Below are 57671 nucleotides of genomic sequence, written 5' to 3'. Positions count from 1 at the left end.
ATTCATACATTGATGGCATATGTTTTTGAGCTAAACAGCGTCAGTCAAAACCTAATGAAAAAAACACGGTTTTGAGCAATGGGGGCGTTTTCCGAATATTGCGAATATGGGAAAAGATGAACAAGGTAATGATAAATGGCGAACCTTATTGATGATGTCTTATCAAAAAGGCATTGAGTAAAACGTAGTCAAGCGGTTATTTTTCAATATTATTTTGCAACAAAGAGATACTATGAATAAAACAAAAATTGTACTGGCAACAGGTAATGCTGGTAAAGTGAAAGAAATGGCTGATGTGTTATCACAATTTGGTTTTGAGGTGGTTGCCCAAACTGAATTTGGGATTGAATCGCCAGAAGAAACGGGCTTAACCTTTGTGGAAAATGCACTAATTAAAGCACGCTATGCCTCAAAAATGACAGGATTACCTGCAATCGCAGATGATTCAGGTTTATCTGTAGAAGTATTAGGCGGGGCTCCTGGGTTATATTCCGCTCGTTTTGCTGGGGAAAATGCCACAGATGCGGATAATCGCCAAAAATTGCTTGCTGAAATGGCAGAGGAAGATAATCGCCAAGCAAAATTTGTAAGTTGTATTGTGTTTTTAAGACACGAAACAGATCCGACGCCTTATATTGCATTAGGAGAATGTTTTGGTGAAATCTTAACTGAAGAACGAGGGGAAAATGGTTTCGGTTACGACTCTCTGTTTTTTTACCCACCTAAGAATCTAACTTTTGCCGAATTAGAAACGAAAGAGAAAAAAGCGATTTCGCATCGTGCGATTGCACTAGAAAGCTTAAAACAGCAGCTAGAAGGAAATAAATAATGATTGTGACTACAACGCCGATGATAGAAGGCAGACAAATTATAGAGTATAAAGGTTTAGTATTTGGAGAGGTTGTCTCTGGTGCTAATTTTATCCGTGATTTTTTAGCAGGCATTACCGATGTGATTGGCGGACGTTCTGGAGCTTACGAAAGTAAGCTACATCGTTCTCGTAAAGAAGCATTAGCGGAGCTTGAAAAAGAAGCTAAAAAAGTAGGAGCTAATGCCGTGGTTGGTGTTTCAATGGAATATCAATCAATGGGGGGCGATAAAGGAATGTTTATTGTGGTGGCAACGGGTACGGCAGTGGTGGTTCGCTAGTTAATATGTTACCTAACTTACATAATATTGAGCCTAATTTTTGGCAGAAAAAAACGCTATTAGAAATGAATGAGGCCGAATGGGAAGCCTTATGCGATGGCTGTGGTAAATGTTGCTATCGTAAATATATTCAAGGGCGAGGTAAGCGAGAAAGGCTTTATTACACTTCAGTTGCTTGTAATTTATTAGATGTAACTAGTGGGCATTGCACAAATTATCTGAACCGTTTTAAGATAGAGTCAGATTGCACGAAACTTACAAAAAAGAATTTACCTGATTTTGGTTGGTTACCAAAAACTTGTGCTTATCGCTTACTTTATGAAGGTAAGCCTCTATTTGATTGGCACCCATTAGTCTCCCAAGATCCGAATTCTGTTAAAAATGCAGGTGTGCTCATTGCTAATGGTATTCATGAAAAAGATGTGATTGATTGGTTTGAATTTGTGATAGATGAGGTTTAATAGAAAAGGCGTTCATAAGAACGCCTTTTGAGATTATGCTTTTGCCATTTCAAATTCAATTAACATCATTAAAATGTGGATTACTTTAATGTGAATTTCTTGAGTGCGATCTGCATAGCGAAAATGTGGCACACGGATCTCAACATCGGCAAGACCAGCCATTTGCCCACCATCTTTACCTGTCATCGCAATGACTTTCATTCCTTTTTCTTTTGCCACTTTAATCGCATTTAATACGTTTTTTGAGTTGCCTGAAGTAGATAAGCCGAATAGCACATCGCCTTTTTGACCAACTGCTTCTAAGTAACGAGAGAAAACATATTCATAGCCAAAATCGTTACTTACACAACTTAAATGGCTAACATCAGAAATAGCAATGGCAGGATAACCAGGGCGATTTTCACGGTAACGACCGGTTAATTCTTCTGCAAAGTGCATAGCATCGCAATGAGAACCACCATTACCGCAAGATAAAACTTTGCCGCCTTGTTTAAAACTATTGGAAATTAATAATGCAGCCTCTTGAATTAATTTAATGTTATTTTCATCAGACATAAATTTATCTAGTACATCTGCAGCTTCTTGAAGCTCTGCTTTAATTTGCGTTAAATACATAAGTTGTTCCTTTTGCAAAAAATAGATTTTTTGACCGCTTGTTGCTGTCAAAAGTAAGTTTAGTTTAGAAGATATGCATTCTGTTGTAAATCTTGTTAGATCAAATAATCGTAATTTGATTGTAAACATAAGTTTCCAAAATGCCAAAATAGCGGTATTATTTAATGATTATTTTGCAAGTAAAGGGGGGCAAATATATGGCAGAAAATCAGGAATGTTTCGATAAAATTATTGGTCAATCAACAAAAATTAAACAAATTATTGAACAAGCTAAAAAATTCGCAAATTTAAACGCTCCGCTATTAATTCAAGGCGAAACAGGAACAGGTAAAGATTTATTTGCTAAGGCTTGCCATAATTTTAGTTCTCGCAATACACAAAAATTTATTGCAGTAAATTGTGCGGGTTTGCCGGCAGATGAGGCTGAAACAGAAATGTTTGGGCATCGTGGAAATGGCATAGAAAGCATCGGCTTTTTTGAATACGCCAATGGTGGCACCGTATTACTGGATTCTATTTCCGAATTATCAAAAGATATGCAAGCAAAATTGCTCCGATTTTTAAATGATGGATCTTTTCGCCGAGTCGGCGAAGATAAAGAGGTTCAGGTTGATGTAAGAGTGGTTTGCACTTCTCAAAAGCCGTTATCCCAGTTGGTTGCCGAAGGAAAAGTGAGAGAAGATCTTTATCATCGCTTAAATGTTTTAACCCTAGATTTGCCACCACTACGTGAAAGAAAAGAAGATATTCCATTATTGGCGGATTATTTTATTGCACAAGTTAGCGAGCAACTTGGTGTAAGTAAATTAGAGTACGATGAACAATTTTTAACAGCCTTACAGAACCATCGCTGGCCAGGTAATTTAAGAGAGCTTTATAATGCAATTTATCGTGCTTGTACGCTTTCGCATAGCTATCGTTTAGCAGTAAAAGACTTAAATTTACCAAATGAACTTCCGCCGATAGAAGAAATTGAAACGGGTAATGCGACATTAGAAGAGTTAATGAATCAGTACGAAGCTCAATTACTAAGAAAGTTCTATGCCGAATATCCAAGTACTCGAAAATTAGCACAACGCTTAGGTTTATCACATACGGCAGTCGCCAATAAATTGCGTCAATATGGCTTAACAAAAAACGGAAATGGTAAAAATGAATAAACTAGCGGTTATTTTTTCTGTGATTTTTGCAAATTTATCTGCAAATTCAACCGCTTGGGCTGCACCAAGTATCCCTAAAGAGTTGTTAGTCAATAGTTTAATTTATTGTACTACTTCATCAGGCTTTTCATTTAACCCACAAAAGTCAGATGTGAGTTCCAATATGAATGTGGTTACTGAACAAATTTACGATAAATTAGTAGAATTTAATCCACATAAAAATCGACTAGAACCAGCATTGGCAGAGCGTTATTCTATTAGTGAAAATGGCTTGGAAATTACGCTACATTTACGCAAAAATGTGGCTTTCCATACAACGAGCTGGTTTACCCCAACAAGAGAATTTAATGCTGATGATGTGGTTTTTTCATTAAATAGAATGATTGGGATCAACTCTGAGTTGCCAGAGGTCAGCCCTGCTTTATCAAAGGGGATTTTGCATCATCAACGCCAAAGTTATATGTACCAAAAGGCAGCCAGTCAAATCTATTTCCCTTATTTTGAAAGTGTGGATTTACGTAATAAAATCGCCAAAATTAGTGCACCATCAAACTATGTCGTAAAAATTGAGCTAACTAAGCCAGATTCTTCCATTATGGCCCATCTTGCCAGCCAGTATGCTGTTATTTTATCTAAAGAGTATGCCTTGCAACTTAATGCTGATGAAAATTTAGTTCAGCTTGATTTATTGCCTATTGGCACAGGTGTTTATCAGTTAGAAAGCTATGAAAATAATAACAATGTACGCCTAAAGCCTAATTTAGATTATTGGGGAGAAAAAGCCCATATTCAGAATATGATTATTGATTTTTCAACAGAAGCAACAGGTAGAATGGCTAAGTTTTTAAATAATGAATGTAATATCGTTGCTTTTCCCGAGCCTAGTCAATTATCGGTTTTACAAAATGAGCATTTAATTAGTAGTAAAGGTGCTAATTTAGCTTATTTAGCGTTTAATATGCAAAAAGAGATTGGTAAAGATTTAGCTCTTCGCCAGAAAATTGCACGCAGTATAAACCGTAAAAGAATAGCTGATAAACTTTTTTATGGTATTGCAGAAGTTGCAGATAATGTGTTGCCAACGACTCTATGGGAAAAGAAAAATATAGAGAGCTACCCTTATATTGCTAATATGGTTCCTGCAACACAAGCGGTCGAAAATGGTAAAAATTCTGCAAAAAATAACCGCTTGATATTATGGGTAATTGATGAAAAACGGGTTTATAATCCGCATCCTATTAAAATGGCGGAGATGATTCGTTCTGATTTAGCCACACAGCAAATAGATGTTCGTATTCGCCAAGTCAGCCGAGCTTATTTGGTGCAACAATTAGAGAATAAAACAGCAGACTACGACCTAATTTTAGGTGGTTGGTTAGCAAATAATTTAGATCCAAACCATTTTTTAGAAGCATTACTAAGTTGTAAAGCTGCTGATACAGTAACTAATTTATCAAATTGGTGTAATGAGGATTTTGATTTTTGGCTACAAACAGCTCGATTAAGTGAAGATAGTGCATCAACCAATTTATTATACGAATTTGCACAAAAATTATTGGAAGAGCAGTTACCTATTTTACCTTTAGTCAATGCAAATAGAGTATTAGCCGTGAATACCGCTATCCAAAATGCGGATATTTCACCATTTGGGCAAGTTAAATTATCTGAATTACAATTAAGATCGGATAAGGAAAAAGGAAAATAATATGTTTACGGCATTTATCCGAAAGATTTTTCTGACATTTATTACGTTGATATTTCTATCTATTATCAGCTTTCATATTTTATTACGAGATCCACTAAACCGCCTTACCGATATGAAATGGTTTGAATCTTACATTAATTATGTAAAAGCATTAACACAAGGTGATTTTGGTATCAGTTTTAGTAATGGAGAATCTTTAACAACGCAGATTTTACAAGTATTTCCTGCAACGATAACACTTTGTTTATCTGCACTATTTATCTCCTTAATTTTAGGGATCCCACTTGGTTTTTTTTCTGCCACACAGCAAAAAAATATGCTGGGAAAATTACTGAATATATTCGGTTCCTTAAGTTTAGCAGTACCTGTTTTTTGGCTTGCTTTGGTTTTGATGTATTATGCCTCTCTCAATCAATGGGAGATAGCCGCTATGGGCGAAATTCACGCTATCTACCCAAAAGAAACGGTAACAGGTTTTTTATTTCTTGATATTTGGTTATCGGATAGCCCCTATAAGCTAAAAATGTTACAAAGCACATTGCACCATTTAGCATTACCAGCTTTGATTTTAGCCATTCCTGCAACATTAGAAATGATGCACGTAACACAAGAGCGAGCAAGTTATGTATTAAAACAAAATTACATTAAAATTGCTAAAACATTAGGCTGGACACCATTTAGAATTTGGAGAACGCATATTATCCGCAATACTTTGCCATCACTAGTGCCAATGATTGCTCACACTTTTATATTAATCTTCGCTTTTGGAATGCTGATTGAAACGATTTTTAGCTGGGGAGGCATTGGTCGTTGGTTGATTTATGCTTTAAGTATTCAAGATTATAATGCAATCTCTGCAGGTGTTGTCGCCATCGGGCTTTTTGTTTTATTAGTGGATATGATAACAGGGTTTATCAGAGTGATTTTAGACCCTTCAGAAAAAAAGGATTGGTATGGCACTCATTAGAGAACCTGAGCAATTTAGAGAAACAGAATCACTTAAAAAATTCTGGCAGTATTTCCGCAAAGATAAACTGGCACTTGGTAGCTTTTATCTTTTTCTCTTATTATTAACATTAGTTTTTTTTGGTAGTTTACTCGCACCTTATAACTATAACCAACAATTTATCGGTTTAGAATTGATGCCTCCTTCGTGGGATGAAAATGGGGAAATTAGCCATTTCTTAGGAACGGATGATTTAGGTAGAGATATTTTAAGCCGAATTTTATATGGTTTTTATTATACGGTTGGTTCCGCATTATTTATAACAATACTGATTGGTATATTAGGAGGGGCGATAGGTATTATTGCGGGTTTTAAGCAAGGGCGTTCAGTTTGGCTAATAAGCCACTTATTTGATACTTTTTTATTTATTCCTATTCTGCTTATTGCCATCATTATTGCAACATTAATGGATGCAAGTTTAATGAATGCAATGCTTGCCATTTTTTTAGCGATGTTACCGCACTTTATTCATAAAATATATCAAGCAACAGAACAACATCTAAGAAAAGAATATATTGTTACATTGCGTTTAGACGGTGCAAACCGCTGGTATTTAATACGAGAAGTGATTATCCCCAATTTGAGTGGTGTCGCAATTAAAGAACTTTCACATATTTTTGTGATTGCCGTGTTAGATATTAGTGCTTTAAGTTTTATTATGTTAGGAGCACAAAACCCGACTCCAGAATGGGGGGCAATGATTAGGGAATCGATGGAGTTAATCTATGTTGCTCCTTGGACGGTTATTTTACCTGGATTAGCCATTATTTTTAGTATTTTTAGCATTACAATGCTTGGTACACGTTTAAGTAATGTATTTGAACAATACCGAAAAGACTAGGGTGTATCGCTTCCTTTGGAACATCAATATACTCTAAAACAAGCGGTTATTTTTCATTAAAAATTTACAAATTAAGGAACATTATGGCATTACTGGATATTCGCCATTTAAGTATCGAAATTAACACGCCTAAAGGGCGAGTAAAAATGATCGACAACATCAATCTAACCCTAGATGAGGGTGAAATATGTGGGTTAGTTGGTGAGTCCGGTTCAGGAAAAAGCTTAATAGCAAAAGTAATTTGTGGAATTACTAAAGATGAATGGATTGTTACCGCCGATCGCTTTCGCTTTGATGATATAGAGTTACTTAAGTTATCACCTAAAGAGCGTAGAAAATTAGTGGGTGACCAAATTACAATGGTGTTTCAAGATCCTTTAACCAGCTTAGACCCAAGTTTGCCTGTTGGTAAGCAGCTTATGCAAACCATTAATTTTAAAGGAAAATGGTGGCAATGGTTTGGTTGGAAAAAGAAAAAAGCGATTGAACTCTTGCACCGAGTGGGTATTCGAGATCATAAGGATATTATGAGCAGCTATCCAATTGATATTACAGAAGGTGAAGCTCAAAAAGTAATGATTGCCATGGCAGTAGCAAATCAACCTAGATTACTGGTTGCAGATGAGCCGACAAACATTATGGAAGCCACAACGCAATTACAAATCTATCGATTACTTTCAAGTATGAATAAGAATTTAGGCACATCAATCTTACTTGTTAGCAATGATATGAAAAGTATTAAAAATTGGGTGGATTCTTATAATGTACTTTATTGTGGACAAACCGTTGAGATTGCAGATAAAGAAACTATTTTAGAATCACCTTATCATCCTTATACTCGAGTACTATTGCATAGCTCCCCAGACTTTTCTCAACCCTTAGCTTTTAAAAGTAGTTTAAATACGCTTCGAGGGTCAGTCCCAATGCTACAAGAAATGCCAATAGGATGTCGGCTTGGGCCACGTTGCCCATTTGCCCAGAAAAAATGTGTGAATAAACCGCCACTGATAAAGGTAAAACAACACGAATTTGCTTGTCACTTTCCAATTAATTTTAGAGAGCAAAATCTCTTGAAAAAGAAAAAGGATCTTGTGCCATTTGTGGTGGCAGAAGTGGGCGAAAAGGAATAAAGAAGAAATAAGGCATAGTACAACTTATGTATAAAATAGCGTTTACTATGCCTTTATCATTGAATTGATATCTCTTTATGCTTTCAAGAATAACGCAGCTGCTCCTCTTGTACCGCCAGAATCTCCGTGAATGGCTTTTTTAAAGACAGGTACTTTTGCAGAACGCATTAAATGTTTAGGTAATGCTTTTGGTAAAGCCTCATAAATATAATCGAAATTAGATAAACCACCGCCAAATACAATCATATCGGGATCTAAAATAGTAATTAAATTACCAATGCTAATTGCCATCAGCTCAATATATTTATCAACAAAAGCAACCACATCTTGTTCGTTTTTATAGAAACGCTCAATGATCTCTTTAGCAGACGCTTTTTCACCCACTAAATCAGCGAATAATAACTCAAAGCCTCTACCTGAAATATAAGTATCTAAACACGCACGATTACCACAACCACAATCATAAATAGGTGCGTTATCCCAGCCTAATAATTTTAATGCGTGATAATTTAATTGCATATGACCGACTTCACCTGCCATACCAATACGTCCAGAATGAATTTTTCCATCAAATACAAAACCCCCGCCAAAGCCTGTACCAATAATCAGGCCTAAAACGGTGGAGTAAGATTGATTGCTTTTATCCCAAGCTTCAGAAAGAGCAAAGCAGTTAGCATCATTTTCTGCACGAACTTCTCGCCCCAAACGCTGGCTTAAATCTTTAAGGATAGCCTTACCATCTGCGACTCGAATATTAGTAATTTCGGCAATCCCTGTTTCACGATTAACGAACCCAGGTAAACCCAAACCTACGCTACCTTTCTCCTTAAATTTAGCATCAGCATTATTAACTAACGCAACCACCGTATTTAACCAATCTTCATAATTTGTTTGTGGTGTGGGAACACGCTCGCTATAAAGTTTCTCTAATTTTTCATTAAATGCAGCCAGCTCAATTTTTGTACCGCCAATATCTAAGCCATAATAAATTGCCATAGGTAAATTCTCATCTAAATTACAAGGTAGGGTTAATTTGATATGATTTGTAGATTACTAAATTTTTAGCCCCTTTTCCATTCTTTAAAAAACTTTATTGATGCTAAATTTACACAAGTAATATAGTTACTATTTACTTTTCATTTAAGTTCTTATCTCTGTTTATTATCACTTTAAATGATACCTGAATATCACAAATATCAATTACAAATAATATATCTACCCTTTTATAATGTATTTTTATTGTATATTTATTTTTTATATTTATGAATACTATTAAATCCCGTGCGGCGGTAGCTTTTGCTCCGAACGAGTCGTTAAAAATCGTTGAAATTGATGTGGAACGTCCTAAAAAAGGCGAAGTGTTAGTAAAAATTACTCACACCGGTGTGTGCCATACAGATGCATTCACATTATCAGGGGCAGATCCTGAAGGTATTTTTCCAGCAGTACTTGGGCACGAAGGGGCTGGTATTGTAGTGGAAGTAGGGGAGGGGGTCACTAGTGTTGAGCCAGGCGATCACGTTATCCCTCTTTATACAGCAGAGTGTCGTGAATGCGATTTCTGTAAATCAGGTAAAAGCAACCTTTGTGTAGCAGTACGTGAAACGCAAGGAAAAGGTGTGATGCCAGATGGTACGACCCGTTTTTCTTATGAAGGTAAGCCTATCTATCACTATATGGGATGTTCAACATTTAGTGAATATACTGTAGTTGCTGAGGTTTCTCTTGCAAAAATCAACCCTGAAGCTAATCCTGAAGAGGTTTGTTTGCTTGGTTGTGGTGTAACAACGGGCATTGGTGCGGTGCATAATACGGCTAAAGTACAGGCAGGCGATAGCGTTGCGGTATTTGGTTTAGGTGGTATCGGTTTAGCGGTTATTCAAGGAGCAAAACAGGCAAACGCAGGACGCATTTTTGCTATTGATACTAACCCTGAAAAATTTGCTTTAGCTAAAGAATTTGGGGCAACAGATTGTTTAAACCCGAACGATTTTGACAAGCCAATCCAGCAGGTAATTGTCGAGATGACTAAATGGGGCGTAGATCACACCTTTGAATGTATTGGTAATGTAAATGTGATGCGTGCAGCATTAGAGTCCGCTCATCGTGGTTGGGGGCAATCTATTATTATTGGTGTTGCTGGAGCAGGACAAGAGATTTCTACTCGTCCATTCCAGTTGGTTACAGGACGTACTTGGAAAGGTACTGCATTTGGCGGTGTGAAAGGACGTACCCAGTTGCCTGGTATGGTTGAAGATGCAATGAAAGGCATCATTCGCCTACGTCCATTTGTTACTCATACAATGGGGTTGGATAAAATCAATGAAGCATTTGACTTAATGCACGAAGGTAAGTCGATTCGCTCGGTCATTCATTATTGATTATTTAACTTAAAGCATTAACATTAGATAAATAATCCGTATTTTCATTAGAGATTAACTAGTTGAAAGTACGGATTATTTTTATATTTATTTCCTAATGTCTTATTGACCAAAACTGCATCGCCATTGCTTAGGACTAACAAAATGCTTAGCTTTAAAATGCTGGCGGAAAGAAACGGCGGTTTGGAATCCTATCTCAGAAGCAATTTGTTCAATACTCAAATCGCTACTTTCTAATAATTCTCTACCACGTTGTAGGCGGTTTTCAATTAACCATTCTCCCACAGCCATCCCTGTTGCTTTACGAAAATGACGAGTGAAAGTGCTTCGGCTCATTGCTAATTTTGTGGCAAGATCATCAATATTATGCGATTTAGCTAGATTTTGTTGCAAATAGTCCAATAATGTATTGATGGTTTGATTACTAGTCCGTTGAGCAATTGGTTGCTCTATAAACTGTGCCTGACCACCTTCACGATGTGGGGCGGTAACCATTAAACGTGCAAAATGATTACTAATTTTTACACCATAAATCTTTCGCACAATCGCCAAACAACAATCCATTCCTGCGATTGCACCTGCAGAGGTAATCACATTATCTTGTTCAACATAAAGTGCGTTTGGGTCAAGCTGAATTTGTGGGAAACGTTGATTAAAATCTTGTTTTGCAAGCCAATGCGTAGTGGCTTGTTTACCGTCTAAAATGCCGGCATAGGCAAGAGCATAGCTACCATAACATAATCCGACAATGGTTGCCCCTCGAACATTCCCTCGCTGTAATACTTCAGTGAGTGCTACCGAAGGTGGTACTTCAATATTTCCCCAACCAGCGACTACAATAAGATCAGCTTGATCCGCCCAAGTTAAATCTTCGTCGGCAGAAATTGCAATTTTTCCACCATTTCCGACCGCTTGCGTTAGATTTTCTGAAACGGTTTTTACTTCAAAAAGAGGTTTTCCCTCTATTTCCATTGCAAACAGCATTTGCGGAATCACAAACACAATCGGGTTAAAATCAGGGTAAAGCACTATAGCAACTTTAGGTAGATTCATCTCTTTTCCTTATTTTAATTTGACCCAATTCTTTCGCTTATTGCACAAAAAGTCAATTTTTTCTGGGGACGCTTTTCAGCATAATACATCCATCGCAAACAAGCGGTCATTTTTCAACAAAAGTTTACAAAGGAAACAGTATGAAATTAAATACATTATTCTCAGCACTTGCTCTTGGTTCTATCGTGGCAACATCAGCACAGGCAGAAATTCAATATCAACATATTCGCAATGCTACAGCTAAAATCACCTATGGTGATGCCACTTTTTTAGTCGATCCTTACCTTGCTGAAAAAGGTGCATATGAAGGGTTTGCAGGCACGCCAAATAGCCAATTACGTAACCCATTAATAGCATTAGCGGAACCAGTAGAAAGTGTGTTAAAAGGTGTAGATGCGGTAATTGTGACTCATACTCACGATGATCACTGGGATGAAGCTGCACAGAAATTAATTAATAAAGAACTACCAATTTTTGTGCAAGATGCAAATGATGCCAAAATCATTCGTGCCCAAGGCTTTAAAGATGTACGTGTAGTTGGCAAAAATACTGAATTTAAAAATGTAAAACTATCTAAAACAGGTGGTCAGCACGGCACTGATGAAATGTACTCTAACCCTATGGTTGCGGAAATGTTAGGTGAAGCAATGGGGGTAGTATTCCAAACTGAAAATGAGAAAACATTATATATTTTAGGCGATACCATTTGGAATGAAGAAGTAGAATCTGCATTAAATCGTTATCAACCAGAAGTTGTTGTAATGAATACAGGTGGTGCAGAAATGGATAATTTTGACCCAGCAGGCATCATTATGGATACAAAAGATGTAGCAAAAATGGCAGAAACAATGCCGAAAGCCAACATCATTACCGTACATATGGATACAGTCAATCACGGAATGGTCAGCAAAGCGGATATGCGTGAATTTATCAAAGGAAAAGCCTTTGAAAAACGAGTTGCAGTACCGAATGAAAGTGAAGTGTTAAAATACTAATCTTATTGTAAAACACCGCCTAACAAGCGGTGTTTTTTTATCTATTTTTTACAAAATCAGGCTTTAGCAAACTTTACTAGAGTAGGATTAACAATCCGTCCGTAATCGCTAGTATTTAGTATAACGGAACGTTCTAATGTACCAGCATTAAAGGCGAGTTCATCGTAGCGTTCGAGCAGACTTGGATCGGCAATTAACATCAGATCGGGGTGGAAACTAAATGGTGGAATAGCACCGAAGACGCAATCAGTGAATGCCGCTACTTCTGCAGGACTAGCGAGTGAGGCTTTCAATCCGCCTAAGTGTGTAGCAATTTGGCTTAAATCTGCTTGGCAGTCGGCAGGCAGAACGGCAAGGATTACTTGTTTTATGCCATTGCCTTTTACTTTACAAACAAGGGCTTTTGCTCCTTGCCCTATTTGAGTGCCACGGATTTTCGCTACCTCTTCTGATTTCCCCGCAGTTGAGTGTTCTACTACACGATAGCGTGCTTGATGTTGTGTTAAAAGTGTAGTTAATTTTTCAAAAGTTTGTTCAGACATAATCATCCCTTAGTGATCAGATTTTAAACCTGCACCACACATTGTAATTAAGCAATCGTTAATAGTTCCGTATAATTCACAATAATGTAAATAAGCAGCATAGTTTGCAGCAGTAGTATGTTCGCAATAAATACCTTTTAAGGCTAAATGTTCACGAGCGATTAGAATTTTATCTTCAGGAGCGTGAATAAAATGAATTGGGTATTTTTGTGCATAAGTGAGAATTTCTTCAGCTCTCATTGGCTGACCAATCGCAATGCCTTCTGCAAGAGTAGGTTTTATTTCGACCTTTTCAGCTAAGTTTGTTCCTTTTTTATTTGCTTGTAATAGAGGGTCACAAAATTCACTTTGTACTGCAATAATGGTTGGAAATTCTGTAATAATGCCACTTTCTAGTAAATGTTCTAGCCCTTTTATTACCCCAATAAAGAGTGTGCCATTCCCAACAGGAATAACAAGATGTTTTGGTATTCTGCCTAGCTGTTCGAATGTTTCATAAATATAGGTTTTTGTGCCTTCATAGAAAAATGGATTATAAACGTGGTTTGCATAATAAACGCTTTGTTGTTGTACTTTAGCTCGGCATACATCAGCACAATTATCCCGGCTACCAGGAACAATATTTATTTTGGCACCATGAGCTTTGATCATATTGATCTTTTTTGGTGAAGTACCTTCAGGAACAAAAATTTCGCATTCAATACCAGCTCTAGCTGAATAAGCTGCAATACTATTACCAGCATTGCCACTACTATCTTGCACAACACTTTTTACGCCGATAGATTTGCAGTGGCTTACTAATACAACCGCACCTCTATCTTTAAATGATAATGTTGGCATATAGTAATCCATTTTAAGTAATACCTTATCATCAAGGGGAACAATAGGTGTCATTCCTTCACCAAGAGATACTGAACGCCAAGCGTCATCTTGTAATGCAAGAAACTTGCGGTAACGAAATAGACTCCATTCATTTTTATCAATTTGATCAATCGAGAATGTTGGTGGAGAGAAATCCAGTTTCCATAAACCTCCACATTGGCAATTTGCTTGATGGGTAGATACATCTTCAAGGTGATGACATTTAGAGCAGATGAATTTCATATTATTCTCCTAATTTTTACGCATTTCAGCGATAGCATCAATTTCGATTAATGCGTTGTAATGTAATGAGCGTAATGAGCGGCAAGGTACTATTGTTCGTGCTGGTTTATGCTCACCAAAAAAGTTAGCGTACTCTTGATTAACACTATCCCAATAAGCAATATCAGGAATATATAAGCGGCATTGCACTACATCATTTTTGCTAATGCCAGTTTCTTTTAAAATCTGTTCTAGATTGTGTAGAGCTTGCTTTGTCTGTTGGACGATATCACCAGTGATATTGCCTGATTTATCTATAGGCAATTGGCCTGAAACATATAGCATTCCATTTGATTGAACGGCAGGTGTGTAATGTCCTTTGCTTTGATTAGGTAAAATCATTTTCATCCACGTTTTCCTTTAATTTCATCTAAATAGCTGTAAATCGTAACTTTATTTACCTTTAATTTTTCGGCAACTTTATCAATACCACCTTTCATTAAGAAAACTCCTTTTTCTTCCATAAAACGAACCTTTTCAATTTTTTCATCTCGACTGAGTGCTTGTGGTAAATCTGAACCTAAAATACTTTCTATCAGCCGATTCATTAAGGCTGATAATGGTAATTCTTCATCGCTTGCTTGTGATTGAGCAGGGTGCAGATTAGGTAAAAATTCGTTTAAATAAGCGATTTGGGTAGTAATAGGGCTTGTATCAATATTGATACACAAGGCTCCAATTAATTTATGCTCGGGTTGTGCATCTTCATCAAAAATAAGCTGGGTAGAAGAACGAATAAGCTTACCTTGACTTTCAAAGTAATAATTGGCAACAAAATCATTTTTAAGACGGTCTGACATTATCACTTGAGTAACTAAATGATCAAAGTTTTGTCCAACTTGCCGATGAGTAACATTACCTGCAACATAAACAACAGAATTTTCAGGAGTAGCAAGATCGTGTAAAACAACCTCACAATGTTTACCAAAGGTTTCTACTAACATATCAGCAGTAGTAATATAGGGAGTTAATTTAGGGTTCATATATTTTTTTCTATTTAATATAAATATTTATAAATAGTAGAGATTTTTTTGTAAGAGTGCAATATGCTTTTATAATAAAAATTGATTTGACTAAGATAAAGCTATACAAAATATAGCATTTCAAAATCTATCAATATAATTTGGTTACTTAAATGGTTACTATAATGAAATGTCTATTGATGATTTGTTCAATAAATGATCTTATTCGATTACGTCTAAAATACGTCTATACAATACACTAAACACATCACAAAGTATCTAAATTTTTCCGCCAAGCATTGAATGTGCCAACAGTAGCAATCAAGTATGAGCCAAACGATGTATGAATGCCTTGAATTGAATCTAGTACATTTGAAATCGTTTTTAATATTATTATACCTTTTAATTATTAATATCTGAAATGGGATGATATTGTGTTACTACCAATCAATTTCATTAAACATTTTCAAACATATTACACCTTTTTAATTATTATTATCTGAAATGGGATAGTATTGTGTTACTTAACATTGAATTGATTTAATTTTAATCAATCAAGCATATTATTCAAATTAACAGATTAAAAAAACAAACAAAAAATGTTAGAAATTGAATTTTATGTGTTAGCCTGAATTCAGATACATTGAAATGATAAGCCATTTAGATCATTTATCAGTGTATCGTCATAATGAAAAACTATTTAGATGAAAGGAGTACAATGTTTAACAGAAAATATTATACATTAGATGATTTTAACAACAGTTTACGAGATCACATTAAGTAGACTGATTGTTTTGGCGATGGCGTATGGATAAATCGAAAAGAAGTTGCATTAACACACAAGTACATTCAATTTAATGATTTATTCATTAAGTTTATGGTGTTTGATTTAGATCGTGAAAATTCAGCAATGGATTGGGAACTTGTTGGATTACCATAGCCAAATATTATTGTTCAAAATAAATTGAATGGGCGATGTCATTATATTTACGCACTTGAATAGCCAATTTGTAATACAGCTAATGCAAGAATAAAACCAATCGTTTATTTTAGAAAAATACAACAAGCATATATTGATAAATTAGGGGCTGATAAACATTATGTTGGTGTTTTTACCAAAAATCCTAATTCAGATTTTTGGCGAACATTTGTATTAAATGTGCCAGCATACAGTTTAGATTATTTGGCTGATTTTGTTGATTTATCAGATGTTTCAGTATTTTATAAAACAGATGATGAATTTATCGAAGGAAGAAACTGTGATTTATTCAATCAAATTAAACGAATTGGCTATCGTAAAGTATTACAATTTAAAAAATCAGGTCAAAAATTAGACCAATTTAATCACTATTTGTTGTAGTTATTAGAACAACTTAATCAAAATCAATAGCCTCCGTTAGCATATCGTGAATTGAAAGGTATCGCCAAAAGTGCTGCTCGTTGGATTTGGGAACGATTTAGTGAATCACAATTTAGTAAAATTCAGTCAAATCGTTCGAAAAAAAGATGGACTAATCAACAAGTTAGTAAAGAACGATTGATTAAAATGTTTGGGTACAATAAACCTGATATATCATTAAAACAGATCGCTCAACAATTTGATGTTAATATTAGTACAATCAATCGTTGGGCTAAAGAATTAGGGTGGGTTAAATCAAAAGAAGATCTAAAAAATCATTCACAGTTAAAATATCAACAAATTATGGTGTTAAAGAACAATAATTTAACATGGCGAGAAATTGCTCAAAAGTTATGTATTACAGAAAGTAATGCCAAAATGTGTTTTAAACGTCATTCACAATCATAAAAATAAGCCACTGAAATAAAATCAGTGGCTTAATTATTTAGATTTTACAGCTTTCAAGATAATGAATAATCTAAGATTCAGGAATACGAAGTTGGCGACCGATTTTTATTGATGTCAATTTTTTAGATTCAATCAATCGTAAAATTGTTGATCGGCTGATACGTAAACGTTTTTCAAGATCTTGAATAGATAAGTAGTAATCAATATGTTCTGTCATATTAAACTCCTTTTTGTAATGAAATTTGAAGGAAGCCTAACACAGAAAATTTTTAAGATAACTTTTTATTGATAATTTTTTTCAAATTTTTTGCAAGAACTTGTTTGGCTTGTGAATTACGTTGGAAAACCCTTAATAAGAAAATCAGTTCATCAAGTTCAAGCTTGTTTAATGTTGCTTCAAAAAGCATATCGGTATCCGCATCATTATGATACGGAAAAAATTTTGAGATTGTTGCCATTTTTGTTTCATTGTGCACAATTATTATATGTAATTATTTATTATGCACGAGAATGATCCTAAATGACGCATAATGACACAGTTTAATGAAAAATGAGTTACCCTATTATAGTATAAAAAAGATCGCCAGGAATGTTAATTGGCGATCTTTTGTATTAAAAAACTAACAATTTCGATAAGTTATTGGATTTTGTGGCGCTTTATAATCATCATTTGATGAATAAGTCAATTTATCAACTAATTCTTGATGAATTGGTGAATTTTTAGGCAGGATTTTTCCTTCAAACCCTTTACGTCCTTTTCGTTCAATTGGAGCATCAACCCAACGTTCAATTTCATAGGCAGCTAATGTCCAACCGCGATAAACAGCAACAGCATATTTTGCCTTTTCACGTCGATTACTTATTTTCCAATATCCACGAGTACGATTATAAATTTCCTGTTCAAGATCTTGTTCACTAATTTCGCCAGATTTAATTTTACTTTTTAAATCTTTATAATTTCTATTAATCGTAATCAATACAATTGGCAAATCAGTATTTAGTTCTTGTGGTTCATAAAGTTTTTTAATTTCAGATAACGTAATTAACCCTTTTTCAGATGAATATGTACCGCCTTGAATATTTGTTAAAGGTTGCTGATTTTCCTTTACTATTGATAATAAATCGATTGCTAGTGCTTCATATTCAAAGGCTTGTAATTCACTTTGAATATTATGGCGTAAAATATAATAGATTGGTTCTAATCCTGCGTGATGAATTTCATTAATTAATGAAATTTTATCGCTTTCAGTAATTTTTCCTGATAATGCACCTTTAGCGTGATGAAAAACACGATTTCCTTTACCTTTACCAATATAAAAAATATTTTTATTTCTTGGATCAACTAAACAGTAAATATAATAACCAATTTTTTCTATAATACCAGTTGAAAACATTCATCCTCCTAAATTTAACGTTCTTACAAAATAGCAACTTCATTTATTATATTGGTAAAATTTTTGCGTTCTACCAACAACAAAGGTATGATATACACCTGAATTTTGTGTAATGTAGCCAACAAATAGGTGTAAGCAATGAATGTGAATGAAAAGATAAGAAAACTTCGAGAGGCTAAAGAATGGTCGCAAGAACAAATGGCTGAAAAAATGAATATGTCATTGAATGGTTATGCAAGGATTGAACGAGGCGAAACCAAATTACACCTAGATAAACTTCAACAAATTGCACAAATATTGGACATTGATATTGTTAATTTGATTTCGCCAGATGATAAAAACGTATGTTTTCAAATTGGTGAAAACATACATTTAAGCCCTGTATATCAAGGTAATAATGATCAAGCATTGATCGTAGAAATTGAAAAACTAAGGCTAATGTTGCAACATAAAGATGATTTATTAGCCCAAAAACAGTTAGAAATTAATCGGTTGGATAAAATTATACAATTATTGGAAGCAAAATAGTTAAACATTGTCGTCTTTTTGATATAAAAAGACACTATATATTAGACATTTTTTTCATACATTCTTCAACAAAATTTCCCCAATCATTCATCAATGGCTTACGTTGTTCAAGATATGTTGAACGATTGTAAGCATTGCGTACTTGATTTTGGCTTTTATGTGAAAGGCAAGCTTCAATAATTTCAATATTAATATCTGTAAATTTTTCGCTTAGGTAAGTATTTGCAATCGAGCGTAAGCCGTGTGATGTTAATACACCTTTATAGCCCATTTGTTTGATATTGTTATTGGCAATTTGTTTACCAATAGGTTGCGATGGTTTTTTTGTACTTTGAAAAATATAAGGACTACGACCGGTAATAGGTTGTAATTTTTTCAGAATAGCAATAGCTTGTTTCGATAATGGTATAGTAAATGCCTGTTTCATTTTCATTCGTTCAGCAGGAATGTGCCATAATGATTGTTCAAAATCAATTTCAGACCATTTTGCATTTGTTGCCTCTTGTGGTCTAGCAATCGTCAGCAATAAAAATTTAATCAATGATTTAATGATTAAGTCGGCATTTGAATCACGTAGTGCCTCAAAGAATTCAGGAAGATGTTCAGGTCTAATAGTTGGATGATGTATTGATTTTACCTTAACAAAGGTATCAGCGATATCCGCACATTTATTGAATTCAATAATGCCACGGTTTACAGCAAAACGCATAATTTCATTGATTGTTTGTAATAAAGATACGCCTGTTGCGTTTACACCACGTTGAAATAACGGTTTAACCATTTCAGTAACTTGTAGCGGTTTAATCTGTGCAATAGGTAAGTTGCCTAATGTATCAAATGCATAAAGTTCAAGACGGCGCCAATGATTTTTTAATGTTGCACCTTTGATTTCAGCTGATTTTTTTAGCTTCCATTGTTCAGCAACAACAAAAAAAGTATTTTGATTAGCGTGCAATTTTTCTTGTTTTTCAGCTTTAAGGTGTTCTTGTGGATCAATATGATTTGCAAGCAACTTTTTGTATTCATCACGCAATGAACGAGCTTTTGATAGCCCAATAGTTGGGTAAAATCCAAGAGCCATTTTTGTACGCTTTTTAGTGATTGGATGATAGTAATTGAATCGCCACGATTTTGAACCAGTGGTTGAAATCAGTAAAAATAGTCCGCCACCATCAGTTAATGTATAAGGTTTATCAGCAGATTTTGCCTTTTTTATTTCAGTATCAACAAGTTGATGAACCTTTTTCGCCATAAAATCCCCCAATCATAAGTTCAATAATTGATCATTATTCATAATTTCAAGTCATTTGGTAACCATAAAATTTGATGATATCGACTATGGATACCAAAATGGTTACTAAAAAACTGAATTTTGATGATATATTCTGAATTATAATGAGTTACTTAAAACGTGTAAATTTATTGATTTATAAGGATATTTGATATTTTATGATATATACTGAAACATAAGAGCAATTTTTATAAAAAAATCTATTTTGTATAAAAAATTATATTTTATATGTAAATAGAGCGGAGGCTTTGGTATCAATAACTAGGGCTAATTAAACGAATTGGTTACGTAAAAGAAAAATTATGTTATTATTTCAGAATGTTAAACAAAATTGGGAGTAACCTGATGAAAAAAATTAAAACGGCTATCTTTGCTGCACTTACTGGTTTTGCGATTGCGGGAACAGCTAATGCTGCATATTTAGATAAAAATGATGAAGGGATTTATGCGATATATAATGCAGGTACAAACCAAGTGCTTAATGTCGGTATCCGCTTACAAAAATTCAGCAAACATTGGGAAATAGAAGCAACTTACGATGGTGGCCAACAATGGGTTAAACTAAGTGATGCAAATGGTAAAGTTGCAAGATTTACCAACACATCTCGTAGAACCTTAGCACGTTTGTTTGACGCCCATTCAAATAAAGATCTTGTAAAGCGTATTACTACACGAGATAAACTTGAAACAGATTGTATTGATGCTGGTGAAGATATGTTCTGTCGTTTTAAAGCAGCAGGGGAAGAACAAGTAAGCTTTGGTTGGCGTCAAAAACAAAATGGCGAAGTACAATTTTATGATTTAATCAAATCGCAATAATCTATCTAGATCGCTCTTATTTAAGATAAGGGCGATTTTTTTATCAATATACTTAAAGAGTTAAACTAGAATTAATTTCGTAAACTTTTTAACTATTTTAACCGCTTGTGTTTTATCCATTCCCATTTTCTTCTCATTCAGTTACAATAGCCCCTATTTTTATAAACAATTTAACATTATTTAGCCCGTATGCAGAACGAATTGGCACAGACTATTCCAGAACTCATTTCTTGGACGAAAGATCGTGAATTTTCCCTTTCTCTTTCTTCCGACCGTTTAGCTTTCTTATTAGCTATTGCAATTTACAATCAAGAACAAACCGATGGTGAATTATTAGAAAGCGATCTTATTGATCTTTTTCGTTATGTCTCTAATGCTTACAAGCAATCGGAAGCTACACTCGTTCAACGAGCAAATAATGCGATTAACGATTTAGTTAAACAGCGTTTATTAAACCGCTTTAGCAGTGAATTTACCGAAGGTTTAGCCATTTACCGTGTTACACCGCTTGGTGTTGGGATTTCGGATTATTATGTGCGTCAGCGAGAGTTCTCTACCTTGCGTCTTTCTATTCAACTTTCGATTGTGGCTGATGAAATTCAACGGGCATCTGTTGCTGCAGAAGAGGGGACTGAGCAAAATGCAGATGAACGTTATTGGCGGAATAACGTGTTTGCTCCGCTTAAATATTCGGTGGCAGAGATTTTTGATAGTATCGACTTATCACAACGAGTAATGGACGAAAATCAGCATCAGATTCGTGAACGTATTGCGGAACTACTAAGCCAAAATTGGCACGAGGCGATTACGAGTTGTGAGCGTCTATTAGACGAAACGTCAGGTAATTTACGTGAATTACAAGATACCTTAAATGCCGCTGGGGATAAATTACAGGCTCAATTACTAAGAATCCAAAGTTGTTTGCTTACTCGTGATGACTTAGATTTTATCGACCAGCTTATCGTGAATCTACAAAATAAACTTGATCGTATTATCAGCTGGGGGCAACAAGCGATTGACCTTTGGATCGGTTACGATCGCCACGTGCATAAATTTATTCGTACGGCGATTGATATGGATAAAAACCGTGTATTCGGGCAGCGTTTACGTCAATCTATTCAAGACTACTACAATAATCCTTGGTTACTTTACACCGCAAAAGCTGATTCGTTACTTGACTTGCGTGATGAAGATGCAATGTTAAATGAGGCAGAAGCCGTAGGTGAATTACCAAGTGAATTAGAGTATGAATCTCTCTCCGATGTTCAAGAACAAATTGTAGCAACAATGCAGGCTCATTTGGCACCGTTTAGAGCAGAGGGCAAGCCGATTGATTTAGGGGCGATTTTACGTGAGCAACTTGCGATGTTCCCTCAATCTCGCCATTTTGACGTGGCTCGCATTATTGTGGATCAAGCCGTGAAATTAGGTATGGCAAGCCAAGATAACCAAGCAGTTTACCCGGAGTGGCAAGCAATTAACGAGCAAGGTGCAGAAGTTCAAGCCCACGTGATTGACCAATACAATAAATAGCAAGCGGTCGTTTTTTAGAAAAAATTTGCAAATTAAGAGAAAGATAAAATGACAGACAATATCCAAGATGTAATTACCCCAAAACTAGCGGTGGCGATTGCAAATCCTATTTTTCCAGAACTAGATAGCCAACTGCGTGCCGGTCGCCATATCAATACCGAACAGCTGGACCAACACGCATTTTTGATGGATTTTCAAAATGAGTTAGAAGGTTTTTACCGCCGTTATCACGTGGAATTGATTCGTGCACCGGAAGGCTTTTTCTATCTTCGTCCGAAAGCTTCAACCCTAATTGCTCGTTCGGCAATGTCTGAAATGGAGATGTTAGTCGGCAAGGTGTTATGCTATCTCTATTTAAGTCCGGAACGCTTGGCACAGCAAGGTATTTTCAGCCAAGATGATGTTTATGAAGAGTTATTAAATTTAGCTGATGAAAGCAAATTATTAAAAGCGGTAAACCCACGTTCGACAGGCTCAGATTTAGACCGTGCTAAATTAGCCGAAAAAGTAGGCGGAGCATTACGTCGTTTAGCTCGAATCGGTATCATTACCCGTGTAGGCGAGCAAAATAGCAAGAAATTTGTGATTTCAGAATCTGTATTCCGCTTTGGTGCCGATGTTCGTACCGGCGATGACCCTCGTGAAGCTCAATTACGCTTAATTCGTGACGGCGAAGCCACAACCCCAGAACTTTTAGCTCAACAAGCGGTTGAAATTGATGAAAATTTTGCAAAAGATGAGTTGGAAAGTGAAGACGAAATAATAGACGAATAGATACTTTGATAAGCCTAGTACGGCATAGCCGTACTAGGTTAAGCATAATTCAGCCCTTTTAGGGCTGTTAAAGAACTAGGGTAGCAAAGCTACTGACTTATGCGTAACCTAGTACGCTTTAGCGTGCTAGGTCAATCAGTGAGAGATAATAATGATTGATAACCAAAATTTGCAAAATAATCCTCAAATTTCACCGCTTGTACGCTCAAATGAGGTAAAACGCGGTAAATTCCAATCTTTAACCTTAATTAACTGGAACGGTTTTTTTGCTCGTACCTTTGACTTAGATGATTTGGTTACGACGCTTTCTGGTGGTAACGGTGCTGGTAAATCGACCACTATGGCGGGCTTTGTTACGGCACTTATTCCTGATCTAACTTTATTAAACTTCCGAAATACTACTGAGGCAGGTTCAACTTCAGGTTCTCGTGATAAAGGCTTGCACGGTAAATTAAAAGCGGGTGTTTGTTATGCAGTGCTAGAGTCTGAAAACTCTCGTGGTCAGCGTATTATTACCGGTGTTCGTTTACAACAAGTAGCAGGGCGTGATAAAAAAGTCGATATCCGTTCATTCTCTGTGCAAAACATTCCTGCAGATCAAACCATTATCAGCTTATTAACAGAACAGGTCGGCGAAAAAGCCCGAGTTCTGCCGTTAAACGATCTGAAAGATAAATTTGAAGGAACCGAAGTTCAATTCAAGCAATATCACTCGATTACCGATTACCACAGCTTTATGTTTGATTTGGGTGTAATCCCGAAACGTTTACGCTCTGCATCTGACCGTAGCAAATTCTATAAACTCATTGAAGCCTCTCTTTACGGCGGTATTTCAAGTGTGATTACAAAATCATTGCGTGATTACTTACTGCCTGAAAATACCGGTGTTCGCCAAGCATTCCAAGATATGGAATCGGCATTGCGTGAAAACCGTATGACTTTAGAGGCGATTAAGGTGACCCAATCTGATCGTGATATGTTCAAACGCTTAATTACCGAATCGACCAATTATGTGTCGGCGGATTATATGCGTAATGCGAATGAGCGTCGTGGCAATGTTGAGCAAGCATTAGCACAGCGTAAAGAGTGGTATGAGGCAAAATCTAAAATTTTAGTTGAACAGCAACGCTTTGTTGAATTTAGCCGTGAAACGGCGGATATTGCCGAGGCTGAAAATGCACTTGAAGCGGAATACAATAGTGCGAACGATCATCTTAATTTAGTGATGAATGCACTACGCCATCAAGAAAAGATCGAACGCTATCAAGATGAAGTCGAAGAGCTAAATATTAAGCTGGAAGAACAGCAAGAAGCGTTAGAAGAGATCGCAGAAATTGCGGAAAATGCACAAGCCAGAGCAGATGAAGCCGATGATCAAGTTGAAGAATTACGCTCGCAAATGGCGGATTATCAACAAGCGTTAGACGCACAACAAACTCGTGCATTGCAATATCAACAAGCCATCAATGCGTTAGAAAAAGCCAAACAGCTTACCGGTTTGGCTAATTTAGACTTAAATAATATTGAAGATTATCACGCAGAGTTTGCGGCACAGGCGGAAGATCTTACCGATAAAGTGTTTGATTTAGAACAGCGTTTAAGTGTGTCGGATATGGCAAAAACGCAGTTTGAAAAAGCCTTTGAGTTGGTTTGCAAAATTTCAGGCGAAATCGACCGCTCGCAAGCGTGGGAAGAGGCTCGTGCATTATTAAGTGCATTCCCAGAACAAAAAATGCAGGCTCAACAAGCGGTTGCATTACGTCAAAAACTTAATGAATTAGAACATCGCCTACAACAACAGCAAAATGCCGAGCGATTACTTGCAGAGTTTAATCAAAAATCGCAACAACAATTAGCCTCTGCCGAAGAACTGGAGGGCTATTTTGAGGAGCAACAAGCTCGCTTAGAAGATTTAGAAGCGGAGCTTTCGGAATTTGTTGAACAGCGTTCAACCCAACGTCAGCAACGTGAACAGCTTAATCAGCAATATCAGCAGTTAGCAAAAAATGCCCCAGCTTGGCATACGGCACAATCGGCATTAGCTCGCTTAGAAGAGCAATGTGGCGAAAAATTCGAAGCCAGCCAGTCTGTAATGCAATTTATGCAGGCAATGCTAAGCAAAGAGCGTGAGGCGACCTTAGCCCGTGATGAATTAGCTCGCAAAGAGCAATTATTAGAAGCTCAAATTACGCGTTTAAGTCAGCCAGACGGTTCGGAAGATGCCCGTTTAAATCACTTAGCTGAGCGTTTTGGCGGTGTATTACTGTCTGAACTTTATGATGATGTATCGATTGAAGATGCTCCATATTTCTCCGCATTATATGGCGAAGCTCGCCACGCAATCGTGGTGCGTGATTTAGAGGCGGTTAAAGCACAATTAGAACAATTAGACGATTGCCCGACCGATCTTTATTTAATTGAAGGCGATCCATCAGCCTTCGATGATGCGGTATTCAGTGCCGAAGAATTAGGCGATGGGGTTGTAGTTAAAGTTTCTGATCGTCAATGGCGTTATTCTAAATTCCCAGAAGTGCCATTATTTGGGCGAGCTGCTCGTGAAAAGCATTTAGAAACCTTAAAAGCAGAGCGTGATGAAACTTCAGAATTACACGCAGAACGAGCCTTTGATGTGCAAAAATGCCAACGTTTACACCAACATTTAAGCCAATTTGTGGGAACGCATTTAAGCCTTGCTTTCCAAGAAAACCCAGAAGTTGTGATGCAAGAAATTGCGGCAGAGCGTGCAGAAATTGAACGTGAATTAGCCCAATCTAACGGTAATGAGCAACAATTACGTCATCAATTAGACAGCGTTAAAGCTCAGTTGCAAATGTTGAATAAAATTCTACCGCTTGCAAACTTGCTTGCCGATGAAACCTTGATTGATAGAGCACAAGAGTGTCGTGAACAGTTGGAAGAGGCAGAAGATGATGAACTATTTATTCGCCAATTCGGTAGCACCTTAAGCCAATTAGAGCCGATTGCGGCTGCGTTAAAAAGCGATCCAGCACTGTTTGAACAACTTGAAGCAGACTACAGCCGTTCTGTTGCCGAACAAAAAGTATTACAACAAAAAGTATTTAGCCTTGCAGATGTAATGAACCGCCGTTTGCATTTTAGCTATGAAGAAACGGTTGGAACAGAAGGTTCAGCTTTAACCGAGCAATTACGAGCAAGACTTGAAACGGCACAACGTGAGCGTGAACAATCTCGTGAACAATTACGTCAAGCTCAAACGCAGTTATCTCAATATAACCAAGTATTAACCGGGTTACGCAGCTCTTATGATGCGAAAAACCAAATGTTACAAGAGCTAATTCGTGAAATTGACGACTTAGGTGTGCGTGGCGATAGCGGTGCGGAAGATCGTGCAAGATCTCGCCGTGATGAGTTACAACAACGCTTAAGCCAACAACGTTCTCGTAAAGGTTATTTAGATAAGCAAATTGCCGTGATTGAAGCGGAAATGGATAACCTCAACCGCACATTACGCAAAGCGGAGCGTGACTACCATACGCAGCGTGAAATCGTGGTGCAAGCAAAAGCCAGCTGGTGCATTGTTCAGCGTTTATCTCGTAATAGCGATGTGGAAAAACGTTTAAATCGCCGTGAATTAGCTTACCAATCGGCGGAAGAATTGCGTTCTATTTCCGATAAAGCATTAGGTGCATTGCGTACTGCGGTGGCAGACAATGAATACTTGCGTGATAGCTTACGGGCCTCTGAAGACAGTCGTAAACCAGAAAATAAAGTAGCCTTCTTTATTGCGGTTTATCAGCATTTACGTGAGCGTATTCGTCAAGATATTATCAAAACGGACGACCCGATTGATGCGATTGAGCAAATGGAAATTGAGTTATCTCGTTTAACTAACGAATTAACTAGCCGTGAGAAAAAATTGGCAATCAGTGCTGAAAGTGTGGCGAATATCTTACGCAAAACAATTCAGCGTGAACAACAACGTATTTTACAACTAAACCAAGGCTTACAAAATATCGCCTTCGGTCAGGTTAAAGGGGTGCGTTTGGTGGTTAATATTCGTGATACGCACGCTATTTTATTAAATGCGTTATCGAATAACCGTGATGAGCATAAAGATCTCTTTGACAGCCAAAAACTGAGCTTCTCAGAGGCATTGGCAATGCTTTATAAACGTGTGAATCCGCATATTGAAATGGGACAACGCACACCGCAAACCATCGGCGAAGAGTTATTAGACTACCGCAACTATTTAGATTTAGAAGTGGAAACTTTCCGTGGAGCAGACGGCTGGATGCGTGCAGAAAGTAGTGCGTTATCAACAGGGGAAGCGATTGGTACAGGTATGTCAATTCTATTGATGGTGGTACAAAGCTGGGAAGAAGAAGCTCGCCGTATGCGTGCCAAAGATATTCTTCCAGCCCGCTTGCTGTTCCTTGATGAAGCGGCTCGTTTAGATGCAACCTCAATCAATACACTATTTGAATTATGTGAACGTTTAGATATGCAGTTATTGATTGCTGCCCCTGAAAATATCAGCCCAGAACGTGGTACAACCTATAAATTGGTGCGTAAAATTACCAATAACCAAGAATATGTACATGTGGTCGGCTTAAAAGGATTTGCTAAATAAATAGCTATTTTTCTTTCCCTTTTGGGGAAAGTCCTCTCTAACCATTTTCTTCCCCCTTTGGGGGAAGTCCCTTGCAAAGCAAGGGGGAAAGCCGTCCCCCTTAAGCAATTAACTATTTAAAACACCCATCAATTATTTCCAATAATTTGAAACTCTCGTTTGATTTTTTATTTTATTTAAAACTTTTTGAAAATTTAATCTTTTTATTGGTTTATTTCCAAAAATTTGAAAATAATCTAATTTTAGAGTAATCTATAAACAGAGGTGATGATATGAAACTAATTTCTAGACCAAATTACATAAATTTCCTAAGGCGACATAAAGACAAACATATCATTAAAGTGGTTAGCGGTGTTCGGCGAGCGGGGAAATCCGTACTATTCCAATTATTCAAAAATGAACTTCTCGCACAAGGTGTTGCAGAGAACCATATTATTTCAATTAACTTTGAAGATCTAGCGTATTACGAATTAAGGGATTTTCTAGCCTTAAATCAATATATTGAACAAAAATTGCTTGACGGGCAAAAATACTATGTGTTTCTCGATGAAATTCAACACGTTGAAAAATTTGAATTAGTGGCAGACAGTTTATTTATTAAACCTAACATTGATCTCTACTTAACTGGCTCAAACGCTTATTTTATGAGTAGCGAGCTTGCGACTAATTTAACCGGTCGCTATGTAGAAATTGAGGTCTTACCGCTTTCATTCCAAGAGTATTTGCAAGGTGTTGAAGACAGGACAAATTTAGCGAAATGCTTTAACGATTATTTATTTAGTGCGTTTCCTTATTTATTGCAAACCGAAACTTATACCGAAAAAGTCGAGTATTTGCGGGGGATTTATCATTCAATTTTATTAAATGATATTGTGCCAAGAATAGGTAATCCCAATCCGTCAGTCATAGAACGTATTGTAAGGACGCTATTAAGTAGTATTGGGAGTGTTATTTCAACCAATAAAATTCGCAATACTTTAGCCAGCCAGCAGGTAACTTTATCGCACTCAAGCCTTGAAAATTATTTAACGACTTTGACGGATAGCTTATTGTTCTATGCTGTCCCTCGTTTTGATGTAAAAGGTAGAGCATTGCTACAACGTTTAGAAAAGTATTATGCGGTTGATTTAGGGTTTCGCAATTTGTTATTGCCTGATCATCAACAAGACTTCGGGCATTTGCTTGAAAACTTAGTCTATCTCGAATTACGCAGACGTTATGCCAAGGTTTATGTGGGGAATGTGGATAAATACGAGGTTGATTTTGTGGTGGTAACGGATGTTGGAAACTATGAATATTACCAAGTGAGTGAAACGGTTTTGTCTGCCGAAACCTTAGAGAGAGAGCTTCGCCCATTACAAATGATAGATGACCAATATCCGAAATATCTTTTAACAATGGATATAATTCAACCAAATGCGAACTACAACGGTATTCAGAAGAAAAATATACTGGATTGGTTGTTAGAGCCAAAAGTATAGTTGCTACAAGCGGTATTATTTTTTATGAATTTTGCAAAATAATTATTTATACTATTCATTTACCCCAAAAGCAGAATAATGGTTTTGGGGCATTTGTTTTTTATTTTCTCGGATATTAATTTTATGATTTCTCGAAAAATACAACGCAAATTAGCGTTTTTTAGAGTCTTTGCCTTGGCTTTTGCGGCCTTTATTGTCAATACGACGGAATTTATTCCTGTTGCACTTTTATCTGATATTGCAACTAGTTTTCAGATGGATACCTCTACAACAGGATTGATGATCACCGTTTATGCGTGGGTTGTTTTTTTACTCTCACTTCCACTAATGCTACTTACTGCAAAGATGGAACGAAAAAGTTTATTGATTAAGCTTTTTATTATTTTCACACTCAGCCATATTTTATCTGTTATTGCGTGGAATTTTTGGATTTTACTTATTTCAAGAGCAATGATTGCCATTACGCACGCAATTTTCTGGTCTATTACGGCATCGTTAGTTATTCGTATGGCACCCCGAGATAAAAAAAGCCAAGCATTAGGGTTATTAGCCTTAGGTAGTTCGCTTGCAATGATCTTAGGATTGCCACTAGGCAGAATGATAGGTCAAGCGTTCGGCTGGCGTGCGACATTTGCAATTATTGGTATTATTGCCTTTATTATGCTACTTATTATTTGGAAATTACTCCCTTATCTGCCAAGCAAAAATGCAGGTTCAATGAAAAGCGTGCCAATTTTGTTTAAAAGGCCAATGCTGATAGGGATTTATCTTTTAGTCGCATTAGTTGTTTCTGGGCATTTTACCAGTTATAGCTATATTGAGCCTTTTATGGTGCAAATCAGCCAAGTTAAGCCACAAACTGCCACATTTATTTTATTAGTGTTTGGCTTAGCGGGTGTTGTCGCGAGCTTTTTATTTGGTCGTTTATACGCAAAAGCCCCGAAAAAATTTATTGTCGTTGGTATTATGATTGTAATGTTAGGTCAGCTATGCTTATTGCCATTAAGTGATTCCACCGTTTCAATGTTTATACTCGTCTTTATTTGGGGCATAGGCATTACTGGAATGAGTATTGCATTACAAATGAAAGTATTGGAACTTTCGCCCGATGCAACAGATGTGGCAACTGCTATTTTTTCAGGTGTTTATAATATGGGGATAGGTGGTGGAGCCTTGATAGGCAGTCTAGCAATGAAACATATTGGTTTACCCTATATTGGGTTTGTTGGCGGTAGCTTAGCTGGTATAGCAGTTTGTTGGTTTATATTTATTAGTATTCGATACAGAAATGCTTAGTGAGTTATTCATTATAAGCGGTTATATTTGGGCTAATTTTTACACTTGAGATTCAATTTAATCCTAACCTACTGCAACAATTCGTTGCAGTAGGCGTAAAAGTTTATCAGCACTAGGCTAATAATCTTTGAACTAAAGATGTATAGATATTTACCCCTGTTAATAGCTGTTCTTCATCAAAATCAAATTCGGCTTGATGATGTTGAGCTGTTCTATCTGCCCCAATAATGAAATAAATTGCTTTTCCTCCATTATCTTGCACTCGTCGCCCAAGCACAGTAGCATCTTCACTGGCATTGAAAGAATATTCAACATCAGTACTGTGTACCTGAGGTTGCTGACTAGCAATTTCTTTAACTAAAGCAACTAATTCAGGAGAATTATTCATATCGACTGCTTCGCCCATAATTTCTGTTTCATACTCAACATCAAAACTAATGGCAATACCTTTGGCAATTTGCATAACTTGATCAACCATATATTGATTAATGTCTTTGTTTTCTCCTCGTACTTCTAACTTAATTTCGGCATCAGAAGGAATAACATTTCGCCCAGAACCAGCTTTAAATACCCCCACATTAATACGAGTCATTCCTTCGCCGTGGCGAGAGATACCGTGTAATTGAGTAACTGCGTGGGAAGCAGCAAGTAGAGCATTATGACCTAAATGCGGTGCAGCCCCAGCGTGTGCTGGCTTTCCTTTGTAGCGAATATCAATTTTAGTGGTAGAAAGGAAGTTTTTCGGATCAGCTAACACCGTACCAGTATCAGCACAGAAACTTAGATGTGAACTAGCGAAGTAATTTGCATCATCAATAATACCGCTTGCTGCAATAGCAGCAGCACCTCGCACACCTTCTTCGGCAGGCTGGAAGACAATTTTAACTTTGCCGTTTAATTTTTCTTTATTTTCCATTAACCAATGAGCAACGCCAAGACCAATAGTGATGTGTCCATCGTGTCCGCAAGCGTGCATTTCTCCATCATTGATAGATGCAAAACCAAGTTGATTTGCTCGATGGTCAGGGGATTTAGTTTCAGCAACATCAACACAGTCAATATCAAATCGCAATGCAACTGTTTTTCCTGGTTTTCCAGAGTCAAACACAGCAACGCAACCTGTATAACCGTCCATTTTATCTAACCATTTAGGATTTGCACCGTAATCTTTCGCTCGTTGAATGCCTTTTTCAACAACGGCTTTATTTCTACCCCGCACAAAATCAGGATTGATAATTTGTTTGCCTAATAAAATTTCAAAACCGATTGCATCTAAATAGTCGGCAATTTTACTTGTGGTCCAAAATTCACTCCAACCTGTTTCTGGAAATTTATGAAATTCACGACGCCATTTAATTAACTGTTCTAATGAAATACTCATATTTTTCTCCTCATAATAAATAGCCCTTCATAATAATATGAAGGGCAGTTGGTTATAGCATAAATAATGCTAGGAATAGAGTAGCTAACACCATACCTGGTGCGGTTCGTTTAATCATTTCAACAGGGTTTACACCTGCAATACCGGCACAGACAATTACAACACCTGCAATAGGGGACGCAGTACGTCCGATTGCACCTGCAATCGCTGCTGCCATACCAAGATTTACGTGGGTATAGCCTAACTCGGTTGCGTGAGGGGTAACCGCAGTATTAAAGGCAATAGCAGCCGCATCTCCCGAACCTGTTACAACACCCATTAAGAATGGACCGATTGTTGAACCCCAACGAACAAATTCATTTGAATGTTTTAAAAATTCAATGGCTGCATCAATAGCACCTGTTGCTTTTAAACCTGCTACAAATACACCGGCAGCAATAATAATACCTAACACATTAGCATAAGCACTGCCCATACCATTAAAGAATTCATTGGTAATTTTTGCAGGTGATGTGCGAGTAACAATTAAGCCATAAATTGCACCAATTAACATTGCTTGTGGTACGCCCATTTTGGTCCAATTCAACCAAGAGATTTGCTGTAGAGATGTACCCCCAATAACTAAGATTACTAACGGTACTAAAGGAGCTATGGCGAATAAGATATTAGTTTTAGTAGCAGCTGTGTGATTATGTGTTGCTTCATTCAAATAAGCTTCCCGATGCTCTTGCCCATAATCTTTTAGAATTAATGCAATAATAGTTAGGGTCACTGCACCAATCGCACCTGCAATCATTGTATAAGGAGCGTGAGATAAGTTTACCTGAGTAATAGTTAAGCCAGACATTTCACTAATCATTGCTGAGTGAGAAGAACCAGGGCTCATCATTGAACCGAAAGTCCCGGCAAGAATTGCAGCACCAGCTGTTGCGGGGCGAACACCTGAAGATTTCAATACCGGAATTAAAGTTGCACCTACTGCAGCAGCACAACCTGCTGCAGAAGGAATAGCAATATTAATAAAGAATGTAATGATGGTTGCAACAGGAATTAAGAAGAATTTTAATCCACTCAATGGTTTTGTTAATAATTGAACCAAATGATTGTCACATTCGGTATATTTCATTACATAGGCAAAACCCATACTAGAACAGATTGCCATAATTAAACCGCTTGAGGTCATACTTTTAGCAAAAGCATCAAGGGCTGCCATAGGTTGTAATGTTAATAATGCCATTCCTAAACCGATAGCAATAAGGACGGTGCGGGTTTCGTGCTTTTTAATCAGTAAATAGATGGTTGCAATAATACCAATTATTGCAATCACAATATTAAACGTTGCCATATTTGTCTCCCTAATAAGTAAACGTTGATTGAGGCTCAAATGTGTTTAACTGCATATCTTTGCTAAATTGTAAAATAGCTGTTTCTCCTAAAACAGTTGCTTGGGTATCTTGAATCTGTAAAGCGGTACCTTCCGGTAGGGCATACACGAGAGAGTTAGGATTTACAATTAAAAATTCAGATAACCGTTCCTCACGACTTTCGCCATTATGACCTTGCATTTTGCCAGAAATAAAATGAGGATTAATTTGGTGTGGAAAGAGGTTAAGTGCTTGAAAAGAAGGAGGATAAGTAATCGGCATATCGTTAGTCGTCATTATTGAATTGCCAGCCACATTAGCCCCTGCACTCCAGCCAAAATAAGGTGTGCCGTTTTCGACTTTTTGACGAATGCACTCTAACACATTGTTTTCATACATCTGTTTTAATAAGCAAAAGGTATTACCACCGCCTATTGCAATAACATCTGCTTGTTCAATAATATCAGTATGTTTTGTTGCTCGATGAACAGAAATAATCTCCATATCCAAATCGGAGAGTACATTTTGGACTGTTTGTTCATATTCATCGTAACTACGTCTTACACCCGCATAGGGTAAAAAGGCAATCTTTTTCCCTTTATAGTCTGATAAAAATGTTTTAAGCCAAGGAATACAATGGATAAGGTATTCCGTATTTTTATATTTAGAACCACTCATTAATAGCATATTTTTCATAATTGTCTCCTTATGTATATGCCAATATATGTTTTATATAATGGATGACTTTTTGATATAAATAAATGTTTATATTTTTAAATTGTATATAATTCTATCAGTCTTAAATAAAAAAAGAGGTGATTTATGTCAATTAATATGCAAAGAGTAAAGCAAATTTTTTCAGATTTAGCAAGTTTTACCTCCGTTGAAAATGAACTTACTCGTTTAGCTTTTACAGCTAAAGATATTGAAGCAAGAGATTATGTGATTAACCTTTGCAAACAGTATGATTTATCTGTTCGTATAGACACTATTGGCAATGTGTTTATTCGTCGTAAAGGCATTGAAAATAACCTCCCAGTTGTTGCCTTTGGTTCGCATATTGATACGGTGGTAAACGCAGGGAAATTTGATGGCACTCTAGGTACTATTGCCGGCTTAGAAACGCTTTTCCAAATTTGCGAGCAGAATATTCAAACTCGTTATCCACTTGAATTGATTATTTTTACCTGCGAAGAATCCAGCCGTTTCAATTATGCGACCTTGGGCAGTAAAGTAATGTGTGGAGTTGCTAATCAAGAAACTCTCAGTAAATTAAAAGACAAACAAGGCTTAGGAATGGAGCAGGCTTTGGCAGAAGTTGGCTTTGATTTTAACAAAGTGAATGACTCCAAGCGTAAAGCTGAAGAATTTAAAAGCTTCTTAGAATTGCACATTGAGCAAGGCCCAAGATTAGAAAATGAAAATAAAACAATCGGGATTGTAACGGGTATTGCAGCACCAATTCGTTGTATTGTAAAAATTACAGGTCAAGCAGATCACTCAGGAGCAACGGCAATGCACTATCGCCACGATGCCTTATTAGCCGCAGCTGAGCTTGCCCTTGAGTTAGAACAAGCTGCTATTAAGGCTGAACATTCTACTGTGGCAACGGCTGGAAACCTAACAGCAAAACCGGGAGTAATGAATGTTGTGCCAGGTTATGCGGAATTATTAGTGGATATTCGAGGCATTCATACTCAAGCGAGAGAATCGGTATTTATTGCTCTACAAAATAAAATTAAAGAAGTCGAACAAAAAAGAGGTGTAACGATTGAGCTACAGCTTATTTCAAAAGATGAGCCTATTGTTCTGCCGAATGAAATGGTTGAGCATTTAACCAAGATTACTCAAGCATTAGGTTATAGTTATGAAATTATGCCAAGTGGAGCCGGGCACGATGCAATGCATATGGCAACACTCTGCCCAACAGGTATGTTATTTGTACCTTCGCATCAGGGAATTAGCCATAATCCGCTAGAATTTACCGAGTGGAAAGATATTGAGGCAGGTATTTGTGTGCTTCAGCAATCTGTTTTAGAACAAGCAGAGATTCTCTAACTTTTAAGTGATTTCCACAAGCGGTTGTTTTTTTGCAAAAAAATTACAAAAAACAACCGCTTGTTCTTTTGGGTTTTACTTTGCAAAACCTTGTATTTCAAGTACAATTCTTCGATTAATTTTTCGATAAACAAATAACAAAACAGGACATTAACTGCCCGATGAAAATGCAAAATATTCGTAACTTTTCGATTATCGCTCATATTGACCACGGTAAATCGACTTTATCAGACCGCTTAATTCAAACTTGTGGCGGTTTATCAGATCGTGAAATGGAAGCTCAGGTATTAGATTCAATGGATCTTGAGCGTGAACGTGGAATTACAATTAAAGCTCAAAGTGTAACCCTAAACTATAAAGCGAAAGATGGCGAAACATATCAACTAAACTTTATCGACACACCGGGGCACGTGGACTTCTCATACGAAGTTTCTCGCTCATTAGCCGCTTGTGAAGGGGCTTTATTAGTCGTGGACGCTGGTCAAGGTGTAGAAGCCCAAACTTTGGCAAACTGTTACACCGCAATCGAAATGGATTTAGAGGTTGTGCCGATTTTAAATAAAATCGACTTACCGGCGGCAGAGCCGGAACGTGTTGCGGAAGAAATTGAAGATATTGTCGGTATTGACGCAATGGAAGCCGTGCGTTGTTCGGCAAAAACAGGTGTGGGCATTGAAGAGGTATTAGAAGATATTGTTAAAAAAATTCCTGCCCCTGAAGGCGATCCTGAAGCTCCGCTGCAAGCATTGATTATCGACTCTTGGTTCGATAACTATTTAGGTGTTGTCTCTTTAGTGCGTGTGAAAAATGGTGTGTTGAAAAAAGGCGATAAAATTAAAGTAATGAGTACCGGGCAATCTTATAACGTAGATCGTCTTGGTATATTCACACCAAAACGAGTTGATACTGCAGAACTTAAAACAGGCGAAGTAGGTTGGGTTGTTTGTGCGATTAAAGATATTTTAGGGGCTCCAGTGGGGGATACTTTAACTCATCACCATAATCCGGCGACTGAAGTTTTACCTGGCTTTAAAAAAGTTAAACCACAAGTTTATGCTGGTTTATTCCCAATTAGCTCAGATGACTATGAGGCTTTCCGTGATGCGTTAGGCAAATTAAGCTTAAATGATGCTTCGTTATTCTATGAGCCGGAAACCTCAAGTGCATTAGGCTTTGGTTTCCGTTGTGGTTTCTTAGGTTTATTACATATGGAGATCATTCAAGAACGTTTAGAACGTGAATATGATCTTGACCTAATTACCACTGCACCAACGGTAGTTTATGAAGTAGTGCAAACCGATGGCGAAACCATTTATGTAGATAGTCCGTCAAAACTGCCTGCAATCAATAATATTACAGAAATTCGTGAGCCGATTGCAGAATGTAATATGCTTGTGCCACAAGAATATTTAGGCAACGTTATTACCCTTTGTGTGGAAAAACGAGGTGTGCAAACTAATATGGTGTATCACGGCAACCAAATTGCACTTACCTATGAAATTCCAATGGGCGAAGTGGTGCTAGATTTCTTTGACCGCTTAAAATCAACTTCTCGTGGTTATGCGTCATTAGATTATGGTTTCAAACGCTTCCAAGCTGCAGATATGGTACGTGTTGATATTATGATCAACGGCGAGCGAGTCGATGCGTTAGCCCTAATTGTTCATAAAGCAAACGCACCTTATCGTGGGCGTGAGCTGGTTGAAAAAATGCGTGAGCTCATTCCTCGCCAACAATTTGATATTGCGATTCAAGCGGCAATCGGCAACCACGTAATTGCCCGTTCAACGGTAAAACAGTTACGTAAAAACGTATTGGCGAAATGTTATGGTGGCGACGTCAGCCGTAAGAAAAAACTACTACAAAAACAAAAAGAGGGTAAAAAACGAATGAAATCCCTCGGTAATGTAGAGGTACCACAAGAAGCATTCTTAGCGATTTTACACGTTGGGAAAGATTAATATAAAAAGCATACAGAATTAATTGCGTGGCAAGCGGTCAAATTTCGCAAGAAATTTGCAATTCTGTATGATTAACAAGGAGTATTCAATGGCCCAATTTATGCCGATAGTATTTTTAGGCATTATTTACGGTATTTGGAAATGGTTAGATTCAATGCAACTGCCAAATACAATTTCAATTATTTTGGTTGCGTTAGTTGTTATTTGTGGAAGCTTTTGGGCATTCTATAAATTTAGTGCAGACCCAAGACGTAAACAGGCGATTGCACAACAGCAAAAACGTTTAGGCAGAGAATTAACAGAAGAAGAGATTGCAGAAATTCAGCCCAAATCTGCAGTAGGCGAATTTTTTGCATCACTTTTTGGTATTTTATTCTTTGTAACGGTATTACGCTCATTTTTATTTGAGCCTTTCCAAATACCAAGTGGTTCAATGGAACCTACTTTACGAGTGGGAGATTTTTTAGTCGTCAATAAATTTAATTACGGTATTAAAGATCCAATTTTTCAAAATATGATCATTGAAACTGGCAAACCACAACGTGGTGATGTGGTGGTATTTAAAGCACCCGCACAACCTCATATTGATTACATTAAACGTGTTATTGGTGTGGGGGGCGACAAAGTTAAATACGATTTTGCAACTCAGCGTTTAACCGTTACTAATGCAAGTGGCGAAGTTCAAATATTTGAATATAGTGAAGGAAAAGCAAACCCAGACTTCTTCTACCACGGTGAAATGCAAATTGAACGTACAGAAAAAAGTGATGTAACTCACCAGATTCTTAATCACCCAATGGCATTTAATTATGCACCTTATTTCTTTAAGCAAGAAGGGCAAGCTGATGGCGAATGGATTGTGCCAGAAGGTCACTATTTTATGATGGGTGATAACCGAGATAACAGCGAAGATAGCCGTTTTTGGGGATTTGTACCAGAGAAAAATATTGTTGGGAAAGCAACATTTATTTGGTTAAGTTTAGATAAAAAAGCAAATGAATTCCCAACAGGGCTTCGTTTCTCAAGAATGTTTACTTCAATCAATTAAACAGTAGGTCGGGTATTTATGCCCGACTTTTATCATTATGATTAGACATATAGTCTAAAAAATAACCCTATGAAACTAGAACGATTACAGAAAAAATTAGGTTATCAATTTAATAACCTAGATTACCTCACTCAAGCCTTAACGCACCGCAGTGCTGCAGCAAAAAATAACGAACGCTTAGAATTTTTAGGCGATTCGATTTTAAATTTTACTATTGGCAAAGCATTATACGACAAATTCCCTAAAGCAAATGAAGGGGAGTTAAGCCGTATGCGTGCCACATTAGTTCGTGAACAAACGTTAGCCATTATTGCTCGTCAATTTGATTTAGGCGATTATCTCAAATTAGGACCAGGCGAGCTAAAAAGCGGAGGCTACCGCAGAGAATCTATTCTTTCCGACTGTGTCGAAGCCATTATTGCTGCCATTTACCTTGATTGCGATATGGCAAAAGCAATGGAAAAGGTTGTAGATTGGTATGCTGATTTACTCAAAGAAATTAGTCCAGGTGATTCACAAAAAGACCCGAAAACACGCCTACAGGAATATTTACAAGGCAAGAAACAGCCATTGCCAGAATATGATGTGCTTGATATTAAAGGCGAAGCCCATAACCAAACGTTCCGTGTAACCTGCAAAGTGATTACCATTGATGAAACCTTTATCGGCACTGGCACAAGCCGTCGCAAAGCAGAGCAAGATGCAGCGGAAAAAGTATTAGCGGTAATTAAGGCAAAGAAATAAAAACAAACCCTCTTTTTAGTAAAGGGGGAACGAATGAAAGGAATATAAAATGACAGAACAAACTCAAAACCAAGCAAAAACCTATTGTGGTTTTGTTGCTATTGTTGGTCGCCCAAACGTAGGGAAATCAACCTTATTAAACAAAATTTTAGGACAAAAAATCTCAATTACTTCACGTAAAGCCCAAACTACACGCCACCGTATTGTTGGTATTCACACCGAAGAACAATACCAAGCAATTTATGTGGATACACCGGGGTTACATATTGAAGAAAAACGAGCGATTAACCGCCTAATGAACCGTGCTGCAAGCTCAGCGATTGGCGATGTCGATTTAATTATCTTTGTGGTTGAAGGCACAAAATGGACAGAAGATGATGAAATGGTGTTAAACAAACTCCGTTCAGCCAAAGCCCCGGTGCTATTAGCTATCAACAAAGTGGATAACATCAAAGAAAAAGAAGAGCTATTACCGCATATTACCGAGCTTTCACAAAAATTTGATTTTGCGGAAATCTTACCTATTTCGGCTCAACGTGGTAAAAATGTCCATCTTCTACAAAAATTTGTGCGTAAATCACTGCGTGAAGGTGTTCATCATTTCCCTGAAGAGTATGTAACAGACCGTTCTCAACGCTTTATGGCATCGGAAATTATCCGTGAAAAACTAATGCGTTTTACCGGCGAAGAGTTACCTTATTCAGTCACGGTTGAAATCGAACAGTTCAAAATGAACGAACGTGGTGTTTATGAAATCAACGGTTTGATCTTAGTTGAACGAGACGGACAGAAAAAAATGGTGATCGGAGCCGGCGGTCAAAAAATCAAAACAATCGGTATTGAAGCCCGTAAAGATATGGAACGCTTATTCGACAACCAAGTACATCTTGAGCTTTGGGTCAAAGTGAAAGCCGGCTGGGCAGATGATGAGAGAGCGTTACGCAGTTTAGGGTATATGGACGAATAGTCCTGTTTTGAATGTTTAATTAGATCAAATCTCCCCTAACCCCTCTTTTCTAAAGAGGGGAACTAGAATATCGTAAATTTTCATTCATCAAAATTATAAATAGATGAATGAAGATTGCTCGCTGAACGATTCCCCCCTCTTTCGTAAAGAGGGGAAGGGGGAGATTTAAAAAACCATTCTAACCTTATAACTAAATAAAAATGACCACAGACCAATGGCAACGGGCGTTTGTTTTACACCGCCGAGAATATAGCGAAAGCAGTTTGCTTGTTGATTTCTTTACAGAAAACCACGGGCGGATCACGCTTTTAGCAAAAGGGGCAAGACGTGCTCGTTCGCCATTAAAAGCGGTACTTCAACCTTTTACGCCGCTATTGTTACGCTGGTCTGGTAAGGGCGATTTAAAAACCCTAACTAAAGCAGAACCTGCAGCACTCACGTTGCCGATGAATACCGTCTCACTTTATAGCGGTTTTTATATCAACGAAGTACTTGCAAGAGTGTTAGAAAATCAGACCGCTTACCCAACGCTTTTTCATCACTATTTGCACTGTATGACGCAACTAGCAGCAACGGAACAAGTAGAGCCAATTTTACGTACCTTTGAATTTCATACATTAAAAGCATTAGGCTACGGAGTTGATTTTACCCATTGTGCTGCAACAGGGTTGGAAATAGACCCGAAAATGAGTTATCAATTTAGTGAAAATAAAGGCTTTATCGCTTCACTACTGCAAAATAATAACAGTTTTTTAGGCGAGGATTTATTAGCTTTTGCCGAGCTGAATTTTTCTGAAAAATCGACCCAACAGGCAGCAAAGCGTTTTACTCGCATCGCATTAAAACCTTATTTAGGATCGCAACCTTTAAAAAGCCGAGAGCTTTTCCAATCGATTTTGCCAAATAAAATAAAAAGTGGTTAAGTTAAATGTAAGGTACATTTTAAAACCTAACCACTTTATTTTTATGCTTTTTTATGAGCGACTACCCTAAAACTTTTCGTAGGGCAGAGCCAATTTCAGCGAGGCTTCTGACGGTGGTTACACCGGCATCTTCCAAGGCTTTGAATTTTTCATCAGCTGTGCCTTTACCGCCGCTGATAATTGCCCCAGCGTGTCCCATTCGTTTGCCTTTAGGAGCGGTAACACCTGCAATATAACTGACAACAGGTTTGGTTACATTTGCTTTAATGAAAGCTGCCGCTTCTTCTTCTGCAGTACCACCAATTTCCCCAATCATTACGATGGCATCGGTTTCAGGGTCATTTTGGAATAGGGTTAAAATATCAATAAAGTTTGAGCCAGGAATCGGATCGCCACCAATACCTACGCAGGTAGATTGCCCAAAGCCTTCATCAGTGGTTTGCTTAACTGCCTCGTAGGTAAGCGTACCAGAACGAGAAACAATACCGATATTGCCTTTTTTATGGATATTACCTGGCATAATACCAATTTTGCATTCATCAGGTGTGATCACTCCCGGGCAGTTCGGCCCAATCATTCTCACACCGGTTTCATTTAAGCGTTGTTTTACTTGTAGCATATCTAAGGTTGGAATGCCTTCAGTTATGCAGACAATAAGCTCAATACCTGCATCAATAGCTTCTAAAATCGCATCTTTACAACCTGGTGCCGGCACATAAATAACGGTTGCTGTTGCCCCAGTGTTTTCAACTGCTTCACGCACAGTATTAAAAACAGGCAAGCCTAAATGGGTTGTGCCACCTTTATTTGGGGAAACACCGCCGACTAATTGGGTGCCATAAGCAAGAGCTTGTTCACTGTGGAATGTGCCTTGCCCACCGGTAAAACCTTGGCAAATGACTTTTGTATCTTTGTTAATTAAAATAGACATTATTCCCCCTCATTTGCAGATTTTACAGCTAATTCAGCCGCTTGTTTAAGTGATGTCGCTGCTAAAATGCTCAAATCACTGTTCGCTAAAATTTCACGTCCTTGTTCTGCGTTAGTACCTTCTAAGCGTACGATAACCGGCACAGTTACACCGACTTCATTCACGGCATCAATCACACCATTGGCAATTAGATCACAACGAACAATACCGCCAAAAATATTCACTAAAACCGCTTTTACATTGGTATCAGATAAAATCAATTTAAAAGCCTCTGCCACTCGTTCTTTGGTAGCTCCGCCTCCGACATCTAAGAAGTTAGCAGGTTTGCCGCCGTAGAGCTTGACAATATCCATTGTTCCCATTGCTAAGCCAGCACCATTTACCATACAGCCGATGTTGCCATCTAATGCCACATAGTTTAGGTTCCATTTTTCAGCAATCGCTTCACGCTCATCATCTTGGCTTAAATCTTGTAACGCTTTTAATTCTGGGTGGCGGTAGAGTGCGTTGCTGTCAATCGACATTTTGGCATCTAAGCAGAGCAGTAAGCCTTCTTTTGTAACGACAAGCGGATTCACTTCTAATAAGGCTAAATCTTTTTCTACAAATAACGTAGCAAGTTTAACGAAGATATCAGCAAATTGTTTAACTTCATCACCTTTTAGACCGAGTTTGAAAGCAAGCTCACGGCCTTGATAAGCTTGTCCGCCTGTAAGTGGGGCAATGGTTGCTTTATGAATAAGCTCAGGTGTTTTTTCTGCAACTTCTTCAATATTCATTCCGCCAGCACTTGATGCCATAAAAATAACTTTTTGGGCAGAACGATCCACAACCGCCCCTAAATAAAGCTCACGAGATATATTGCAGGTTTCTTCCACATAGATAGCATTAACAGGTTGCCCTAAACTATCGGTTTGAAACGTTACTAAGCGATTACCAAGCCATTGTTGTGCAAATGCTTTTGCTTCATCTGTACTACGCACCAATTTTACACCACCGGCTTTGCCTCGCCCACCTGCGTGAACTTGACATTTTACAGCCCATTGCTCGCCTTCTAATTGTTGAATGGCTGCAACGGTTTCATCTGCTGAGAAACACGGAATGCCTTCACTTACGGGCAATCCGTACTGTCTAAATATTTGTTTTGCTTGATATTCGTGTAGATTCATATTAGTCCTTGAGTATTAATTATGATTGAGTAGGAATGTAATTCATCTAATGAAAAATTGCAAATATTCCATAAAAAACAACCGCTTGCAAGCAAGCCTTACAAGCGGTCTAAATTTGCGACTAAATTTCAAGAATTAAGCGAGTTGGGTCTTCTAGTAACTCTTTAATTGTAACTAAGAAACCAACAGATTCTTTACCATCAATTAAGCGGTGATCGTAACTTAATGCTAAATACATCATCGGGCGAATAACCACTTGCCCATCAACTGCCACAGGGCGATCTTTAATAGCGTGCATACCTAAAATCGCACTTTGTGGCGGGTTAATGATTGGTGTGGACATCAGTGAGCCGAATACTCCACCGTTAGTAATGGTAAAGTTACCGCCAGTTAAATCTTCAGCGGTTAATTTACCGTCACGTCCTTTTTCGGCAAGCTCTTTAATTTTTTTCTCAATCTCAGCCATACTCATTTTATCGCAATCACGCAATACTGGCGTAACTAAGCCACGAGGGGTTGAAACGGCAATGCTCACATCAAAGTAGTTGTGATAAACCACATCATCACCGTCAATAGAGGCATTGATTTCAGGGTAACGTTTAAGGGCTTCAACCACCGCTTTAATATAGAACGACATAAAGCCTAAACGCACACCGTGTTGTTTTTCGAATTTTTCGCCATAAGTTTTACGCAGGTTCATAATCGGCTGCATATCTAACTCGTTGAAGGTGGTCAGCATTGCAGTGGTATTTTTCGCTTCTAATAAGCGTTCTGCAATGCGTTTGCGTAAACGAGTCATCGGCACACGTTTTTCGCTACGGCTATTGAATGCAACAGTACTTACTGTATTTTGATTGGTTGCTGCATCTTTTGCTTGAGCAAGTTGAACACGTTTTGCAATCTCTTTTTCAATATCTTCACGGGTAATACGTCCACCTACACCGCTGCCTTGAATATCATTTGCAGATAAATCGTGCTCAGCTAATAAACGGCGGATAGCTGGGCCTTGATCATCGGCATTTGTATGGCTGTTTTCAATCGCAGCATATTTACGATCAGCCGGTGTCGCTTCTGTTTGTTGCTCTAGTTTTTCTTGCGTAACATCACCAGCTTTGGCTGTTACTAATTTACCAAGTGATTGCTTAGAGACTACCGTAGCCCCTTGCTCTTGAGTAATCTCTGCTAAAATACCGTCGCTTGAGGCAGGTACTTCTAATACAACTTTATCGGTTTCAATCTCAACTAAGATCTCATCACGTTTGACACTTTCGCCTACTTTTTTATGCCAAGTGGCAACGGTTGCGTCAGCAACAGATTCAGGTAAATCTGGTGTTAAAATTTCGATAGTCATTGTTTTTTTCCTTTTATGAATTATTAGCTTACTTTTAGGTAATAAGCGGTTTTTATTATAATGTTAATGCATCTTCAACAAGTTGTTTTTGTTGTTTTAAGTGTAGCGATGGATAACCTACAGCAGGAGACGCAGAAGCCGGTCTGCCTGCATAAGTTAATTTCGCCCCTTCAGGAATCGAAGCTTCAAAATTATGCTTGCTACAATACCACGCACCTTGGTTAAGTGGCTCTTCTTGGCACCATACAAAATCTTGCACGTGAGCATAAGGTTCAAGAATTTGTTTTACTTCCTCAATCGGGAACGGGTAGAGTTGTTCAATACGAATAATTGCCACATCTGTTTGGTTGTTTTTACGACGTTGCTCTAATAAATCGTAATACACTTTGCCTGAACACATTACCACTCGTTTAACTTGTTTTGGGTTAATCTCATCAATTTCACCAATCGCATTTTGGAAAGTTCCGTTTAGCAATTCATCTAAAGAAGAAACTGCAAGAGGGTGACGTAATAGTGATTTTGGTGTAATAGCAACCAACGGACGACGCATTTTGCGAATCGCTTGGCGACGTAGCATATGGTAAACCTGAGCTGGGGTTGAAGGCACACAGACTTGAATATTTTGTTGAGCACAAAGCTGTAAATAGCGTTCAACACGGGCGGAAGAATGTTCAGGACCTTGTCCTTCATAGCCGTGAGGTAATAGCATTACTAAGCCACACATTCTGCCCCATTTTTGTTCGCCAGAACTAATAAATTGGTCGATAACAATTTGAGCACCGTTGGCAAAATCACCAAATTGGGCTTCCCAAATAGTGAGTGTTTTTGGATCTGTGGTTGCAAAGCCATATTCAAAGGCAAGAACTGCTTCTTCAGAAAGTACGGAATCCCAAACTTGGAAGCGACCTTGATTTGCGTGCAGATTAGTTAATGGCACGTACCCCGTACCGTCATTTTGGTTATGAATAACTGCGTGACGGTGGAAAAAAGTACCACGTCCGGCATCTTCACCAGATAAACGCACGTGAGTGCCTTCATCAAGCAAGGTGGCATAAGCCATTGTTTCCGCCATTCCCCAGTCTAATAATTTTTTACCTTCATACATTTCTCTACGGTCGGCATAAATTTTTTCAACACGAGAATGTGCTTTTAATGTATCAGGGTATTCGCAAACACGTTTTGCAAGGGTAGCAAAACGATCAGCTGGGAATTTGCTTTCATAAGGCTCAGTCCAATCATAGTTAAGATATTGTAACCAATCGACTGCAGCCATATTCATTTCACGCCACTCTTCAACCACTCGTTCGCCATTATCTAAAGCATCACGATAAAGGTTGAGCATTTCAATTTCGTCCTCATTTGTTAATACACCTTCAGCAATTAAGCGATCGGCATAAACTTTACGAGGAGTCGGGTGTTTTTTGATGATGCTATACATCATCGGCTGTGTTGCTAACGGCTCGTCAGCCTCATTATGACCGTGGCGACGATAAGAAATCAGATCAATAAAAATATCACGTTTGAATTTAGTACGATATTCCACTGCCATACGAGCGGCAAAGGCAACGGCTTCAGGATCGTCGCCATTTACGTGAATAATAGGTGCTTGGATCATCTTCGCAATATCGGTACAGAATTCAGTTGAACGAGTATCATTAGGGTTAGAGGTCGTAAAACCAATCTGGTTGTTGATAACGATACGGATTGTACCGCCGACTTTATAGCCTCGGGCATTTGCCATATTTAACGTTTCTTGTACCACACCTTGCCCAGCTACTGCGGAGTCGCCGTGTACAGTTACCGCTAACACTTTTTTACGTTCAGTATCACGCATACGCTCTTGTTTTGCTCGTACAGAACCGATTACAACAGGGCTTACAATTTCTAAATGCGATGGGTTAAATGCAAGGGTTAAGTGAACACGTTTATCATCAACGGCAAAATCAGATGAGAAGCCTTGGTGATATTTCACATCACCCGTACGGTTTTCATCTGCGTGCTTACCAGCAAATTCATCAAAGAGTTCAGCAGGCCGTTTACCAAATACGTTCACTAACATATTTAAACGACCACGGTGAGCCATACCTAATACCACATCAGACATATCTTGACGAGCTGCGTGGCGAATAATTTCTTTCATCATTGGAATAAAGGCATCGCTTCCTTCAAGTGAGAAACGTTTCGCACCTGGGAATTTAGCACCTAAATAACGCTCTAAACCATCTGCAGCCGTTAATTCTTTTAATAAATTTAATTTTTCTGCTTTGCTAAAGAGAGGTTTATTTATCACACTTTCAATTTTTTCTTGTAGCCAGTTGCGTTGCTCAATATCTTGAACGTGCATAAACTCTAAACCGATTGAACCTAAATAAGTCTCTTTCAAAGCCTCATTTAGCTCGCCAAGTTTCATCGTTTCTTTACCATAAACATAGCGGCCTACGGTAAAAGTTTCGTTAAGATCGGCATCGGTAAAACCGTGATATTTATAATCTAATTCAGGTACGTTAGAGGTTTTCCAACGATAATAATTAATAGGATCAAGTTTTGCTTCCAAGTAGCCACGAAAACGGTGTGCGTTAATCCATTGTAGTAAACGCACTTGCTTTGCACTGGCTTCAGGATCGATAACGGTAATAGATTGAGGTTGTTGTTCACGAGCAAGCTTTCTAAAGTAGTCACGAACTTGGGAATGAGGTTGTTCAACCTGAGGAGTTGTTGGTTTTGGAAATGAATCAAAAATAGCTTTCCAGCTTTCATCAACACTTGCTGGGTCTGCTAAATATTGCTCATAAATTTCTTCAACGTAAGACTGGTTTGAGCCACCAAATGGTGATGACGCAAGCCAATCGTCAAAATTGTTATATTGCATAAAGACCTGACCTATTTACTGGTTTTGAATTCGGAGGTAATTATACTCCATATTAAGCCAAGAAACTGTGAGCTAGGTCAGATTTTTACATAAATTTTGGTAAAACAAGCGATCATTTTTAGCAAAAAAATTACAATTTTTAAACAAATGAGATTTATCTTAATAACTGCACTTGCATTCACCTGGGCAAACATCGCCGTGTAAATTGTGATGATGGTTATGTTTATGTGAATAAAATGCAACATTTCGAGCAAATTGATCGCCAAAAAAATGAATAAAATGAGGATCGTTAGCAATCACTTCAGGTGTACCAGCACAACAAATATGCTTATTCACGCAAAGCACTTCATCTGTATTTGCCATCACTATATTTAAGTCATGTGAAACCATCAAAATAGCACATTTTAACCACGAACGAGTTTCATTTAGTAGTTGATAGAGTTCAGTTTGCCCTGTAATATCTACCCCTTGCATCGGCTCATCTAGCACTAATAGCTGAGGACGATTCAAAATAGCTCGAGCGAGCAAAACACGTTGTAGTTCCCCTCCAGACAGTTTTTGCATACTATTTTTAGCTAAGTGCGTAATTGAAAAAAGAGACAAGGCCTCATCAATCATCTTTTGATCTGTATTTGGCTTCAACGCTAAAAAATGGGTCACAGTGATTGGCATTGATGGGTCTAAATGCAATTTTTGTGGAACATAACCAATTTTCAACCCTTTTTGATGGGTAACCGTTCCACTATTTGGGGTAAGCAACTTCAACAATACTTTTAGCAAAGTGGATTTACCGCCGCCATTAGGCCCAACAATAGTAGTAATGGAATTAGGATAAATAGATAGATTAATATTTTGTAAGGCTTTTTGCCCGTTAAATGAAACATCGATATTTTCGAGAGAAATTAAAGGTATATTTTGTTGAATAAGTGTAAATTGAGTTGCTTTTTGACTGAATGTAAGTTGATTTATTTTCATTACTATAAAAATTTTATGGATATTAATTTAAAATTAGCTGATTTTTCCTATTATGACAATAGATTAAATGAATTTTTTCTTGATAAAATAGTCTATCGTTAGGTTATGTAAATTTAAGTAAATTATTGAATGAAAAATAGGCGAGATATATTTTGCAACACGTTATTTTAGCAAGAGATCGTAAAAGGCATAAAAAACATCTCAAAATAGCGGTATTTTTATTGGCAGTAGCTAGTTTACTGGTTGGAATTGTTCTGGCATTAAAGGAACAACCTTCAGTTAATAAATCCTTATCACGAGAAAATACCTTAATTTTAGATGAGCAACTAGGCACATACGAAGATGAAATTGAACTAGCGGGTACATCGGCAAATAAATCAGGACATCCTTCAGGATTTATTGGCTATATTACTGATCTAGTTACTGTATCTTCATTGTCAGTGGATAATAAAAATATTCTTGAAGACCAAACGGCAACATCTTATACCGATGAACTGCGAGACCAAGATGATGAAGTGGAAGAACCGATTGATACGGCAGAAGCTACCTTAGCCGAAGATCAGCTACCAGAAGATGCAGAAAAGTTACTTCAAGATATACTTGATGTTGCCGATCAAGCATTACGAATTCAGCATCAATTCAGTTACACCGTTGCCAGAGGCGATAAACTAAAAGATGTACTAGACCAATCAGGGTTAAGTGCTGCTGTTGCTCAACGATTAATAAAGCAATATCCGGCATTAGCACAACTTAAATCAGGGCAACAGTTTTACTGGGTGCTAGATAATGACGGTGAATTGGAATATATGAACTGGCTTGTATCAGAAAAAGAAGAGCGAGTTTATGAACGAAGAGAAAACGGTACTTTTGCTTTCCAAAAATTTGAGAAGAAAGGTGTATGGAAACTTGACGTTGTCAGAGGCACAATTAAAGGTAGTTTTGCGGCAAGCTTAAAAGCAGTAAATTTATCTGACCGACAAATTAACCAGCTAGCGGTAGGATTACAGTCACAAATTGCAACAAATAAACTAAAAAGAGGCGATAAATTTGCAATTTTAGTTAAGCGTGAATATGTTGATGGAAAAGTAACAGAACTGGGGAACGTAGAAGGTATTCACGTTATTAGCAATAAAAAAAGCTATTATGCTATTCAAGCGGATAACGGACGCTATTATAGTCGCCACGGGGAAACCTTAAGCGGTGGTTTTGCTCGACATCCACTACTATATGCAGCAAGAATAACATCTTCCTTTAACCCTCAACGAAGACACCCTATTACAGGGCGAATTAGCCCGCATAAAGGGGTAGATTATGGTGTTCCTATTGGTACGCCAATTATTGCACCAAGTGATGGGGTTGTTGAACACGTAGCCTACCAAGCAAGAGGTGCAGGACGTTATATTCGCTTAAAACACGGGCATATTACTACGGTATATATGCATTTAAGTAAATCTTTAGTTAAGCCAGGGCAGCGAGTTAAAAAAGGGGAGCGTATAGCCTTATCTGGCAATACTGGTGGATCAACAGGCCCACATTTGCATTATGAATTCCATATTAATGGGCGGCCTGTAAACCCAATTACGGTGAAATTACCTGGTTCAAATTCAGGTATGAGCAATAAAGAACGCCAAGCATTCTTGAAAAAAGCAAAGAGTGTTGAAGCAAGATTAAAAATGTAAGGATATTCAATGAGAAAAAATCTAATTAGTTTAGGTATTATGGCTTTATCGAGTGTTGCATTTGCATCAGATGCAGCACTAAAAAATAAGCTAGAGAAAATAGGGGCAACAGAGGTTCAAATTTCAGAATCGCCTTTATCTGGCTTTAAAATGGCAACGTCAAATGAGGGCGTTGTATATATTAGCCAAGATGGCCGCTATGTTATTCAAGGTAAAGTTTTTGAATTAAAAGGCGATAAGGTTATTGATATTACCAATCAAGGATTGTTAGCAGAGCTAAATTCTTATCGTAATGAAATGATTGTGTATCCTGCAAAAAATGAAAAACACGTAGTAACAGTGTTTATGGATATAACCTGCCATTATTGCCATTTATTGCATAAACAAATTAAAGAGTATAACGATTTAGGTATTACTGTTCGCTATCTAGCCTTCCCTCGTGGTGGAATGAATACTCAAACTGCAAAACAGATGGAAGCAATTTGGACATCAACAGATAAAGTAAATGCACTAAATGAAGCGGAAAAAGGGAATTTACCAACCCAATTAAAAACACCAAATATCGTAAAAAAACATTACCAACTTGGTATTAAATTTGGTGTAACAGGCACACCAAATATAGTAACCTCAGAAGGCGAACTCATTGCAGGCTACGTAGAACCCAAAGAGCTAGCTAAAATGTTAAATGAGTAATTCATTTACTTAAGCACAAGCGGTGTAATTTTACAAAAATTTTACAAATTTACACCGCTTGCATTATGTTCAAAATCTTATCTTCTACTATTTAAACTGCAACTGTTGTTCTAAATTTTCAATCGCTTTTAAACATTTAGTTTTCCGATATTCTGTTTCGGTAATACTGTTTTGTAGTACTTGTTTTAAGCCCTCTTGCTCGGCATTATAAAGCTGTTCTATAAGCCAACTGATTTTTTCATTTAATGCACGTAAAGCTTTGCGATATTCTTCTAAACGTTTAGCAGGCGATAAACGATGAATATTGGCTGGAAATTGAAATGAAGAATGAAATTGCACAGTTTTCTTTGTATTTTTTTGCTGTTTTTCCACCGCTTTATTTAAAGCATCGAACTGTTTTACCAGCTTTTCTGCATAAAATTCAGTGTATAACACCTCCTCTTGATGCACCAGTGCGTTAAGTGTTTGTTCTATTTCTGCTATGAAAAAGCGTACCAACCCACTTTTATGCGAAAAATAAGGGTTGTCAATCGTGACTACCTGTGTTGAAAATGGTTGCAATTTTGCTAGGTTTTGCTTTATTTGTGAGATAAATAGCTGTTTTTGCATAAGTAAGAAAGCAATATGAATAAAATGAGGCTATTTTATTTATTAATACTCTGATGATGCAAGTATCCACGCTTGCATCATAGCAATATAAGGGGGATGGAAGTGCGTTTAGGAGCTAGATTACCAGCTTCCGCCCGCACCACCGCCACCTGATGAACCACCGCCAAAACTGTCTCCGCTACCTCGGCTTCCGCCAAATCCGCCACCAAAGCCACCAGAGTTCCGACCAAAACCGCCGCCAAAGCCACCATTAAAACCGCCGTTTCGACGTTGGCTTTCTCTAAGCACTCTACCTAATTGATCCATTGATTCTGGGCTAATATAAGTACTGTTTCCACGTGGGCGGAAAATAAGGAAAATCACAACACCCGCAAAAAGAAAGAAGAGCAGTCCATCAATATCATCAAATTCTTCTTGCTGTTCGCCGTAGCTTGCATAAGGAGCATATTCCCCATTAATTGCAGCCATAATAGCTGATAAGCCTCGGGCAATACCTGCAGCATATTGTTCTTGTTTAAAGTATGGCGTAATCTCATTTCGAATAATAGTTGCGGCAATGGCATCAGGTAACACACCTTCTAGCCCTCGCCCAGTTGCAATAAAGAGTTTGCGATCATTTTTTGCAATTAAGAGTAAAACACCATTGTTTTCGTTGTTTTTAGTTCTGCCGATTCCCCATTTATTAAAGAGGGTATGAGCGTAAGTTGAAACGGCTTCACTCTCTGTGCTTGGCACGATAACCACAATAATTTGTGAACTGGTTTTTGTACGATTTGCAATTAATGCATCTTCCAATGTTCGCCATTCTTGCTGAGTTAGGGTGTTTTTAGTGTAATCAGTTATGTAATAAAACGGATTTGGCGCTTCAGGGTAAGTAACCGCAGCTACATTTAAGCTAAACAGTGCTAATATTACTAATAACAAGCGGTCAAAAAAGCGAGAAATTTTGCAAATTGGTTTTATCATTTCACCACTACCTCGTTTGAAAGCTCATTTTTATCATCAAAATAAGGAAAATGCAGAGCTAATGGAGTTTCAACTGTTTTAATGGCATCACAAATTGCTTTGGTGTAATCGCCATTTTGGCACGCTATGCACATTGCTGCATAAATTTTTTGCCAAAAATCATCGCCAACTTTTTGATGAATCCCTTCGTCACCAATAACCGCAACATAATGCGGTTTAAATGAAAGATAAATCAACACACCATTACGCTCAGCAGTTTCATACATTTTTAATTCATCAAAAAGTTGAGTAGCACGCAAAACAGCAGCATCTTCAACATTTTCTATTTTAGCTTTACGCTCAACAACAACACGCAATTCCGCTGAGGTTTGTGTTTCTAAATGTGCAATAGCTTGTTCGATAATATCAGTATCAACAGGTAATGTATTAGAAAGAAAAGAAAATAATCCCATTTGACCCTCTTAAAAATAAAGCAATAAGCACCGAATAGAAAAGGCTTATTGCTTTAAATATAGATAAATTAATCAGTAAAAATTAATTAAAGTTTACAACTGGTGCTTTATCTGAACCCGCATCAGCTTTAAATTGTGGTTTTGCTTTAAAACCCATAATCATTGCGGCGAGTTTGGTTGGGAATTCACGCACGAGTTTGTTGTATTCTTTCACTTTTTCATTAAAGTTATTACGCTCAACGTTGATGCGGTTTTCTGTTCCTTCTAATTGTGCTTGAAGGTTTAAGAATGCTTCGTGAGCTTTTAATTCCGGGTATCTTTCAACTGAAACTAATAAACGAGAAAGAGCAGAGTTTACACCTTTCTGAGCGTCTTGGAATTGTGCCATTTGCTCTTCGGTTGCGTTGCTTGGGTCAATCGTTACTGCGGTTGCTTTTGCACGAGCTTCAATAACAGACGTTAAAGTTTCTTGCTCAAAGTTGGCCTGACCTTTTACTGTATTAACTAAGTTTGGAATTAAGTCTGCACGGCGTTGGTATGCTGATTCAACATTCCCCCATACTGAGTTAATATCTTCTTCTGCACGCATTAAATCATTATATTTAGTTAATGAATAGCCACCAAGAGCAACAACGGCAATAACTAAAATCCAAAAAAACTTTTTCATTTTGAGTCCTATAAATTAAATGAAATTAAGAGATGAGTTTTCACATAATAACTGATGTGTTTTGTTTAATCAATGAGGAAGCATTTTTATGATAGATAATCTAAAGCCTCTTTATTAATGCTTTTTAAACATTGTATTACACTCTAATTTTGGCAAAAGCCACAAAAAGATCACTAAATGCATAAACCAAGCAATTAATGAGCTGACGAATAAATCTATAGGGTAGTGCATTCCTAAACGTAAGCGGCTAATAAGCATTAATGCAGCCCAAAGAGTTGCAAAAATTTGTAAAAAAATGGCCGCTTGCGTACGCACATTCATACAAAATCCTGCAAAAAGCAGTAACCAAGAAACCGCAAAAATCGTATGACCAGAAGGGAAAGAGAACCCCACCTCTTTTACGTGATGAGCGGTTAAAAAATGCTCTTTATCTTCAATCTTTTCAAATACCGCAGCCGAACGCTCTGAGCGAGATAATTGATAAAAGCTCTCTGTTTGTTGTGGAAACATTGCCGCAACAAAAGGCCTTGGCTCTTCAAATAAAGACTTTAATCCACTTTTAACAGCTTGAGTCGAAACCATTGAAATTACACACACCAAGATAACTAAAATTGGAGAGTAATGTTTTCTGACTACGGCTGCTAATATTAAAGAAAAAATAACGCAGGTAATTGCTGCATAAGGCACAGAACCAGTTTCTGTCAATAAAAAGAGAAAGTAATCTACACCTATTGCAGATGATGGTGTGTCAGATGCCCATTGCCAACTAATCATCCAAGTTGTAATAGGAATGAGTAGCATAATAAAAGTATAAAAAGAGAATTTTTTAACCATAATAGTATTGAGTAATAAAAAGTCATAATTCTAATAGATAAAATCTTATTTCAAAAGGAATTTATGTAAAGATTTGTAAATTTACGTAAATTTATGTAAAGGAAAAATGGAGTTGTGTGTAAAGTTCCGTGGAGTTGTGTAAATTCGTTCGTTTCCTTCTATCTTCTTTGGGATAATTATAATCGCTTGAAGTCTATACAGTTTTCTTCTGGAGTGAATATTAATAATTTTACTATTTAATAATTTTACTATAAAGTGGAGAGATTTGTTTAGACTTTTATGATTTATAAATAATATAAGGAACTTTTTTCGTATGAATAAAATTTATCGGGTTATATTTAACCATGCAACTCAAACTTGGACTGCTGTGACCGAGCTTGCAAAATCTCATGGCAGATCATCAAGTAGTGCGACCGTAGGTTCAATCAGTTCTACCTCTGCTACTAGTAACAAAGGGTTAAATCATTTTAAGAGAAGCTTATTAGCTTTAGCTGTTTTATTAGCCTCTACACAGCCAGTGTTTGCTTCTGTGGCTATAGGTGGAGAGGATGAAGATGGAAAACCTAATAGTGCTTTTGCTAAGAATAATCCTGAAATGCGACATATGCCATATGATTATGGTACACCGAATAATACACATCGAACAGAGAATGGTCATTATAATGATAGTATCGCATCTGGTATTGCGGTAGGTAACCGTGCGAATGCAGTTAGTGGAGATGGATTTTCATCTGGTATTGCGATTGGTGACTATTCAAAAGCAGTTGTACCAACTTATGGTGGGCTATCTGTGGCATTAGGCCATTATTCTACAGCTTCAGGTGTTGGTTCTGTTGTTGTAGGTACAGCAGGGTTAGCGAGTGGATTTAATTCATTAGCTATTTCTCGTCAAGCTGGTGCAACAGCTGATTTTGCAATGGCTATTGGTACAGCATCTTCTGCGAGTGCTAATCGCTCAACAGCTATTGGTCAATCAGCTCAAGCTACAGGTGTAGGGGCTATCGCTTTAGGTAGTGCAGAAATGCAACCTATAACTAATGAAAACCAGAGAGCACCTACTACGCAATTTAACACAACAACTAATACCCAAGCTAAGGGTAAAAATTCTATTGCAGTCGGTACAACAGCTCAATCTTCGGCAGAAGATGCAGTTGCAGTAGGTACTTTATCTCGTGGTGTTACTTCGGCTCTATTGCGGTTGGTAGAAAGTCTGTAGCAGGTGCAGCAGATATTACAGGTAATTGGGCAACAATCATCAACCCAGAAACTAATCGTAGATTTACTTCTAAGGAAGACTTACAGGCTTATTTTGATAAGATTTCTGCAAAAGGTTTCCGACGAAATCCAGCACAAGAAAACCTATATCGCACTTTCGTTGGTAAACAAAACAATATCGCTATCGGTGATGGTGCTGAGGCCATCGGTGGTCGTAACATCTCTATCGGTGAAAATGCTGGCAAATATGTAAATGACCAGTGGAATATTCATAATGTTAATATTGGTACTGAAGCAGGCCAAAGATCTAAAAAAGATCACTCGGTTGCCATTGGTTACCGAGCCGGCGCACTTACTGAAGCACAGCAAGCTAAGCAATCAGAAGTAAAAGATAGTGATCGTTATCCAAGCGTACTAATTGGTCAGGAAGCAGGTAAGGGTAATGTTAATTACGGTAATATTGCCATTGGTCGAAATGCGGCACAGAATAGCCAGACCGATTTAATTACCCAACAGAACATTGTTATTGGTAATGACTCGGGTAAAAATATCACTGGTGATGCCAGAAATGCACAATTTGGTCCTCATCATGGGCAAAATACCATCGTAGGCCCTGCGTCAGCAAATAATCTAAATGGTGATGCTAACCTTATCCTAGGTACAAAAACTGCAAACGATTTTGTTGGTGACAATAACGTTGTGTTAGGCCCGGTAGCAGCAGCGAATGCGACATCAGATCGTTCTGTTATCATTGGTGCGCAAGTTGCTAATAATAGCAATAATGACCGCAATGTATTGATTGGTAACTTTGTCAATGGCAATGGCTTTGATGGCAAAAAAATCAGCAATGCAGTTGGTATTGGTTCATCTGCTATGGCATCAGGTAATGAATCTATTGCGATTGGCCGTAAAGCAGCAGCAAAAAATGTTAATGCGATTGCGATTGGCACAGAAGCTCAAGCAACGGCAAAACAATCTATCGCTATCGGTACTGGCAACCTAGTAAATGCTGAAAACGCGGGTGCGATCGGTGACCCTTCTATCGTTTCCGGCACAGGCTCTTATACTTTGGGTAATGACAACGCTGTTGGCTCAAGTTCAGCCAATACTGGCGCGTTTGGTAACAACAACCAAATCGGTGCAACCGCAACTTACGATGATAATCGTAAATTACAGCTTGCTAATGGCTTAGCAGGCACTGTTGACGCGACCGGTTCTCGTGTGGTTGGTAACAATAATGCCATTACTTCTAAAGATACTTATGTATTGGGTAGCGGTATCAATACTGGTGAAGATGGTAAAACACCATTGGGCGAAACCGTTGCTAACTCAGTGTATCTGGGCAATGACAGCACCATCACTGCAGGTGAAGGCTCTGTTACAGCAGAGGGTAAAGGTACGCTATTTAACGCATTGAAAAACTCTGCAGCAGCAGGAGCTACCACTACTGGCGGTGCAACTGGCTCAGTAAGCAGTGCTACAGTAAATACCATCAGCTACAGTACTTTTGCTGGTGCAAGAGCTGTGGGTGCAGTTTCAGTCGGTGCCGCAGGTGCAGAGCGCCGTATCCAAAACGTTGCAGCCGGTGAGATTTCTGCAACTTCAACTGATGCCATTAACGGCTCTCAGCTATACCTTACCCAAGATCGTTTAGGTAATGTTGCTAACTCAGTTGTAAAAAACTTTGGCGGTGATGCTAAATTAGGCCAAGATGGAAACATTACATTTACTAATATTGGTAATACAGGTCAAGATAATATTCACGATGCTATTTCGGTAAGTAAAGTAACGCTGAAAGAAGGTGCTAATGTAACAATTGAATCTAAGGAGCTTACTAATAGTACAGGAGAAAAACTAGGAACTGAATATACAGTTACGGCTAAAGACACTTCAGCACATGTTAAAAGTGCTGATGAAAGTGTTATTTCTGTAACTCAAGCTACTGAAACTCGTCAAGACGGTACTAGAGAGATTACAGATTATACTATAGACCTAAGTCAGGAAATTAAAGATGAAATCGCTAAAGAAGAGTCAGTAGTATCAGGCGACAATAATATTGTTGTAACTCCTAAGACCGAACCAAACAATACTGGTGGTAAAGAGTTTGAGGTTACTCTTGCCAATGAAATCACTATTG

Annotated in this window: 51 protein-coding genes and 3 pseudogenes (1 of these 54 running past the window's edge); 30 read left to right on the top strand and 24 right to left on the bottom strand. The window is 37.6% G+C overall.

The window, feature by feature from the left end:
• The 4 genes and pseudogenes from PTQ27_RS00270 to PTQ27_RS00255 form a co-directional block, all read left to right on the top strand.
• Positions 1 to 181: pseudogene (locus tag PTQ27_RS00270) on the top strand (GNAT family N-acetyltransferase); it begins 339 nt to the left of the window's first position.
• A gap of 51 nt (positions 182 to 232) precedes the next feature.
• On the top strand, positions 233 to 829 hold the full coding sequence (rdgB, locus tag PTQ27_RS00265; protein ID WP_273748604.1) for an RdgB/HAM1 family non-canonical purine NTP pyrophosphatase: 597 nt from the start codon (positions 233 to 235) through the stop codon (positions 827 to 829).
• Entirely contained in the window at positions 829 to 1149 is a 321-nt protein-coding gene (locus tag PTQ27_RS00260; RefSeq protein WP_273748605.1) for a YbjQ family protein, read from the top strand. Before rdgB ends, PTQ27_RS00260 begins: the two co-directional genes overlap by 1 nt.
• Positions 1150 to 1154: 5 nt before the next feature.
• Positions 1155 to 1610 carry a YcgN family cysteine cluster protein gene (locus PTQ27_RS00255; protein WP_273748606.1) on the top strand — a complete coding sequence of 152 codons (456 nt, stop codon included), beginning with the start codon at positions 1155 to 1157 and terminating at the stop codon, positions 1608 to 1610.
• 33 nt (positions 1611 to 1643) lie between these two features.
• Here PTQ27_RS00255 and lpcA read toward each other — a convergent pair whose 3' ends face one another.
• Positions 1644 to 2225, bottom strand: coding sequence for a D-sedoheptulose 7-phosphate isomerase (gene lpcA / locus PTQ27_RS00250; RefSeq protein ID WP_273748607.1), 582 nt, complete (start codon positions 2223 to 2225; stop codon positions 1644 to 1646).
• A gap of 197 nt (positions 2226 to 2422) precedes the next feature.
• Here lpcA and PTQ27_RS00245 point away from each other — a divergent pair, with 197 nt between their 5' ends.
• From PTQ27_RS00245 to PTQ27_RS00225, 5 genes are all read left to right on the top strand, one after another.
• On the top strand, positions 2423 to 3385 hold the full coding sequence (locus PTQ27_RS00245) for a sigma 54-interacting transcriptional regulator (RefSeq protein ID WP_273748608.1): 963 nt from the start codon (positions 2423 to 2425) through the stop codon (positions 3383 to 3385).
• On the top strand, positions 3369 to 5090 hold the full coding sequence (locus tag PTQ27_RS00240; RefSeq protein ID WP_434802810.1) for an ABC transporter substrate-binding protein: 1722 nt from the start codon (positions 3369 to 3371) through the stop codon (positions 5088 to 5090). The genes PTQ27_RS00245 and PTQ27_RS00240 overlap by 17 nt, the downstream gene beginning before the upstream one ends.
• A gap of 1 nt (position 5091) precedes the next feature.
• On the top strand, positions 5092 to 6057 hold the full coding sequence (locus PTQ27_RS00235) for an ABC transporter permease (protein WP_273748610.1): 966 nt from the start codon (positions 5092 to 5094) through the stop codon (positions 6055 to 6057).
• Positions 6044 to 6937: an ABC transporter permease subunit gene (locus tag PTQ27_RS00230; protein WP_273748611.1), complete on the top strand. Its 894-nt coding sequence runs from the start codon at positions 6044 to 6046 to the stop codon at positions 6935 to 6937. Before PTQ27_RS00235 ends, PTQ27_RS00230 begins: the two co-directional genes overlap by 14 nt.
• An 83-nt stretch (positions 6938 to 7020) precedes the next feature.
• Positions 7021 to 8067 carry a peptide ABC transporter ATP-binding protein gene (locus tag PTQ27_RS00225; RefSeq protein ID WP_273748612.1) on the top strand — a complete coding sequence of 349 codons (1047 nt, stop codon included), beginning with the start codon at positions 7021 to 7023 and terminating at the stop codon, positions 8065 to 8067.
• 75 nt (positions 8068 to 8142) lie between these two features.
• Here the strand turns inward: PTQ27_RS00225 and nagK are convergent, their stop codons facing one another.
• Positions 8143 to 9063: an N-acetylglucosamine kinase gene (nagK, locus tag PTQ27_RS00220; RefSeq protein WP_273748613.1), complete on the bottom strand. Its 921-nt coding sequence runs from the start codon at positions 9061 to 9063 to the stop codon at positions 8143 to 8145.
• A 275-nt stretch (positions 9064 to 9338) separates the two neighbouring features.
• On the opposite strand from nagK, the gene PTQ27_RS00215 reads away from it, so the two are divergent.
• The gene (locus PTQ27_RS00215; protein WP_273749044.1) at positions 9339 to 10448 is read left to right on the top strand and encodes an S-(hydroxymethyl)glutathione dehydrogenase/class III alcohol dehydrogenase; all 1110 of its coding nucleotides are present in this window, start codon (positions 9339 to 9341) and stop codon (positions 10446 to 10448) included.
• Between the two features lie 102 nt (positions 10449 to 10550).
• Here PTQ27_RS00215 and PTQ27_RS00210 read toward each other — a convergent pair whose 3' ends face one another.
• Complete coding sequence (locus PTQ27_RS00210; protein WP_273748614.1) at positions 10551 to 11501, bottom strand: GlxA family transcriptional regulator; 951 nt, start codon at positions 11499 to 11501, stop codon at positions 10551 to 10553.
• 140 nt (positions 11502 to 11641) lie between these two features.
• Here PTQ27_RS00210 and PTQ27_RS00205 point away from each other — a divergent pair, with 140 nt between their 5' ends.
• Positions 11642 to 12496, top strand: coding sequence for an MBL fold metallo-hydrolase (locus tag PTQ27_RS00205; protein ID WP_273748615.1), 855 nt, complete (start codon positions 11642 to 11644; stop codon positions 12494 to 12496).
• A gap of 56 nt (positions 12497 to 12552) precedes the next feature.
• Here the strand turns inward: PTQ27_RS00205 and PTQ27_RS00200 are convergent, their stop codons facing one another.
• From PTQ27_RS00200 to PTQ27_RS00185, 4 genes are read right to left on the bottom strand one after another with little or no spacing between them, the layout of a single operon-like run.
• Positions 12553 to 13038, bottom strand: coding sequence for a YbaK/prolyl-tRNA synthetase associated domain-containing protein (locus tag PTQ27_RS00200; protein WP_273748616.1), 486 nt, complete (start codon positions 13036 to 13038; stop codon positions 12553 to 12555).
• Positions 13039 to 13047: 9 nt separating this feature from the next.
• Positions 13048 to 14142: a threonine synthase gene (locus tag PTQ27_RS00195; protein WP_273748617.1), complete on the bottom strand. Its 1095-nt coding sequence runs from the start codon at positions 14140 to 14142 to the stop codon at positions 13048 to 13050.
• Between the two features lie 9 nt (positions 14143 to 14151).
• Positions 14152 to 14529 carry a RidA family protein gene (locus tag PTQ27_RS00190; protein ID WP_273748618.1) on the bottom strand — a complete coding sequence of 126 codons (378 nt, stop codon included), beginning with the start codon at positions 14527 to 14529 and terminating at the stop codon, positions 14152 to 14154.
• A complete protein-coding gene (locus PTQ27_RS00185) occupies positions 14526 to 15164 on the bottom strand; it encodes a helix-turn-helix transcriptional regulator (protein ID WP_273748619.1) in 639 nt (212 codons plus the stop codon). The genes PTQ27_RS00190 and PTQ27_RS00185 overlap by 4 nt, the downstream gene beginning before the upstream one ends.
• Positions 15165 to 15942: 778 nt before the next feature.
• On the opposite strand from PTQ27_RS00185, the pseudogene PTQ27_RS11580 reads away from it, so the two are divergent.
• A pseudogene (locus tag PTQ27_RS11580) lies at positions 15943 to 16503 on the top strand (replication initiation protein); the annotation flags it as partial.
• A 51-nt stretch (positions 16504 to 16554) separates the two neighbouring features.
• A complete protein-coding gene (locus PTQ27_RS00175; protein ID WP_273748620.1) occupies positions 16555 to 16950 on the top strand; it encodes a MerR family transcriptional regulator in 396 nt (131 codons plus the stop codon).
• Positions 16951 to 17020: 70 nt separating this feature from the next.
• On the opposite strand, the gene PTQ27_RS00170 is transcribed toward PTQ27_RS00175, so the two are convergent.
• The 3 genes from PTQ27_RS00170 to PTQ27_RS00160 form a co-directional block, all read right to left on the bottom strand.
• The gene (locus PTQ27_RS00170; protein WP_273748621.1) at positions 17021 to 17167 is read right to left on the bottom strand and encodes a helix-turn-helix domain-containing protein; all 147 of its coding nucleotides are present in this window, start codon (positions 17165 to 17167) and stop codon (positions 17021 to 17023) included.
• Positions 17168 to 17219: 52 nt separating this feature from the next.
• Complete coding sequence (locus tag PTQ27_RS00165) at positions 17220 to 17408, bottom strand: hypothetical protein (RefSeq protein ID WP_273748622.1); 189 nt, start codon at positions 17406 to 17408, stop codon at positions 17220 to 17222.
• A gap of 162 nt (positions 17409 to 17570) precedes the next feature.
• The gene (locus PTQ27_RS00160; RefSeq protein ID WP_273748623.1) at positions 17571 to 18344 is read right to left on the bottom strand and encodes an LEM-3-like GIY-YIG domain-containing protein; all 774 of its coding nucleotides are present in this window, start codon (positions 18342 to 18344) and stop codon (positions 17571 to 17573) included.
• Positions 18345 to 18482: 138 nt separating this feature from the next.
• On the opposite strand from PTQ27_RS00160, the gene PTQ27_RS00155 reads away from it, so the two are divergent.
• Entirely contained in the window at positions 18483 to 18872 is a 390-nt protein-coding gene (locus tag PTQ27_RS00155; RefSeq protein WP_273748624.1) for a helix-turn-helix domain-containing protein, read from the top strand.
• A gap of 34 nt (positions 18873 to 18906) precedes the next feature.
• Here the strand turns inward: PTQ27_RS00155 and PTQ27_RS00150 are convergent, their stop codons facing one another.
• Positions 18907 to 20124: a tyrosine-type recombinase/integrase gene (locus PTQ27_RS00150; protein ID WP_273748625.1), complete on the bottom strand. Its 1218-nt coding sequence runs from the start codon at positions 20122 to 20124 to the stop codon at positions 18907 to 18909.
• A gap of 384 nt (positions 20125 to 20508) precedes the next feature.
• Between PTQ27_RS00150 and PTQ27_RS00145 the strand changes: the two genes are divergently transcribed.
• From PTQ27_RS00145 to PTQ27_RS00120, 6 genes are all read left to right on the top strand, one after another.
• Positions 20509 to 20982 (top strand): hypothetical protein, encoded by a 474-nt coding sequence (locus PTQ27_RS00145; RefSeq protein WP_273748626.1) that lies wholly within the window; start codon positions 20509 to 20511, stop codon positions 20980 to 20982.
• Between the two features lie 189 nt (positions 20983 to 21171).
• Positions 21172 to 22515 (top strand): chromosome partition protein MukF, encoded by a 1344-nt coding sequence (mukF, locus tag PTQ27_RS00140; RefSeq protein ID WP_273748627.1) that lies wholly within the window; start codon positions 21172 to 21174, stop codon positions 22513 to 22515.
• A gap of 48 nt (positions 22516 to 22563) precedes the next feature.
• Positions 22564 to 23289, top strand: coding sequence for a chromosome partition protein MukE (gene mukE, locus PTQ27_RS00135; RefSeq protein WP_273748628.1), 726 nt, complete (start codon positions 22564 to 22566; stop codon positions 23287 to 23289).
• 151 nt (positions 23290 to 23440) lie between these two features.
• Positions 23441 to 27901: a chromosome partition protein MukB gene (mukB, locus tag PTQ27_RS00130; protein WP_273748629.1), complete on the top strand. Its 4461-nt coding sequence runs from the start codon at positions 23441 to 23443 to the stop codon at positions 27899 to 27901.
• Between the two features lie 272 nt (positions 27902 to 28173).
• Complete coding sequence (locus PTQ27_RS00125) at positions 28174 to 29382, top strand: ATP-binding protein (RefSeq protein ID WP_273748630.1); 1209 nt, start codon at positions 28174 to 28176, stop codon at positions 29380 to 29382.
• 123 nt (positions 29383 to 29505) lie between these two features.
• Entirely contained in the window at positions 29506 to 30678 is a 1173-nt protein-coding gene (locus PTQ27_RS00120; RefSeq protein WP_273748631.1) for a sugar transporter, read from the top strand.
• A gap of 112 nt (positions 30679 to 30790) precedes the next feature.
• Here PTQ27_RS00120 and PTQ27_RS00115 read toward each other — a convergent pair whose 3' ends face one another.
• The 3 genes from PTQ27_RS00115 to pepE are packed head-to-tail and all read right to left on the bottom strand — an operon-like array spanning position 30791 to position 34119.
• Positions 30791 to 32059 carry a M20 family metallo-hydrolase gene (locus PTQ27_RS00115; protein ID WP_273748632.1) on the bottom strand — a complete coding sequence of 423 codons (1269 nt, stop codon included), beginning with the start codon at positions 32057 to 32059 and terminating at the stop codon, positions 30791 to 30793.
• Positions 32060 to 32111: 52 nt separating this feature from the next.
• On the bottom strand, positions 32112 to 33404 hold the full coding sequence (gene dcuC / locus PTQ27_RS00110; RefSeq protein ID WP_273748633.1) for a C4-dicarboxylate transporter DcuC: 1293 nt from the start codon (positions 33402 to 33404) through the stop codon (positions 32112 to 32114).
• Between the two features lie 10 nt (positions 33405 to 33414).
• Entirely contained in the window at positions 33415 to 34119 is a 705-nt protein-coding gene (pepE, locus tag PTQ27_RS00105) for a dipeptidase PepE (protein WP_273748634.1), read from the bottom strand.
• Between the two features lie 126 nt (positions 34120 to 34245).
• Here pepE and PTQ27_RS00100 point away from each other — a divergent pair, with 126 nt between their 5' ends.
• From PTQ27_RS00100 to recO, 6 genes are all read left to right on the top strand, one after another.
• Positions 34246 to 35481: a Zn-dependent hydrolase gene (locus PTQ27_RS00100; protein ID WP_273748635.1), complete on the top strand. Its 1236-nt coding sequence runs from the start codon at positions 34246 to 34248 to the stop codon at positions 35479 to 35481.
• 167 nt (positions 35482 to 35648) lie between these two features.
• Positions 35649 to 37442 (top strand): translation elongation factor 4, encoded by a 1794-nt coding sequence (gene lepA, locus PTQ27_RS00095; RefSeq protein ID WP_273748636.1) that lies wholly within the window; start codon positions 35649 to 35651, stop codon positions 37440 to 37442.
• An 88-nt stretch (positions 37443 to 37530) separates the two neighbouring features.
• Positions 37531 to 38490, top strand: coding sequence for a signal peptidase I (gene lepB / locus PTQ27_RS00090; RefSeq protein ID WP_273748637.1), 960 nt, complete (start codon positions 37531 to 37533; stop codon positions 38488 to 38490).
• Positions 38491 to 38559: 69 nt separating this feature from the next.
• Complete coding sequence (rnc, locus tag PTQ27_RS00085) at positions 38560 to 39234, top strand: ribonuclease III (RefSeq protein WP_273748638.1); 675 nt, start codon at positions 38560 to 38562, stop codon at positions 39232 to 39234.
• Positions 39235 to 39283: 49 nt separating this feature from the next.
• On the top strand, positions 39284 to 40201 hold the full coding sequence (era, locus tag PTQ27_RS00080; protein ID WP_273748639.1) for a GTPase Era: 918 nt from the start codon (positions 39284 to 39286) through the stop codon (positions 40199 to 40201).
• A 200-nt stretch (positions 40202 to 40401) separates the two neighbouring features.
• Positions 40402 to 41124 carry a DNA repair protein RecO gene (gene recO, locus PTQ27_RS00075; RefSeq protein WP_273748640.1) on the top strand — a complete coding sequence of 241 codons (723 nt, stop codon included), beginning with the start codon at positions 40402 to 40404 and terminating at the stop codon, positions 41122 to 41124.
• Between the two features lie 61 nt (positions 41125 to 41185).
• Here recO and sucD read toward each other — a convergent pair whose 3' ends face one another.
• The 5 genes from sucD to znuC form a co-directional block, all read right to left on the bottom strand.
• A complete protein-coding gene (gene sucD / locus PTQ27_RS00070; protein ID WP_273748641.1) occupies positions 41186 to 42055 on the bottom strand; it encodes a succinate--CoA ligase subunit alpha in 870 nt (289 codons plus the stop codon).
• Positions 42055 to 43224: an ADP-forming succinate--CoA ligase subunit beta gene (gene sucC / locus PTQ27_RS00065; protein ID WP_273748642.1), complete on the bottom strand. Its 1170-nt coding sequence runs from the start codon at positions 43222 to 43224 to the stop codon at positions 42055 to 42057. The genes sucD and sucC overlap by 1 nt, the downstream gene beginning before the upstream one ends.
• A gap of 121 nt (positions 43225 to 43345) precedes the next feature.
• Positions 43346 to 44575, bottom strand: a complete 1230-nt coding sequence (gene odhB, locus PTQ27_RS00060; protein WP_273748643.1) for a 2-oxoglutarate dehydrogenase complex dihydrolipoyllysine-residue succinyltransferase — start codon at positions 44573 to 44575, stop codon at positions 43346 to 43348.
• A gap of 55 nt (positions 44576 to 44630) precedes the next feature.
• Positions 44631 to 47444, bottom strand: a complete 2814-nt coding sequence (sucA, locus tag PTQ27_RS00055) for a 2-oxoglutarate dehydrogenase E1 component (protein ID WP_273748644.1) — start codon at positions 47442 to 47444, stop codon at positions 44631 to 44633.
• A gap of 159 nt (positions 47445 to 47603) precedes the next feature.
• On the bottom strand, positions 47604 to 48419 hold the full coding sequence (znuC, locus tag PTQ27_RS00050; protein WP_273748645.1) for a zinc ABC transporter ATP-binding protein ZnuC: 816 nt from the start codon (positions 48417 to 48419) through the stop codon (positions 47604 to 47606).
• Between the two features lie 152 nt (positions 48420 to 48571).
• Between znuC and mepM the strand changes: the two genes are divergently transcribed.
• Positions 48572 to 50098, top strand: a complete 1527-nt coding sequence (gene mepM / locus PTQ27_RS00045) for a murein DD-endopeptidase MepM (protein ID WP_434802809.1) — start codon at positions 48572 to 48574, stop codon at positions 50096 to 50098.
• A 9-nt stretch (positions 50099 to 50107) separates the two neighbouring features.
• A complete protein-coding gene (gene dsbC / locus PTQ27_RS00040) occupies positions 50108 to 50791 on the top strand; it encodes a bifunctional protein-disulfide isomerase/oxidoreductase DsbC (RefSeq protein WP_273748646.1) in 684 nt (227 codons plus the stop codon).
• An 87-nt stretch (positions 50792 to 50878) separates the two neighbouring features.
• On the opposite strand, the gene priC is transcribed toward dsbC, so the two are convergent.
• From priC to PTQ27_RS00015, 5 genes are all read right to left on the bottom strand, one after another.
• On the bottom strand, positions 50879 to 51400 hold the full coding sequence (gene priC, locus PTQ27_RS00035) for a primosomal replication protein PriC (RefSeq protein ID WP_273748647.1): 522 nt from the start codon (positions 51398 to 51400) through the stop codon (positions 50879 to 50881).
• A gap of 120 nt (positions 51401 to 51520) precedes the next feature.
• Positions 51521 to 52366, bottom strand: a complete 846-nt coding sequence (locus PTQ27_RS00030) for a TPM domain-containing protein (protein WP_273748648.1) — start codon at positions 52364 to 52366, stop codon at positions 51521 to 51523.
• Positions 52363 to 52818 (bottom strand): TPM domain-containing protein, encoded by a 456-nt coding sequence (locus PTQ27_RS00025; protein ID WP_273748649.1) that lies wholly within the window; start codon positions 52816 to 52818, stop codon positions 52363 to 52365. The genes PTQ27_RS00030 and PTQ27_RS00025 overlap by 4 nt, the downstream gene beginning before the upstream one ends.
• Positions 52819 to 52900: 82 nt before the next feature.
• Positions 52901 to 53485 (bottom strand): LemA family protein, encoded by a 585-nt coding sequence (locus PTQ27_RS00020; protein ID WP_273748650.1) that lies wholly within the window; start codon positions 53483 to 53485, stop codon positions 52901 to 52903.
• Positions 53486 to 53599: 114 nt separating this feature from the next.
• Complete coding sequence (locus PTQ27_RS00015) at positions 53600 to 54319, bottom strand: phosphatase PAP2 family protein (RefSeq protein WP_273748651.1); 720 nt, start codon at positions 54317 to 54319, stop codon at positions 53600 to 53602.
• Between the two features lie 313 nt (positions 54320 to 54632).
• Here PTQ27_RS00015 and PTQ27_RS00010 point away from each other — a divergent pair, with 313 nt between their 5' ends.
• Both PTQ27_RS00010 and PTQ27_RS00005 read left to right on the top strand, forming a co-directional pair.
• Entirely contained in the window at positions 54633 to 55535 is a 903-nt protein-coding gene (locus PTQ27_RS00010) for an ESPR-type extended signal peptide-containing protein (protein ID WP_273748652.1), read from the top strand.
• 698 nt (positions 55536 to 56233) lie between these two features.
• Positions 56234 to 57671, top strand: a pseudogene (locus PTQ27_RS00005) (hypothetical protein); the annotation flags it as partial.

Origin of the sequence: Mannheimia cairinae (genome assembly GCF_028649535.1) — a bacterium.
GTDB classification, from domain to species: domain Bacteria; phylum Pseudomonadota; class Gammaproteobacteria; order Enterobacterales; family Pasteurellaceae; genus Mannheimia; species Mannheimia cairinae.
Note: the sequence above shows the minus strand (reverse complement) of the source record. Positions and strands in the feature narration are given on the sequence as shown.

What these genes read in the sequence shown, in the direction of transcription:
- sucC (WP_273748642.1), bottom strand. Translation starts at nt 43,224, where the DNA reads ATGAATCTACACGAATATCAAGCAAAACAAATATTTAGACAGTACGGA.
- PTQ27_RS00210 (WP_273748614.1), bottom strand. Translation starts at nt 11,501, where the DNA reads ATGAATCTACCTAAAGTTGCTATAGTGCTTTACCCTGATTTTAACCCG.
- PTQ27_RS00190 (WP_273748618.1), bottom strand. Translation starts at nt 14,529, where the DNA reads ATGAAAATGATTTTACCTAATCAAAGCAAAGGACATTACACACCTGCC.
- PTQ27_RS00235 (WP_273748610.1), top strand. Translation starts at nt 5,092, where the DNA reads ATGTTTACGGCATTTATCCGAAAGATTTTTCTGACATTTATTACGTTG.
- lepB (WP_273748637.1), top strand. Translation starts at nt 37,531, where the DNA reads ATGGCCCAATTTATGCCGATAGTATTTTTAGGCATTATTTACGGTATT.
- PTQ27_RS00170 (WP_273748621.1), bottom strand. Translation starts at nt 17,167, where the DNA reads ATGACAGAACATATTGATTACTACTTATCTATTCAAGATCTTGAAAAA.
- PTQ27_RS00245 (WP_273748608.1), top strand. Translation starts at nt 2,423, where the DNA reads ATGGCAGAAAATCAGGAATGTTTCGATAAAATTATTGGTCAATCAACA.
- dcuC (WP_273748633.1), bottom strand. Translation starts at nt 33,404, where the DNA reads ATGGCAACGTTTAATATTGTGATTGCAATAATTGGTATTATTGCAACC.
- sucA (WP_273748644.1), bottom strand. Translation starts at nt 47,444, where the DNA reads ATGCAATATAACAATTTTGACGATTGGCTTGCGTCATCACCATTTGGT.
- PTQ27_RS00030 (WP_273748648.1), bottom strand. Translation starts at nt 52,366, where the DNA reads ATGATAAAACCAATTTGCAAAATTTCTCGCTTTTTTGACCGCTTGTTA.
- PTQ27_RS00160 (WP_273748623.1), bottom strand. Translation starts at nt 18,344, where the DNA reads ATGTTTTCAACTGGTATTATAGAAAAAATTGGTTATTATATTTACTGT.
- nagK (WP_273748613.1), bottom strand. Translation starts at nt 9,063, where the DNA reads ATGGCAATTTATTATGGCTTAGATATTGGCGGTACAAAAATTGAGCTG.
- rnc (WP_273748638.1), top strand. Translation starts at nt 38,560, where the DNA reads ATGAAACTAGAACGATTACAGAAAAAATTAGGTTATCAATTTAATAAC.
- PTQ27_RS00185 (WP_273748619.1), bottom strand. Translation starts at nt 15,164, where the DNA reads ATGAACCCTAAATTAACTCCCTATATTACTACTGCTGATATGTTAGTA.
- PTQ27_RS00150 (WP_273748625.1), bottom strand. Translation starts at nt 20,124, where the DNA reads ATGGCGAAAAAGGTTCATCAACTTGTTGATACTGAAATAAAAAAGGCA.
- PTQ27_RS00025 (WP_273748649.1), bottom strand. Translation starts at nt 52,818, where the DNA reads ATGGGATTATTTTCTTTTCTTTCTAATACATTACCTGTTGATACTGAT.
- recO (WP_273748640.1), top strand. Translation starts at nt 40,402, where the DNA reads ATGACCACAGACCAATGGCAACGGGCGTTTGTTTTACACCGCCGAGAA.
- PTQ27_RS00230 (WP_273748611.1), top strand. Translation starts at nt 6,044, where the DNA reads ATGGCACTCATTAGAGAACCTGAGCAATTTAGAGAAACAGAATCACTT.
- PTQ27_RS00100 (WP_273748635.1), top strand. Translation starts at nt 34,246, where the DNA reads ATGTCAATTAATATGCAAAGAGTAAAGCAAATTTTTTCAGATTTAGCA.
- PTQ27_RS00145 (WP_273748626.1), top strand. Translation starts at nt 20,509, where the DNA reads ATGAAAAAAATTAAAACGGCTATCTTTGCTGCACTTACTGGTTTTGCG.
- rdgB (WP_273748604.1), top strand. Translation starts at nt 233, where the DNA reads ATGAATAAAACAAAAATTGTACTGGCAACAGGTAATGCTGGTAAAGTG.
- odhB (WP_273748643.1), bottom strand. Translation starts at nt 44,575, where the DNA reads ATGACTATCGAAATTTTAACACCAGATTTACCTGAATCTGTTGCTGAC.
- PTQ27_RS00125 (WP_273748630.1), top strand. Translation starts at nt 28,174, where the DNA reads ATGAAACTAATTTCTAGACCAAATTACATAAATTTCCTAAGGCGACAT.
- PTQ27_RS00240 (WP_434802810.1), top strand. Translation starts at nt 3,369, where the DNA reads ATGGTAAAAATGAATAAACTAGCGGTTATTTTTTCTGTGATTTTTGCA.
- PTQ27_RS00225 (WP_273748612.1), top strand. Translation starts at nt 7,021, where the DNA reads ATGGCATTACTGGATATTCGCCATTTAAGTATCGAAATTAACACGCCT.
- lepA (WP_273748636.1), top strand. Translation starts at nt 35,649, where the DNA reads ATGCAAAATATTCGTAACTTTTCGATTATCGCTCATATTGACCACGGT.
- era (WP_273748639.1), top strand. Translation starts at nt 39,284, where the DNA reads ATGACAGAACAAACTCAAAACCAAGCAAAAACCTATTGTGGTTTTGTT.
- sucD (WP_273748641.1), bottom strand. Translation starts at nt 42,055, where the DNA reads ATGTCTATTTTAATTAACAAAGATACAAAAGTCATTTGCCAAGGTTTT.
- PTQ27_RS00255 (WP_273748606.1), top strand. Translation starts at nt 1,155, where the DNA reads ATGTTACCTAACTTACATAATATTGAGCCTAATTTTTGGCAGAAAAAA.
- PTQ27_RS00195 (WP_273748617.1), bottom strand. Translation starts at nt 14,142, where the DNA reads ATGAAATTCATCTGCTCTAAATGTCATCACCTTGAAGATGTATCTACC.
- PTQ27_RS00205 (WP_273748615.1), top strand. Translation starts at nt 11,642, where the DNA reads ATGAAATTAAATACATTATTCTCAGCACTTGCTCTTGGTTCTATCGTG.
- priC (WP_273748647.1), bottom strand. Translation starts at nt 51,400, where the DNA reads ATGCAAAAACAGCTATTTATCTCACAAATAAAGCAAAACCTAGCAAAA.
- PTQ27_RS00165 (WP_273748622.1), bottom strand. Translation starts at nt 17,408, where the DNA reads ATGGCAACAATCTCAAAATTTTTTCCGTATCATAATGATGCGGATACC.
- PTQ27_RS00020 (WP_273748650.1), bottom strand. Translation starts at nt 53,485, where the DNA reads ATGAAAAAGTTTTTTTGGATTTTAGTTATTGCCGTTGTTGCTCTTGGT.
- lpcA (WP_273748607.1), bottom strand. Translation starts at nt 2,225, where the DNA reads ATGTATTTAACGCAAATTAAAGCAGAGCTTCAAGAAGCTGCAGATGTA.
- PTQ27_RS00120 (WP_273748631.1), top strand. Translation starts at nt 29,506, where the DNA reads ATGATTTCTCGAAAAATACAACGCAAATTAGCGTTTTTTAGAGTCTTT.
- PTQ27_RS00115 (WP_273748632.1), bottom strand. Translation starts at nt 32,059, where the DNA reads ATGAGTATTTCATTAGAACAGTTAATTAAATGGCGTCGTGAATTTCAT.
- dsbC (WP_273748646.1), top strand. Translation starts at nt 50,108, where the DNA reads ATGAGAAAAAATCTAATTAGTTTAGGTATTATGGCTTTATCGAGTGTT.
- PTQ27_RS00010 (WP_273748652.1), top strand. Translation starts at nt 54,633, where the DNA reads ATGAATAAAATTTATCGGGTTATATTTAACCATGCAACTCAAACTTGG.
- PTQ27_RS00200 (WP_273748616.1), bottom strand. Translation starts at nt 13,038, where the DNA reads ATGTCTGAACAAACTTTTGAAAAATTAACTACACTTTTAACACAACAT.
- PTQ27_RS00155 (WP_273748624.1), top strand. Translation starts at nt 18,483, where the DNA reads ATGAATGTGAATGAAAAGATAAGAAAACTTCGAGAGGCTAAAGAATGG.
- mukE (WP_273748628.1), top strand. Translation starts at nt 22,564, where the DNA reads ATGACAGACAATATCCAAGATGTAATTACCCCAAAACTAGCGGTGGCG.
- mukF (WP_273748627.1), top strand. Translation starts at nt 21,172, where the DNA reads ATGCAGAACGAATTGGCACAGACTATTCCAGAACTCATTTCTTGGACG.
- pepE (WP_273748634.1), bottom strand. Translation starts at nt 34,119, where the DNA reads ATGAAAAATATGCTATTAATGAGTGGTTCTAAATATAAAAATACGGAA.
- PTQ27_RS00015 (WP_273748651.1), bottom strand. Translation starts at nt 54,319, where the DNA reads ATGGTTAAAAAATTCTCTTTTTATACTTTTATTATGCTACTCATTCCT.
- PTQ27_RS00260 (WP_273748605.1), top strand. Translation starts at nt 829, where the DNA reads ATGATTGTGACTACAACGCCGATGATAGAAGGCAGACAAATTATAGAG.
- mukB (WP_273748629.1), top strand. Translation starts at nt 23,441, where the DNA reads ATGATTGATAACCAAAATTTGCAAAATAATCCTCAAATTTCACCGCTT.
- znuC (WP_273748645.1), bottom strand. Translation starts at nt 48,419, where the DNA reads ATGAAAATAAATCAACTTACATTCAGTCAAAAAGCAACTCAATTTACA.